The sequence below is a fragment of the Lapidilactobacillus salsurivasis genome (genome assembly GCF_054785215.1).
Genome location: NZ_BAAABI010000008.1, coordinates 56,828 through 98,857 on the forward strand (window position 1 = coordinate 56,828; position 42,030 = coordinate 98,857).

Sequence of the window (42,030 nt, forward strand, 5' to 3'; positions counted from 1 at the left end):
ATCTATGAAGCTGGCTATGGTGGTGGCAACCACAATGACTTTTGGTATCTGGGCGGTTGCTGATGAAATATCGTTGACAATGTTTGGGCCGGAGTTTACAAAGAGTGCCGGAATAATGAGACTTCTGGCCATCTACCTGCCATTTACCGCTTGGGCAAATGTTGTGCGGACTCAGTTTTTGATTCCTACAAGGAGAGATCGGGTCTATGTAGAATCGACAATATTTGGCGCAGTGATTAACCTGATCTTCAATAGCATTGTTATTCCAGGGTATGGCGCATATGGTGCTTGCATAGGAACAGTGCTTGCTGAGGTCAGCGTAATGCTGTGGCAGACGATTAAGTCAAGAAAAGAACTGGAAATTGGTGTATATGTTCGGCTTTTCTTAAATAGCTTATGGAAATCGGCAGTAATGTTTGCTGCATGCATGATTATTTCGCGTCTCTTCCATGAAACGGTTATCAGCTTCGCGGTCAAAATGGTAGTGGCAATTGCTGTCTTTGCTGTTTTGAACAGGAAGTTCATTTGGAACGATTTTCTTGGAAAAGGACAGAGCACAGAAAAACAGAAGGCCTAAATATTGAACAGGAGATGTTTGTTTTATTATGTTATTGGTTGACCGCAACAAGCTGACTACATTCTTTTTTTTGCTTGCATATACGACGTTTTATGCATTTGCTATGTTTGGGCATATTGCAGGAATCGGCGGCTATCTGAAGAATATTACTTACTTTGGAATCGCAATTTTGCTGATTCTATTTTTTACACGGCTTCATGATTACTATGCAAAAGAAGGAATCATTTTCTTTATTCTTATTTTGTGGTCACTCTTTATTGGATACCGGGTCGGGGACTATGGCTATTTTAAGCTGATCCTTATGATTACGGTGTCAAAGAATATTGATTTTAATAAATGCATAAAATACGATGTCTTTCTGCGGTTGTTGACCATTGTTTTGATGTATTTCTTGTGGCGAGCGGGAATTGCCCCTGATACAACATCGGCATTTGGGACGATCATGCGCCACAGCATGGGATTCCAGAATCCTAATCATTTTGGACTGCTTGTATTCATTCTTATTTTGGAATGTTTATATCTTGCACGCATGAAGTTTCATTTCTGGCTTTATGCTGCGCTTATTGCAATTCTTGTTTTTGAAGATCGAATTGCTGGAAGCCGCACATCAGAAGTCTATTCAATCGCGCTGCTTATTTTTACTGCATTTTATGCCAAGTGGCCGAATGCATTCAAGAAAAAGGGATGGCAGATTTTTATGCAGCTGAACTATGTTATATGTGCTGTGCTGACCGCAGTATCGGCGCATATGATGGAATCGGGTTCCCAGACAATGAAGGCACTGGATTCGGCTTTTTCAGGCAGAATTACTAATGTTGTTTATTACAATCAACTTCTTGGCCCCACTATTCTGGGACACAGTATTTCTTTTGGAAACCGGACATGTGACAACTTATATGCCTATTTGGCAATATGCTCAGGTATCCTTGTTTTTATCGCAGTTACAGTTGCTTATATGCTACTGATAAGGGATCTGTACCAATATGATAATATCCCTATGGCTATTGCTGTTTTCTTTCTCTTTGCATACGGAATCAGCGAACGACTTTGGATGAACATTGATTACAATATGATGATGTTGGCATTCCGACAGTTGATCTATCATGACGTTGTTCCAAATATTCAGATGGAAAAGCAAGAAACAGTGTATGTTTCAGAAGTAGAATAAGAAATAGCTGGCCGATCAGGAACCGAATGTAATCTTCGGCGGATGACAAGTATTATGATATGAACAAGACGATCGAAGTGGCACTGGAGAAGAGTCGGGAATTGGTGTGACATTAGATTGGGAAAAGATTGACGATAATGCATAAGCGGGAGAAAATTTTTGACAGACAGACTTATCATTACAGGAAACAGGATGTATTAAAGGAATTGCTATAATCTTGATGTTCATACATCATTTATTTGGTTTTAATGGATTTCTTGTCCCACAGTATAATCAGTGGATTTCAGTCATACAGATGCAATTTTTTCAATATTTCGGCTCTTTGTCAAATCCTGTTGATGAATGGCTTTTACAGAGTTGAAAGTCATGCGACTTTCAACTCTGTTTTTTTCATTGGTTTTGTTCTCATTTGCCGTAACTTAATACGTAAGCACCAAATAACTGACCGACTATCAAACTAACTAAATCCAAGTTATGATTACCTCATCAAATAATTGGTGAGGTGATTTTTATTGGCAAAACCCGATATTGTACAAATCAAAATGGATCAATCTGAACCACAGCTACGCGCAACAACCAAGGCGCTACAAATTAAGGTTGGCACAAATAAATCAGTGATCGTCTACAATCGCATTAATAACTATATTTTAGAAGCAGTTTTAAAGGCGGTGTTCACCGATGATCATTGATCAACGGCAAATTCGCCAAGTCTATTTAGTGTGCGGTAAAACGGATCTTCGCCGCGGCATCGACGGTTTAGCCGGCGTTGTCCAGGATCAATTTGAATTGGATCCTTATAATCAGGCGCTCTATTTATTCTGTGGTACTAGGAAAGACCGCTTTAAGGCGCTCTACTGGGACGGTGATGGCTTTTTATTACTTTACAAACGAATTGAAAATGGGCGGTTACAGTGGCCGACTAATCAGAATGCATTACGCAAACTGAATGCCAAACAATTGCGGCGATTACTCAGCGGTTGGTCGTTAGACGCCACTATTCATAAAACATGTCCACCTGGACATGAAAAATAACTATTCAAGCTAAAGGAGACGTGGTAAACTCAATTCATAAAATACGGACCGAGTAGGTGGGCTAATGACCCCAGAAGAAGAGATTGCGGCGTTACGCAAACAGGTGGCCGAATTGACAGAGATGGTCGCATACTTGACGAAAAAACTTTATGGTCAAAAATCAGAACAAACGGACCCTAATCAACTGTCTTTACTGGAAGGTAATGACGGTGTTTTTAGCGCGCCAGAGCAAACTGGCCAACAAAGCAGCGTCACAGATCAAGTACCGGCAAAGAAAAAGCGTAAAAAAACCCGGCAAGAAAGCTTAAGCCGCCATTTGGCGGTTAAAGAAACAATTATTGATTTAACTGGCCAACAGTGTGACCAAGGTCATAAGCTAACCAGCGTTGGCAAAAAGTTTGTCCGTGAAGAACTGCATTTTATTCCGGCTAAACTCTATCGTGAGCGTATTTATACGCGCACCTATAAGTGCCTTGAATGTGAACTAGAAGATGGGATTGCGCATTTAATTCAAGCGCACACACCAGCAGCTTTAATTCCGCATAGTCTCGCTTCAGCTTCGGTGGTTGCCGAGATCATCTGTCAAAAGTTTATCTTAGGTACGCCGTTATATCGGCAATTACCCAACTGGAAGCGACTAGGTATCGCACTTTCAGAAGCCACGGCGACCAACTGGATCATTAAATCAAGTCAAATGGTTGCGCCAATCTACGACCTATTGTGGCAAGCAATCAGCGCGCAGCGCTATTTGCAAGGTGACGAGACCCCAATTCAAGTACTACGTGAATCAGGTAAAGCCGCAACCGCAAAATCCTATATGTGGGTGGCCCGAACGGTCAAACAATGTCCCCAGCAAATTATTTTATATGCTTATAGCAAGACACGTTCAGGCACCTTCGCCCAAAAATTATACCAGAACTTCACTGGTATCCTACAGTGCGATGGTTATGCCGGCTATAACTTGTTAGCAAACAGTGTGACTCGGGTCGGTTGTTGGGCCCATGTGCGGCGTAAGTTTTACGATGCCGCCCAAGTTAACGGTAAAACAGTAGCAAGTGTCCCCCTGACATTGATCGATGAGATGTTTGCCCGTGAACGACAATGGCAGCATTTTTCCCCGCGCGTGCGGCGGCGTAGACGACGTAGTCAGATTCGCAAGCTACTTAAGCGCTTCTGGAAATGGATCGCTTCGGCACAGGTACTACCTAAATCACGTTTAGGCAAGGCAATCACTTACGCCGTTGATCAAAGGCCGACCTTAGATCGGTTAATCAATATTGGCATGATGGACTGGAGCAATAATGCTTCTGAACGCAATATGAAGCGTCTTGTGATCGGCCGAAAAAATTGGCTTTTCAGTACGAGTCCAGCCGGAGCCAGATCAACCGCCATTTGGCTAACTTTAATTGAAAGTGCCAAGGCCAACGGCATTGATCCACGAGCTTACATTACTTATCTGTTAAAAGAACTGCCGCAACAACCAGATTTCGCCGATCCGGCGCAGTTAGCGGTTTATTTACCATGGCATTATCCAGGTGCTCGGCATCAAAATAAAAAAACAACGGACAAGCATCAAGCTAAAAATGCCGCCTAACAAAAGACAACCAGATTTCTCAAAATCGAGAAGTTTGGTTGTCTTTTTAAAACGGGTGATTATTTACCGCTTACAACAGACCGACTATAAATAGCGTATCGGCTGCGGTATGATAGCCTCATCATAAGAAATGGTGAGGTGTTTTTATGCTCAATAAACCGGAAATCGTTCAAGTTAAGCTGGACGACGGTCAACGACAGCCAAGTCCAATATCAAAGGCCTTTCAAATCAAACGTAATGAACATGAAACAATCATTGTTTACAATCATATCAATGGATATATTTTAGACGCCCTAGTCAAGGCGGTGTTCACTGATGCTCATTGATTTACGCCAACTCAAGGGTATTTATTTGATTTGTGGCAAAACTGACTTGCGGCGTGGAATCGATGGTTTAGCCGCTACGATCACTGATCAGTATGAACTTGACCCCTACAGCAGGGCGTTATTTCTTTTTTGCGGTACCCGTAAAGATCGTTTTAAGGCCCTATATTGGGCCGGTGATGGCTTTCTCTTACTTTATAAACGAATCGAAAATGGCCGCCTGCAATGGCCAACCAATCAAAATGAGGTGAAGCGACTACACGCCAAACAATTACAACGTTTATTATCTGGCTGGGGGCTTGAAGCAACCGTGCATCAGACCAACCGACCAAAAAAAGCTAGGCTTAGCTGACTAATCATGGTACACTCAGGACAATCCTAGTGAATGAAGGCGATTCCATGGCAACGACCGTCGAACAACTTAAGCAAGCCCAAGCGCAGAATCGTGAGTTACTCAAAGAAATAAAGGCCTTGACCGCAACTGTCCAAACTTTGACGGAAGAAGTCGCCTTTTTTCAGCGCCAACTTTTTGGCAAGCATTCGGAAAAAATAACTGATCCTAACCAGTTATCCCTATTGGCAGATGACAATGGGGTTTTTACCGACCCAGAGCAAACTGGGAACCAAAGCGAAACGACAGTAACAACAGTCGTCCATAAGCCAAAGCGTAAGCGTTGCGAATCAGTTGATCCCAATCTACCGATCGAGACCACCGTGATCCGCCGCGAGAACTTGAGTTGCGATCATGGTCATCAACTGATACCAGTGGGCAAGCAATTTGTGCGTGAAGTCGTGCATCAAATTCCTGGTCGCCTCTATCGCGAACAAATCTTTGAACAAACGTATAAATGTGCCGCTTGTGAAACGAATGATGGCGTTTCACACTTATATCAGGGGACTGCGCCGCAGGCGCTGATCCCCCATAGTTTAGCGACCTCATCGTTAGTCGCTGAGTTGTTGTACCAAAAATATGCCTTAGGGACACCACTTTATCGTCAAATGAAAGCCTGGCGGCGGGCTGGTTTGATTTTAAGTGAAACGACCATGACGAATTGGGTGATCAAAGCAGCGACGATCGTTCAACCGCTGTATACGTTACTGCACGAACAATTATTAACGCAACCTTACCTGCAAGGCGATGAAATACCGTTTCAAGTCTTGCATGAGGTGGGTAAAACCGCGCAAAGCAAGTCTTATATCTGGGTGGCTCGGAGTATTCGCTTAGCTGCGCATCAAGTTGTCTATTATACGTATAGCGACAATCGTGCCGGCAAAACTGCCCAACAACTTTATGGTGATTTTATGGGTGTCCTACAATGTGACGGTTATTCTGGCTATAACCTACTGGGCGCAACGGTGACGCGGGTCGGTTGTTGGGCGCATGTGCGGCGAAAATTCTTCGATGATGCCTGCAAGATCAAGGGGCAACCGACGATAACGCCACCCTTAAAATTGCTTGATCAAATGTTTTACCTAGAACGGGGCTGGCGTGATCTAACACCAACCAAGCGCAAAGAACTACGCCAGGAACAATTAAAGCCAGTGATCAAGCAATTTTGGCAGTGGTGTGATCAAGCGGTGGCCACCCCGAAATCACGTTTAGGTCGTGCTTTGACCTATGCCCAAAACCAACGGTCTATGCTTAATCGTGTGCTGGACTATGGCGAGATTGATTTAAGCAATAACGCCACTGAACGAAATGTGAAGTCTTTCGTGATTGGGCGCAAGAATTGGCTTTTCGCCACCAGTCCTGCAGGGGCACAGGCTAATGCGATTTGGCTGACCTTGATTGAAACCGCGAAAGCTAATGGTTTGGATCCCCGGCAGTATCTCGAATACCTGCTTGATCAATTAGGGCAACTACCCGTTTTTCCAACTGAGGAAGAATTGGCGGTCTATTTGCCATGGCAACAAGTGCCAGACAAAAAGGTTTGGCGTGATCAAGAAGCGTAGACCCTTGGCTAATTTAAAATCAAACAGCGCTACTGATTCGAACCAAAAAGTTTCGGATCAGTGGCGCTGCTTTTTAAAATGATTAATCATGATTACATAGTATTTTGATCATGGCCTTACAAGTGAGTTATCTTGAGTGTTGGTATTATTACTACTTTTGATTGTTATGATCAGACGGTGAGGTAGACAAATACTTTGTTGTCCCGGTTTACTGATCCAACCAGTATTAACGGCAATTTGATCAGGTGTATTATCTTCCTTATCGCGTATACGTGTTCCATTAACTTCTATAATATTATATTCACCGGGGTGTGGGTGTAATGTAAATAATTGGTGTTGTGTTTTGCGAGAGAGCTTAATTTTCTTTATTACTTTTTTGTCAACAGAAATTTCAGCATAGGTGGTTGGTTTAGCATTATTAGTCGCGGTGGTCATCTGTTGCTTCTGAGAGTATCCAAATATAATCAAGGGGATAAAAGAAACGACAAGTAGTATAAAAATGATTATGTAGTCCCAAGGGCGTATTTGCTGTTTTAGATTTTTAAACATCTTCAGTGAACAACCTAGTTAAAAGACGCGAACTGCAGGCAAAGTATAAGAGTAATTACCGATCGAGTCGACAGATCCATCAGACTGTAGGCTATTTAGACCAATCTTAGTGCTAAAATCCTCTTGATTAACAGTAGTTGCATCAACTTTATAAAAAACTGTAGTCCAAGTTGTTGCTGCCTCAAGCAGTTTTTTTCCAGTGGAGAGTGTAACATCTGTTAATGTTAGTGCGGTAACTAAAGTAGGCATATTTCTCTGCGTTAATTTCAACTTTGTCTCCTCCATTTTTTTGAAATACACTTTATTAAAACAGTCATATGTGTCGTAAATATGGAGAAGCCAGCATATATAAAAAAGAGTGCCATGTGACACTCTTTTTGAGCTATTTAATATCAACAACACCGACAAATTCAACATCATCAATTGCAGTTAAGTAAAAACTATCAGTTGGTCCAAGTATTGCAAGTTGACCATTTTTGATTGTACATTCTTGATCTGGTGTGGTCAGTTTCACCGTCCCTTTTAAGGGAATGAGAACTATATTTTCAGGTACAGGGTGAAATTCTCCGTTGTTTGTCACTGTATTTTTCTTTAGTATACGATGACCAACCCGTCTTTGACCATTTTCGTAAAGGTGTTCATGGACCTCATCACCGCGACCACCAGTTAATATTTTCATATAATATATACCCCCAAGTTAATTGACTTTTTTACGTGGCTTTTCAGTATTATTGGAATTTTGTTGAGTGTTGTTTCCACAGCCGCCCATACTACCAGAGCCACCGTGCATACCCTTGTGCATAAATAGCATCATGAGTGGGTGTGCTAGAAGAAAAAGGGCTATCAGAATCCATTGTGACATAGTTTCACTTCCTTTTGCTTTGTTTCTATAATAAGTATAAATTGGAAGTGTGTTGTTTTTATGTTGTCGGGAATTTTTACATAGTTATGAATATTATTATGTATACACGACATTCAAATGAGTGTCGTGTTTTTGTTTCCTACAAACCAGATTTAATGGTCCAATTTGTTCCTGCTTTTTCTAAAATAAGTGTGTACTGCGAATATTGGGTCATATCAGTTTCACTATCAAGAAACCTCACGGTTGCGTCAACGCGAATATTATCTCCTTGACGATGGAAGGTCGGATTAACTAATTCCGCAAAACGATAGTCTTTATTTAATGGCTTTGTACCGCCATCGACATAATATTTCAGTTCACTGGCGGTGCCACTAGGATACAGTGTGAAGAAAGTCGTTAGAAATTTAGTGATGCTGCTAGTGGTTTCGGCATCAATCGAGCTGTCCGTTTGAAGTTGTTTTTCCGTTGCTTTGGCCTTAGTCGGAGCTGCCGCAATTGTTGGGTTGGTCACGATCACCATATCACCATCTTTATTTTTCATAACATTTAATGAGTAGGTGGATTCGATTGCTTTTGCGGCGTCTTCTTTTTGACTGTTTTTGATCTGCTGATTAACCGTAAATAACACTTTATTGACTTGATTCTTCTTAGCCTCAACTTTCCAAATCCGAATATCAGACACGATGGAAGATGTCGGGATATCTGAACGTAGCGCATCGGCGTTTAGGGTTACCAATCCATTTAGCATGAATTTACTAAGGTTCTTTTGGCGCGTTTCTAATTTTTCATGGTTAGGTTCCCAGGTGTAATAGACTTTGGCAAAATCAGTGACAAAAGCTTCGATCGCATTGGTATCAGTCAACTTAACTTTCACCACTTCACGTTCATGCACCGTGTGTTTATTGATGGCGGTGAAATCCTTGTACACGCCAAAACTCACACTAGCGATCAAGATCAACCAACAGAACCAAGTCGTTTTTCGCCGGATACCGACGCGAGGTTGCTTTAATTTACGGGGCTTTTTTTCTTTCACCGGCTTTGGTTGACGTTTTGGTGGCCGTTGTCGTTTAACTTTTTTACGTGGACGTTTGGGACGGGCTTTCTTATGTGAAGCGACTTGATGCTTGGCCGGACGTTCATTGTATTCATAATGGGGATTGCGTTCAGTTTCTCGATCATAGGGTGGCCGTGGTTCATGTTGCTGTTCATAGTCATGAGGTGGGTAACGCTCATCGAGATAATCATTCGGTGGTCGGCGATAGTTGCGGTCGTCTCGTTCCTGTATTCGTTGCGGTGGTCGATCCTCATAATCTTCATGATACCGTGGTCGCGGGCGTTCCGCATAGCGATGATCACGGGAATCTTCGTAGTCATCGTACTCATAGTCGTAGTCTTCATAATCTTGACGGGCCATGTCGTGTTCCTCCTTGTGGATCAGATTTACCATTTAAGTTTAGTGGCGAGATTAGCCACACTATTTTGTTGCAAGATGGCAAGGTGATTATTTTTTTGATGGTTGTGGTTCAGTTCATAACACTGATAAAATTCGGGATAGTCGTTGCGAAAACGGTCAAATAACTGGCGTAGACGGACTTGGGTGTAGCCGCGATAGTCTAAATCACTATAAATATCATATTTGTCGTCACTGGTGAAAAATTCTTCGGCAAGGTGTAATTCTCGATCTAAAATGTATTGGCGGTCTTCCTCACGAAACTTAGTATTTCCTAACCACTCTTTGACGTTTTGTTCATGTTCTAAAGCTAAACGGAACTCACGACGTTTACCAAATTCAAATTGCGGCAGTTCGGCGACAAAGTAATCAATCACTTTGACTAGGTCATCAATGTTAGGTTCATGTTGTTCAAAAAACTTGATGCGTTCCCATTCAGTTGAAGCGTGATCGAGTTGTTTGTTACGTAACAGGCGATTGTCGCCGTAGTTCAAATCGATCCGACTTTCTACTAAGGTGTGATCGATGGCATTGGTCAACAGATCCATCCAGTGATCATAGCTAAAGCCATCTTCATTTAAGCTAGTCAAGAAAATCACCTCATTTCTTGATCCGGCCAGCCCCGACAAGATGGGCTTGCCAGTAGGCGGTATTTAGATCTGCATAACCAAGGGGATCGCCAGCATTGTACATGCGCATATTACCGACATAGATGCCAACATGGGTAATGTAGTCGGAAGTGGCGTAAGTGCCTTTGAAAAATACTAGGTCACCAGCTTTTGCACTTTTAATACTGATGTGTTGCGTTGCGTCATATTGTGCTTGAGCGGTACGCGGAAGTTGAATGCCAGCTTTGGCATAGGCCCAACTAGTTAGCCCAGAACAGTCAAATCCTGTAGTTGGTGTTGAGCCACCAAAAACGTAGGGTGTGCCTTGATATTTAAGGGCCTCGGTCATAATCGCTTTAACCGTTTTATCGCTAAAATTAGCTACAGTCGGGCTAAGATACTGGCTGACTAAACTTACGTAGAACATATTGCCATAGGCGTAGCGCCAGCCTTCATCAGAGACTGGATTGGTGTAAGTGACTTTTTTACCACCAGCTTTTTCTTTAGCAAAATCACTGGCTATTTGGAGCGAATATTTCTTGCCATGAGTAGCCACGTAATTAATAAAGGCACCACCAAAGTTGTAGCTTTGAATGGCCGTATTTAAATCGGTTTTAGTTGCTTTCATCGACTTGATCAAACTGGCAAAGTATTTCACGCCTTGTTTGATCGAAGCATCTGGTGACAAGCTACCAGGTGCTTGACCCAGCGATTCGCTAGATTGCATCACATCGCTGCCTTTGCCGCCAGATTCAACCTGCATAATCGCAAGGATCACCGTTACTTGGTCAGGAATACCAAACTCCTTACAATATTTTTCAACGGTGCTTTTGTACTTGAGCACTTCAGCGGAAAGATTCATTGAATCAACGACTAAAGCGGTCGTATCACCGCTATCATCGTCATCAGCCGTCATTGCCACTGAAAAGAACAACAAGCTAATGAGTATGATCGGTAAGACGGCTAAGACTAACCATTTTTTAGTCATTTGTGCTTTGGTCGCTGCTTAGTTGGCAATTTACGGCGCATGGCGTTTTGTTTAACAACGAGATTCAGTGGCTTGCCATTCGTCTGCTTAAGTTGCCGTTTTGTGCCTGCTTTGGGTGCTGTGGTGAATGATTGTTTTGTGTGCGGTGTCGGTGTTTTGATTGGATCTTTCGGATGGGCTAATTTAGTCGTACTTGGATCACGTGGCTTGAGTTGCGTGACAGATGAAGCTGTCGGCTTTTTCTTGATCGGATCAGAATTAGATGGTTGCCGTGGATTCTTAGGTGGATCAACCACTAGTTTACGTCGTTGCATTTCTTCACGACGTTTCTTTGCGGCCAGTTCGCGTTCTGATTGATTGTCTTGGCGTTGATTTTTCAAGCCATTTTTGAAATCATCGATTCCCTTTTTAGCCGTTGCTTTGCCTTGATGTAGGCCGTACTTAGTATTGGTTGGTAAGTCCTTTAACTGTTCCTTAGTCCGTTTGGCAGTTGCGGCCATTTTCTTTTTGGTGTCTAATGCGGCACCGACTTTTTTACCGGCACGGGTCATCTTGCTAGTGGTGGCATCGCGTTTATTTGGTTGGGGTCGTTTGGGCTTACCTTTACTGTTTGCGTCAGTACCAGTTTCAGGCTGTGGTTGCGATCGTGGTTTTAAACCGCGGGCGAGCATACCACCCATTGCGGCGTTACCCATGACTTGCCGGATCAAACGACTACCACTGCGGCGCAGACGACTGGCACCAGCTTGAGAGTCAGAACTTTTAAGTTGCATCATCCCCATTAAATCGCCCAGTTTCATCCAGATACCGGCAAAGATGACAATTTGGAGAAAGGCAACTAGGAAGAATGGGGTGGTGGTCGATAGTCCATAGATCATGGTGGAAAGGCAGAAGGTCAACGTTAAGACGATGGTGATGCCAGCCCGCATCATGATCGTATTGAATAGACGTAAAACCGCCGTTTTCATTAGGCCGTTAAAGCCTGGGATCATAGCTAAGAGACAACTGATCGGCAAGAAAATGGCGTAGATAATGAAGAGGATCTGACTAAATAACATCATTGCCATTAGAAAGAATACAAATATGGTGATCGCGATATCGAAGATACTGACAAAGGTGGTCACGCCTAAACGTTGAATCGTTTTGACCGCCGATAGATTGTCGTTTTCTTTATCCTCAATTTCAGCTTTGACGATCTCGGTGCGGTCTTTACCTTTGTTTTTGAATGGATCAGTTTTGACCAGCTTATTGACGCGGTCTTCACCAACTTCTTTAATATTGGAATCGCCAAACTGTAATAACGTCCACGGCTGTTTGACCTGAATGTTGAATAAGGTTTCACGAATCGCATCAACACTGTTTTTTGAGGTGGATTGCTTATTTTGCATGATCATTTTAGAACCTGTATTTAAAGCCGAAGTACTCATATCGGCGGAAAATTGATTGATCTTACCAATATAATCGGGTGAGTAGGCAATGAAGCTCGCTGATAGAATGAAAATCACCACAAAATTGACCACCGCTGAGATAGCTTTGGAAGATTCACGTTTGACCAGGCCGGTATAGGCGACATATACACCGAGCACTAACACCAGTAACAAAAGCATACCGGGATAAAAGCCATCGTAACTAAACCCATTTTTAGAAACGCCAGCGAGTAGCTGCATATTTTTGCCAATGGCATCAGTCGTATCTTTGATGAAGTCTAATGAATAAGCTTGTTGAATCAGGTAGCCAGTGGCGTAGGAAAGATAAACTGAGATCAACCACAGAAAGTTAGTGATGGCATAAACGGCGTACATCACCGACTTACCAATACCATCACCCCAGTTCCACGGCAACCAATCCCATGATGAATCAACGAAATAATCTAATTGATAATTGTTGACCGGGTATTTAGAAAATTCGTGTTTATTATTGACGGTTTCATCGACTAAGCCGGCTGCGTGGACACTTTGGAGCGAAGTAGCACTCACTAACACCACGACTAGTACAAGGCCAATCAGTAATAAAAGTCGTTTTTTACGGGGCGACATTTACTCACCTCCAGTTATCTGCGCTGGTGGGCGAGTATCGAAAGCCTTGTATAAGTGTTCAAAGATGTAATCAAAGTGCAGAACGCCGACATGACCCCAAATATCTTGGAATAAGCATTCACCATTATCTAGTGAACGTAAGCGGTGTTGATTGCTTTCATCTTCGGCGTCTAGGCCAAAGAAAGTGAGCGTGTTTTTGATTTCATTGATATCGGTCGAGCGAAAGGCAAATTTCATACCGATATTATTTTTCATCTTTTCGTCTAAGAGATCATTGGCATTTTGGGTGACCAGATAAACGCCGGCGTTCATTGAGCGACCTTCACGGATCAATTTCATGGATAAGGCTTTACCTTGCGCCACGTTCAGAAACGCCCAGGCTTCATCGAGATCCACAATTTTAAATTGCGAACGATCGGCATGGATAAAGTCGATGGCAAAAGTCGAGATGATCATCAACATGGCTACGGATAACGTTTCCGCGGTGATGTATTCTTCTTGGGTTTTGTCGGCATCCGGTAAGACCAAATCGGCAATTTGAATGATATTGATTTTGCGGTCCAAGGCGATCGAACGGCGAGTGGAACCATCTGAAAAGAGTAAGGCAGCAAAATCATAGTCGGTGAACGATTCAATATGATCAGCGATATTGTTGGCAATCGGCGTCCCTTCGCGGCGCAGTTCAGTGATCACTTTCAATAATCCTGGTTGTGGATCAAGGGTGACGTTGCGAATTGCTTTACGTAAAGTAGGAAATCGTTCGGCATCACGACTAGAGATCCCGGTCAAAAAGGTTAAAGTATCGACTGCCAAACTTTCAGAATCTTTTGGGTTGCTAAGAATGATGTAAGGATCAAGTAAACCACGATTAGCTTCTTCACTAGTTAAGTTAACGATATTGATATCGTCTTGCATGAAATCTAAATTTTTCGCCCAATCAGTTCGTTCCGATTTTGGATCAAGAATTAAAGCTTGCGCGCCATAGAGGACGGCGTAATAGACAAGTAAGTTATTAGAAAATGATTTACCACCACCTAGTGAACCTAAAAACGCGGCGGAAAGGGCATTCGTTACGGTTCCTTTCAAACCTTGTGCGGCTAAGTCAGGTTTGATGAAAACATTACGACCGGTATCCACGTTGTAGCCCACATAAATGCCTTCACGTTCACCTAAAGCTTGGGTAGCACCGAAGCCTAATGAGGCAATGAAATCACTAGTCACATATTGAATGTAGTCGTTCATGTAGCGCTTTGATGCGGGCATAAACTCACTGTGTAAGCCCAGCATATCGCCGAAAGGGCGAACTAATTTGATGTTCAACGAATCATAGAAATCAAGCACTTGATCGGCACGCTTTTTCATTTCATCGTAGCTTTTGCCACTGACGCGAATAACATAGGAAATTTTGTACATCGCGTCTTTAGTTTGATCAAGTTCAGCTTCTAGGTCGTCAACGGAATCAAGGGCATCGGCGACACCGCGAGTGGTTTCATTATTAGATTCATAGGCGTGATTATCTAAATCTTTCAGCTCTTTCTTTTTGTTACGGACCTTAGTTAACGCCTTTTTGTTAGTCACAATTTCAACATTTAGTGAGGTATCAATGGGAAAGTCGAATTGTTGTTGCTGGAAATAGAAAACCTCACTACCAGGAAAATCTAATTCACCAACAATATCGGACAAGGCCATATAGGTGACATAGGATTCAGTAAAGCCGTGGGTAATGATCAAGTAACGTTGCTTTTGTTCGATCAATGAGCGGGTTGGTTTGATCAAGTCATATTTTTTGATCACTGTATCTTGATCATCTTTTTGTCGTGGCAGGTGGTATTGGTAGTCTTCATAATCTTGCCCTGACATACCGTAGAGATGTTCTAACAAGTAGCCAAAATCATCTTTGATCAGTGGTCGAATTTTAAAGCGACGACTGACTTTATCGGCCAGAAAACGGGCGACTTTACGAAATCAATCAACTTCACTGTTGTTCATCACCATGAAGTCACCGGTATATTTTTCGTTGAATTCATGAAGAAAATCCTGAATGCCAAGCCTGATATCATGCCAAACGCCCTTAGCGGATAGCTCACGATCATTTAGTAACAGTTTGAAGCCAATAAAAAAACGATAATCAACTTGATTATCGCCAATATTGTCGATCAACGCGGCGGCCTGACCGTCAATATGTGTATCGGCAATACTTTTTAAATCACCTTTGACCGTGGCTTTGGAACGGCGCATCGTGTCATTGATACTGGATTCCGTGGCAAGCTGCAAGAGATGCAGTTTGCCGTCACGGTTTTGTGAGATCAACTGACGGAAATTTTCGTGGACTTCCGCTTTTTGGTCAGGTGAGAGAAAAGAATAGTTATAGGGGACGAGTTCGTAATAGGCGAAGCATTCGCCATCACGATTGAACACTAAATTGTCTTCGATATATTTTATGGGAAACTTCACTGGTCGAACCTCCTTACGTGGGTGATGTGGTCAAGGGCATGAGCTTTAACAGATTTGACTGGCCGCCCGGCAAACGTGATCTTCTGGGCGGTAAAATAAGTGATCACCGAGCGCAGAAAGCCTAGTGGCCGTTTGTTATCAAAAGTCTTTTGACTCATGAACCAAGTAATGGCCGCCGGAATACCGAGATATTTCAGGAATGCGCCATCAATGAAACTAAGTGGTGGTACATCACCAAGCAACATGACCAAAAATAAGGCGACGATGAACCAAGTCATTTGCGTGAATGTGACGGGGAACGGTAGATTAACATCGTTGATCGCGTAAAGCACTTTTTCCACGGACCAAATGCTGGTGTAACTACGAATCTTTTTCATAAGTGACCTCCTTTCTTTGGGGTAAAGAGGACTGATCCATTTGCTAGACCAGCCCCCGAGCAGAAACTTAATTTGCGTATTCATAAATAGCGCTGTTAGTAACCAAGTAATTACCTTCAATTTCCATATCGCGACCCAGTGCTTCAAAGTCGAGGTAGGCAATGACTTGATCTGGCAGGTCACCGAAAACGGCACCAGATTCCACAGCATCTTGTGCCAGCTCGGCCATATCTGAAACACCTTTATAGATAATGATATCCTCAGCGTTTTCAGCTAGTTCTTCAATATCACGGAACCATTCGCCAATCAAGGCACTAACGTCAGCGCCAAAATCATATTCTTCAAGCCGTTCTAAAGCGGCATACTTACGATTGATCTCGTCTATTGAATCAAAGCGATCAATTTCAAATGGTGCTTCGTAATCATGGATCGCGTACTCTTCACTGTCATTTTTCAATTCCAGTTGTTCGGCAATAGCGTCAGGGTATAACGGCGGTGTGAACCATTTGCCAGTGGGTTTGCCTTGATTGTAATAACCTAAGTTGACGATAAAAACGCGTACCGTTTCCATTTAGCTCCCTCTTTTCTTGCAGTAATTAGGCACCAACAACACGATTGAATAAGTTCAATAGCACATCTTTGACGCCGGCGGTATTAAATACCAGCCCCACGGCGATCAATGCAATGATCAGAAAGCCGATCAGTTTAGAAAATTCACGTTTAAAGCCTAAGAAAACACCGATCACTGCAATTGCCATTAGCACTAAAGACTGGGCGTTGCTTGTAAACCAGTTGAAGAGATTTTGTCCGAAGTTCATTTATTATCAATTCCTTTCTAAATTTACCAAAGTGAGGTTTGCGACGAGTGATGTTGCTTGATCCGAGCTAAGGCCTTTTGATAATAATTTGGATCAAGTTCGTAACCAATGTAGTGCCGGTCAGTATTAATACAAGCAATAGCCGTTGTGGCGGAACCCATGCAATTATCTAAAACAACTTGTCCGGGTAACGTATAAGTTTTGATCAGGTATTCAAACAATGCGACTGGCTTCTGGGTTGGGTGCCAAATATTTTTATCAGCTTTAAACCGTAGAATATCATTCGGATAGTTCTGGTACTCTTGAACATATTGTTCTGGCGCTGCCCATGGGTGTACTTGGTTACCAAAGCCTTTAGTTTGCGCATTAGTGATGGTTTTGTTCATGGGCATCAGGTCCTGTGGGTAATAGAACATGGCATTATCAGAATTAGCCACCGGCGCTTTTGAAAATACAAGTACTTCTTCATACCGTGACATTGGCCGATGGTGGGCGTTAATAAAATTAGTGACATTACTTTTGACCCAGACCCACTTGTAACGGAATAGTTCAGGCTGGGAGTTGTAGAGCTGAAAACTAAAACGTTGATTACTGGTTAGAACAATTGCACTGCGAGGTTTGATCAAACGTAAATATTGTTGCCAAAGTTGTTCAAACGGAATGATCGAATCCCATGTGTTAGGAGTTGTGCCGTAAGGAAGATCACAAAGAATCAAGTCAACGGATTGATCCGGTAGTTTCTTCATTCCAAGTAAACAGTCTTCATTATAAATAGTGTCAAGTAAAATATTGGTTTCACCGCCACAGGTTTATTTCAGTACTTGCTCCTTTTAAATTGCATTATTTTTGTCAGGGTATAACGCGACCATTCAGTAGTAGTTGTTAATCTAAAAACGTTGATTTAGTAAGGATAAGCCAGTTTTGGCACTGACACTAAATAAGAAATTCAGATATTCATCGTTGTAACAGGGTTTACCGTAAACGTTAAGCATTGGCGTTGGCCGATGAATTGAAAAACGCCAATCAAAGTAATCGACCGGTGTGGAGAAGTACTGGGTCATTTCGAAAAGTTGTAGATAGTTTGTATCTTCCACCAGGCCGATAATTTGACCATGATAGTCATAAGCATTGAAGATCCAATCCTTATGTTCAGTGATCAAGGTTGCTAGGGGACTATTCATGCTGATCTCGATTGTTTGTTTGATATTGACCGTAAATCGGAATATGATATTGGACGCTAATGGCGGTTATTTTTTTGAGTAAACATTTATCGTTTGACGGTATACCGTGAACATCCAATAAGGGTGACGGCCAATACAAACGAAAACGCCAAGCAATATAATTAACAGGTTTAACAAATTCGGTGAGTTCAAAGAGTTGCAATAAATTAGTGCGTTCGATCACGCCAACAATATGGTTACGATAGCGATAAATATTTAACACATATTCTTTTTGGTCAGTAGATAGACTAACAAGGGGTAAGTTGGTATTCAATCAGTTTCCTCCTTTGTAAAATAATCACCGATTACGTTATCTTTAGTGATGGTGTGTTGTTCAAGCAGTTTTAGATGTTTCTGTTGGAGTTCAGCACTTTTGATCATGGTCATCGTTTGATTGTTGCCTTCATAGCCATCAATTTTTAGCAGTACTTTTAACATTGGAGCGACTTGCTTTTTGATCCAACCGCGGGTTTTGCGTAGGTCGAATGGTTCAGGTTTTAGCGTAAGCCGCAAGGGCGGCCGTCCCTTACCACAAAAGGCCGCCCAAGTTTGATTAGTCGGCCAATTGGAACGTTCTTCACCTTTACCGGGATCTACGAAGCGAACGTAGCGGGTGATAATGCCAAAGGCAGTACGTTCAACATTGCGATAACTGAGTAAATCTTCAATCGCAACGGTAGCCCGATCATTTTTCAAGCGAATTTCAAAACGATTCTTGATGCTAGTATCTGCGAATTCTTCACCATAGCGAAAAATTTGTTCGGCGGCCTTTTCATAAACACAAAAGTAGATATCACTTTTCATAGAACCAATATATAGTGTGGCGCCTTCACCGTTGATGCCGTCATCAGTCATGGCACCGGAGTTCAGACCTTGAAAGCGGCGCATAACAGAGACACATTCATTGTGTTGACATTTAACAATTAATTCTGGAATATTTAACATGCCAACACGATCGTTGACGGCTAAGTCAATTCTTTTAAAGATGGCCTTAGCTTCGTAACATTTGCGGAAGAAATCAAACCATGTCTGGTTATGAGCTAGTAAAATACCTTCAAATTCACGGCAGCCTTGTCCTTTCAATTCGAGTAGAACACCTAACTTGTCGTTTGTCGGGGCAATCATGACCTGAATGTTGGAGAAGGTGTAGTGTGCTTCATAACCGTAGAAACCCCAGTCATCAAAGAGCATGTAATCTTTATTCAAATAAAGAAAATTCTGTAGTACCCAATCTACGTCATGTGTGGGGAAACGAATCCGGACATAGTCGATATTAAGATCCAATTCCGTTTCGTTGATCCAGTTATCAAGGGTCAAATCAATTTCTTCCTGTAGGGAAACACTGGCGTTTTGTTTGCCTGATTCCACGCGTTGCAAATGTTGGCGCGTAATACCAATTTTTTCGGCTAACTGAGCTTGAGTAAGTTCCAGCGCTTTGCGCTTAGCCTTAACGTTATCAGCCCATGTCATTGATCCACTTCCTTTTTAGGCAAAATAAAAAGCAACTTTTTTAGGTCAAAGTTGCTTTTGCAAGATCGTATTTAATTGTTGATATATCACGGTTGATACATGTTTTTGCGATGTTGAATTGTCTATTTCTACCCCCCTGTTAGATACTGGGGGTTGAGCGACCGGCTAAAGCCGGCCGCAGCCCGCTCGCGCTTTTCGCGTTGCCACGCGGCGGGCTGGTACTTGTTGCCAAGTTTCTAATTAATAGTATTAGTATCGCTAATTTTGCTGTAGTATTACCTTAAGACTGGTCATAAAGGAGTTTTGGGGTAATGTCTATTAAATCAGATAATATTAATGCCATATTTAACCAATTTTCTTCTACCAATTTGCCTTCGTTTGTTAATGATTTTTTTATTCATAGCGATGTTGTTTTAAGGGCTATTGATGATGGAAAAATGGATGAAATATACAAATTTGATGATCAACATCAGTATATTATTAACTTGAATTATAGAGTACTTGAAAAGCCAAAATATATATACAGTAATGGAGCAGAGTCAATAAAATATTATGCTTTTAAAAATGATTTGACCTTACGACCTATGGGAATTGCCAATCCTCTTTGGTATTTTGCATTTGCACACAATATTCTTCTGGCCCATGATGACTGGCTAATGCCTTTTTATGCTGATGGGGACGGGTACAAAACTGTTACTAACCATTCTGATTCGCCAATATTAGGTCAGGACTTAACAGTTTTTTCAAGAATGGATTATGATTTAAAGAAAACTGTAAACTTGAATATACTTCACGGATTTAGAAATGAAGTTCAGACAAAATCGAATGATGTCTATAAATATAATCAGATTAGAAATATTACTGATGAGGGAGAACATCCTTTCTATATGAAGCTAGATGTTGAAAGCTATTATCAGAATATCTATACTCATCAGCTTGATAAATTAGCTGATTTACCACCGTTTACAGGTAATGTAACAGTTGGAATGTGTAGGCCGCTTCTTACATTTTTAGATGTTTTCAATATGCGAATCAGTGATAATCAAACTAAAGGTATTCTACAAGGACCATTTTCTTCGCAATTTAGTGCTGAATTACTTGGTTTAGCACTAGATTCCGCAATTCAAACTATACTTAACAGTCGACCAGAATTGAAAGAAATAACTTTTAAGAGATTTGTGGATGATTTTACTTTTTATGGAGATAATCAGGCTGCACTCAGCTTAGCACTTGTTCAAATTGATCGTATTTTTCGTTCTTTTGGTTTAAATAGGAAAGTAGAGAAGACCAAGATTGGACGCGGATTTCCAGCGATAAAGGGTGGTAATTTTGATGATCCAATTTTCAATGAAAAAAAAGGGTCAATTTTTGGTGAAGCCGCTGTTCTGACAATGAATAACGTCGTTGACTTGCGAAAGAAGATTGGTACGCTTATTGACGAAAATAATATTTCTCAAATTCGTACGATTTTGACAAGTTTTAAGAATAAGGTCGTTTCAAAAAAAGTTAAGAAAACACATGTATCCGTGTTACAAAGTTTGTGCCTAGTAATTTTAAAAACGGCTATTGCTTATCCAGTTGTTTCAGTACACTGTTACCGACTTGTGGATGCGATACTCTTGATGATTGGTAGGTCTGAACGTCAAAATATTGTTTTGAATACATTAATGAATGTGACCCAATTTATAAATGAAAATTACCCAGAAACAGAATTACAGATCTGGCACTATAATTTATTAGGTAGTTATCTTTCGAGTAAGCCTCGAAAAAAGGTTCTCGGCGAATTATTGTTAATGATTCAAAGCGCAAATACTTTGAGCAATGATGTACTATTATTGTGTCCTTTTGTAAAAAAAGATTTTGCTCAAAACAAGCGTATTTGGAATGTTGTTAAGTCGCAGTATTGTATTCAGGCCAAGGTCAGTTTAAGTGATAAGCCTATTGGAATTGAAAATTCACGTTGGTTTCCCATTTTACTTGAACTTTATCAATATGCTAGAAAAATGCAGGTTAAGAAACATCAAAAGGATAGACATGCCTTTAAAAAAGAAATTATGAATTTCTTTCAAGATAGAAAAACTGGTAAGATTTCGTACAATAAGCTTGGAGTTTTTAAGTTAATGTTTAAAGTGGACGACTAAACTAATAACTCTTCAATATTGTCGATAGGCCTTTATAAATTTTGTGCATTTTTACTTATCGTCGTGGTATCCTGTATACGTCATAGTCAAGCCATTTTTTTGTGTGCCGACTGAAAAATCAAAAATTTTGCTAATACCGTTCTTCGTAGCTTGTGAAGGACACTGAAGAAATAAGTTACTATCAGGGCTTTCACGTGCTTTACCACACATGTATTCAAGATAGTCCTCGGCATCACGAGTTGTTAAGTTGGTGGTGACTTTAGAAAAATCTTCGATAAAATCGATATCATTGATCAATTGAATATTTTGCATGGTGGCACCTTCTTTCATTTTTAATGTAGAAGAAATACTTCAACTAGATTGATGTGATTCTTGGTAGGCATGACCAATTGTTTCGATAAAATCGTAATGCTTTGGAACTAATGGTGTGTAAAATTCGCTAATGACACTTAAACCGGTATCAACATAGCCACGGCCTTTAATTGGCTTTAGAAAGAAGTCCTTATTGGTTTGACCGTACATCATGGTGTAGCCGATCTCTGACATACGACCAAGCGCAACACGGAACATAAACTGGTCACGAATGCCATCACCAAGGTATTTAGCATCTGGGCGCTGGCAAGCTAAAATTAGAAAGAAACCTGATTGACGGCCAAGTAGGGCGATTTGTTTAAGCTTGTTAATGGCAGTCATGGCATCACGGCCAATCATATCCATAAAGGCAACGTATTCGTCAAAAATTAGAAAATGGGCAGGTAAACCAAGTGCGGCATAGTTTTGACCGGTTTGGTAGCCGTCCATTTTTTTCATTTCCGTGTTGCGTTGCCGCATTTCATCATAGAAGCGGCTTAGTGCAGCTAACATATCATCGGGATCGTAATAAACATCAGGAAGTACTTCCTCTAAGTCAGCCAAATCAGCATTTTTAGGATCGAGAATAGTTAGTTTGGCATTGGTTTTACTCAAGGCTTCAATCAAAGTTAGAATGAAATAAGTTTTACCACCACCGGTACCGCCAGCGATTAGCATATGCGGTAAAGCATCATATTCCCAGTAGACATTTTCCATCAATTTGACGGCGCCGTCTTTACAGACAACCTGGTCAATCGAAAGCCGATGAGCGATTGTGTCATAGAGTAGCGTGTATTCAACGTAAGAATCATGCAGAATTTTATCGACCATTTCGCAATAAAGGCCAGATTCTAATTTTGGTTCAAGGTGGAGTAATTGTTCTTGGTATGATGACATCATGATTTCAACTTGAACATGAATTAGGCCATCCTTTAAACGATAATAGATGCGGGGAAAGTGAGCAATTCGTTCTTTAGTTTTACCTGTATCTAAATCTTTGAAGAAACCACCTGACTGTTGCGTATTCTTTTCGTACCAGTTGTTAGTCATAAACATTCTGGCAATCTTTTGGCGATGGACTAATTTACGATAATAATCGGGAAACTTGTACATGACTAAAAGCACAACAAGAATTAAGCAAAATAATGTTACGGCTAAGCTAATGATTAGTCCTTGATACGACCAAGGCAGTTGTCGAATTAGCGGCCATGAAATAGTCTTAATATTAATATGACTGAGCACCGGACAGTAAAATAGAATGGTCAGTGGAAACCAAAGTAGTAGGGCCGAGCCTAAAACAGTCTGTAAAATTAAGTTTTGATCACGCGGACGAATTTTAGTTCCGCGATATTGAAAAAGTTCACGCAATTTTTTCACCTACCTTTTGTTGATTGAATCAGGCACCATCAGTCATACCCAGATAGGTCATGATGGCACCCTCATCTGATTGTGCGGTGCTAAAAGTAAATTCTTTTGCGATACCATCTTTGGTCATTTCAGGTAAAGCAGTCAAGCCAAAGTTGGAATCAGGACACTCGATAGCAATAGTTCGCGCTGTTTCTAATTTATCTTCGGCGTTGCTAGGTGTGCCGTCCTTAATGACAGCGACAAAGTCATCCATAAAGCCGATTTCGTTAAAGACTGTCAGTGCTTTCATAAATAACCTCTGTCCATAATAAAAAGCCAAGACTTTTTGTCTTGACTTTGATATTACGATAAATTTGAAATGTCGATTTTAGCGTATTAATTTTTAATTTCTTTCATGAGATTGAAAAGTGCTTCTAGTGCGGCTGTGTAGCTAATTGATTGTGCGTAGTCATATTGTTGCTGGTACTGTTGCCACGAAGTGTGTAAGCTTTCAGAATCGGATAGGGCACTGATTTCAGTTAAACGATTTTCAATCGTTTTGTCTGGGATATGATCAAACGCCGTACTTTTGAAAAATTCTTTTTTTAAAAGCACAAGATCAATGTCAGTTCGATAGAGAATGGACAATGAATAAACATCAAATAAATCCTTAGCACGAGTGTTTAACATGCCGTGATTAAGAAATGCTGATAATTTATCTGCCAAGATTTTTTCAATGGGGATGCCATAAATTGAAAACTTTTCATCCGCGTTTAAAATACTCTGATGATCAATCATGATTGGAATCGTCTCATGGGAATTACCTTTTGAAATATCCAGCTTGACACTAACTTTACTTTTTCCCATTTGTGCCAGCAGGTTGACACGAATTCCGGGATAATCATCATCAAGTTGTTTTTGTTCAATCGACTTGATTGTAAAATTGACATAATCGGTGGATTGCTCGAAGACTTCATGCAAAACGGTTGCTAATTTATCTGGTTGTAAAGCCGGCCCAATATAGATTGCGTCAAGATCCTGGGTCATTCTGTTTTCAATTCCGACAAGGCTTTGGATTTCAAAACCACCTTTGAGAACAAAGTAACGGCGATAATTAGATTCAGAGATCTGCTTTAAAAAGTGTTCTAGAAAAAAGAGTTTCTGAAAATGTTGAATATTGTAGCCAAGCTCACGGGCACGTTTTCTGATCATTGGTAGAATTTTATCAACTTCACTCATTGCATGTAGACCTCCATTACTTTTAGTAGAGTACTGTTTGGGTATAATTTGTCCTTGATTTCAGTTAGATCTTTGAGCTTATTTGCAGCAGGTGAGTTGGCTAAATATTTTTTAAGCGCATCATTTTTGATGTAGGGTTGGATTTGTTTTGATTCCCAAACATCTAATAAGGTTCGTTCCTTAGAATAAACTTGAACCGTGCCCCCATTTTCGGTTTGGCCGGTTTCGATACCAAGTAAATAGCGCTTTTTCGATAGATAGCGCGCCTTAATAGAGTACTTTTTCAATGATGCGGCGCTTGGATGATATCCTTGGGGAAAGGTCAGATCGTAATGAAGCGGCATTTCATCAGTCAAATCATGAATGATTAGGGCGCTAACTAACGAGAAGACGCTACGCGAGAACTTTTGACTGATCAAGCTAAATTCATCGAGTAGGTAGCCTGGAAAAATATAGATACCACGTTCAAGCTTTTCAATGGTGCCATCAGTTGATAATTCACGAATCTCATCCTTGGATAAACCGTATTCTTGTGCGGTTTTGTAAATGAACGTTGGGTAGTCGTGTTCTAGTTGGGCTAAAGTATCCATTGTTATTAAACACCACCTTATATACTGTAATTTATCATATTTATAGTATATAGGTTAGAGAAGTGATTCGCAACTCTCAATATGACTTTACTATGTTTCGGTTGGATTTATTAATACCTGCCGATAGTTGGTAGGAGAACGAATTTTCCGTTTCATTGAGTTATTTCTTTTCATTAGTTGGTTTTTCCTGAATTTTGTTGTGGTTTACTGGAATAAGATCGTCGGCTTTGAGATACCATGAAACTGACATACCAACACCAAACTCATAAGAAGAAACAGTATCGATAACTGGGTTGATCATTTCGACCAGCTGATTATAATCAAACTTCTTTTCACCAGCCGCCACTGGAATCGAAACTTGAATCATTTTTCCTTTCTCAAAGCTCTTTAAATCAAAAGTACGTTCAGAAATCTCAGTGGTCTGGTTACCTTCATCATCGTTGATAAAACGTTCACGACGCATTGCCGAGAATTTTAAGGCTCCAAATGTTTTGATTGAATCGAGTGCAATACCTTCTGCTAAGCGCATATTAATTCCTACCCTTCATTATTTAGTTAAATCCTTTTTGACAATATCATCGGCATAACATTCATATTTGACGAATGACTGATTCTCCACACGATAGCCGACTGCAATCACGCGCGGGTTGACTAAATCAATCGGTGAATCTTGTTTGATACTGGCCTTCACTCCGGCAGCAGCTGGTAGAATGATTTCAATGTTATCAGCCTTTTGGATATCTGAAAAAACGCTAAATCTTCGTGATGCAACGCGGCCGTTATTGTTACGAGATGGTTCACGAATTTCTTCGATCATTTTGCCAAATTCAAGCCGACCAAATGTTTCGCGTACTTTGGGGATAATGTAATCTAATTCCATGGAGAATTCCTCGCTTTCAAATTTTGCATATTTTAAAAGTCAGAATTGTTTTTGAGTTCTGACTTATAGTGGTTGTAGTATTCGATTGTTTGTTGAAGTAAATATTGATAAAGTTCAGCGGATAGGGGATATACGACACGGCCTTGAGTAGTTTCAGGAAATTTTAGAAACAGACGCTGGTTACCGCGAATCAATTTAACATTGTTAATGATCATAGCGTGATTGATTACAATCGTACCGGTCATTAAAACACTGGGTTCTTTTGAAAGATACATATTAATAGATGAAATAAAGATCATTCACTGTCATCCTCGTCATTATACAAGTCATCACTAGCTTTTCTTGAATGATGCATCCACCACACAATTAAGCCAGTAATTAATAGTAGAATCACGCCAATAACGCTTAACAATTGATTACGTTCTTCACCGGTTTGTGGTAGGCGAAGTAGTGGCGTATCAACGGCTTCATCTTTCATTTGCGCTTTGACGATTTCACCATCTTTAGTAATTTCAAAATCAACTGGCGTTTCGTTGATTTTATAGCCTTTTGGTGCGTCATACTCCACAAACTGATATTTGCCAGCAGGTAGGTTGGCAAAACTGAAAACTCCTTTATCATTGGTCCGACCGGACACAACGGTTTTACCGTCTTGATTAAGGATCTTGATACCAGTGTTTGGCAAGACTTTACCATCGCTGACATTGGTCTTGGTTAGTTCACCAGTCCCCTTGATCAAACTATTTTGCAACGTGAAACTAATTTCTGGTGTTTCGGTGGTTTCCTTAGTTTCAGTTGCTGCTTTTTCGTCTGCCTGTTTTTTATCCTGACTAATTAATTGACCTTTAGCATTGTAGGCAGTGATACCAGTTTTTGTTGAAACGATTTTAGTTAAATCCTTAGTTAAAACTAGGTTAGTCGCGGAAGGCGTCTTTTCCCGTAAATAGAAGGTGCCGACTGGTACGTTCTTAAAGGCACCAATCGACTTGTCATCAATTGTAGTGGTTTGAATGACCTTCTTATCCTTATCCAGTAATTCAAACACTGCACCTTTGGCGTTGCCATCAAAAGTGAATTGATAACCTTTATCTTCAACTAGCTTGGCGGTTTCATTGATTTTCTTAAAGGTAAATTCGTTGAAGTGTAATTTATTTAGAATTGGGGTGTCTTTATCACCGTTGATCGTTAAATTCTTAGTCGTGGTGTTGTCAGTTGCCTTAAATTCAAAATCATAAGTTTGGTCATCAAGCTGATAAGCTTCACCGGCATCTAGTTCTTGCACATAATAGCTACCTTCAGGCAATTGAATGTCGGCAAAAGTTGCTTTACCATCTTTGACGGTCGCAGTTGCGACTAATGCTTTTGCCGGAACATTGATGTCACCTTTGTTGTAGCCGGCTTTACTGAACAGTCCGAAGACTTGACCATTAGCAGCTTTATTTTCAATCGTGGGTTTGTTCTTATCCCAATTCTTGATTTGTTCTGCTTGTTTGTTAACAGTCACGTTCAACTTCTGAAAATCGTTAGTCGCTTTGAGTGAAGTGGAGGTCACTTCAACATTTTGACCAGCATATTTCAATTCAAAATCAATTGGCTTGTCATTAAGAACAAAACCATTTGGTGCAGCAACTTCTTTAACTGAATATTTGCCGAGATAAAGTTGTGGCGTTTTGATTTGTCCATTAGCGTCAGTCGTAGCAGTGGCGACAATTTCACCCTTTTTGGCATGGACGGTACCATCAGCGGTGGTGATGTTTTCGCTGGCAGTAAATTCAAACTTGGCACCGGCCAGTGGGGTGTAGTCATAGTTAAAACCGTATTGTTCGCCGTACTTGGTTGACTGTTTAGTCACTTCAACCGGCGTGGCGCCAGTCTTATTCAAAGTGACAATGCCTTTTTGCGACTTATCCGTGAACTTGACGGTCACAATACCATCACTATCTTTGCCAGTGATCGAAAATTTAGCTGGGTCTTTGGCAAGAACATAGCCTAATGGTGCTTGTGTTTCGACTAATTCATATTGACCATAGGGGAGCGCCTCAGTTGTGGTCAAGTAGCCCTCTTCATTAGTCATAAAAGTATCAGTTGTTCCATCGTGATTGAGGTTAGGCATGGAAACATATTTACCAGTTTGCAGTGATTTGATTTTAAAACCGGCGTTGGCGCGCGAAATTGTTTTCCCGGATTCAGCGTCAGCCTTGACCACTTTCAAACGTTCTTCCAATACATTATTGACGACTGAATAATGATGGGTCTCGTTTTGTTGATGAATCGTGACTTTGAATGGATCGGCGGTTTTGTAGCCCTCTGGTGTTTTTGTTTCCGTCACGGTATAAGTGTCATAGGGAAGATCAGTAAACTTGAGATAACCTTCTTTATCGGTTGTCCCTGTTGTGACGACCTTGTTTGTTGTGTTGCTAGTGACTGTAAATTCAACGTTAGCCAGTGGGTTAGACTTATTTTCTTTACCGGTTAAATGACTAGAAAGTGCGGTGTGCCAATCATAGTTACCAATTTTGATTAAATCGAAACCACCCGTAATAACTTGTTCCTTAACCGTTGTTGATGCGGTGGCCGTTTTCGCATTTTGACCAGCATAGGCTAGTTTGAACGCGTGTTTTTCAGTATCTTTAATATAGCCAGTTGGTGCCGTCTTTTCGATCCAGTAGTAGTCATCCAATTTTAAATTGGCGACACTCGCTTGATTGTTTTTAATTGTAACGGTATCAACCAGCTCATCATTGGAAGTTCGATGTAATTCATAAACGGCACCATCAAGTGAAGCAGCGCCTTGTGGGGCTTTACCAGTTTTAGCATCTTCCTTGATCAAAGTGGCAGTGCCGAATTGTTCATCATCGGTCGCTTTAACCGAGGTAGCAGTGACAGCAACGTTTTGACCAGCATATTTCAATTCAAAAGGTATTTTCTCGTTGTTAAGGATATAACCGGCTGGTGTCTTTTCTTCAACGGCGTAGTAGTTGCCGAGCTTCAGATTTTGTAGTGTACCTTTGCCGGTGCTATCGGTAGTGATCGTCCCAACTTTTTTACCATCAGTTGAATAAACACCGTACATGGCACCATTTAATGAATAGTACCTGTTAAACATATTGGTGCCGAACTGACGGCCAATCTTCGTTAGATTTACATTGCCAAGTTGTTCTTTATTGCCAAGAACGACTTCGATTGTTTGGTTAGGTGTGATTGTTGCCGTTTTGATTTCACCTTTATTAACGTAGCCATTAGGTGCGGTTACTTCTGAAACTTTGACTTGCGTACCCGCCTTGATGTCGTTTAAAGCGGCGTAACCATCAGTGCCGGTGGTGACCTCTTTGGTTTGACCATTGTACTCAAATTTGAGTTTCGCACCTGGCAAAGCTTTATTGGTATCCGCGTCAACTTTCTTAGCTTTCAAATTACCATTGAGATTGACTTTGATATTGAGATCGAAGTTGTTACCATTTGGCAGTTTGAAATAGGCGAGTTTTTGTTGATTGCCTTTGCCATAGAGTAATGAGGTCCCAATGTTAGCTGCTTTAGCTTTAGCAAAGGAAATTTTACCAGATTCTTTGGAGTTAGCTGTAGCGGCTAAAGTTAATTTGTCACCAGATTTTGTGATATTTAAGTTGGCAGTATTAGCGGTTTGTTCAATGTATGAAGCTAAAGTACCGTTATTGTCGGTTAAAGTGATTGAATCACCAACGTTTAAAGTAATGTTTTGACCATTGAATGACGGCTTAGTGTTGAATGTAGTCACTTTTTTCAACACAGCCGCTTTTTTTGCCTGATAATCTGGGTAATTGGTGGTCAATAGCTCACTATTTAGTTCTTCCCAAATCATGATTTGTGCAAGCCCATAATTAGCGTCAGTTGGGTTTTGTTGGTAAGCAAAGTAGGCTATTGAGGCTAATTTATCTTTTTCTGCTGCTGAATAGTTAGTGGGTGTCCAACCTGAACCAGAATTTTCAATATCGATTCCATGTTCGACACAAAAGGCAACCTGACCATCAACCACCTTTTTGTAAATACCATTGTCTGTCCAATGGAGACCATTCAACAGATTTAGTTGCCAAGAGGATATCCAATCACCTGCTTTAATGTTGGTCATGTCAGCGGCAAAAGCACTTGTGATCGGGGTCATAAAAATTGAAGTGAACAAGGTCAGCAAGGCTAACCAGACAGAAACTTTACGGGTTGCTGTTTGCAATGACAGCACCTCCTTAAATATTTGTTGAAGAATTTCAGTGCAAATAAAAAGTAGACCAATTTTAATATTGATCTACTGAACAGGAGGTTATGAACGTGTATGTGGAATTGAAACCCGAGTTGATAAGCAGTTGTTGGTTGTGTTTCTACCATTAAATAGTAGTTGAACGAACAATCGCAATTAATGTTAATAATTCGTGAATTGATTTCTAGGTTTGAAGCCTTACGTTCCTCCGAAGTGTACCCCAATTTGGGGTAAAACGGTTGAAACAATAAGAAAGACCTAGAATTCTGAAATTCATAAACGTTAATTTAACGGGTTTTTTGAACGCTATGTAAACTTATTAACCTACGAGTATTTAAAGCCAGGTCTTAAGAAAGCTCGTAAAGCTAGTCAATTTAGCAAACGCTAAACTGTTATTTCAAAGTTCAGAAACGATGGTACAACAACATTTCGAACGTCACACTTGCCAGGAAGCAGTTATCTCATTTTGGGAGAGCTGCTTTTTTTGGATGAGACGCAAAAAAGGATTGGAATATAGATAACTGGAACAACCTCATTGGGTGTGATTGTATTATAGAATAAAAGTATATACGCTAATTGGGGAGTGGTTGATGTGATTGTTTTAGTATTAATTCTAACAATAGCAACTGTTATTCTACTTGATTTAATGGCAGTCTTCGTCTTGTGCGCTGTAAATCAGTATAAGGCTGGTCAAAATGAGAACTTCAAAAAGAAGCTTCAGAAAAATAAAATTACCAGAAATATCCTAATGCAGATCTCAATGCCAGTGTTTGAAAGTCTGGAATTAATTCTTAAACACGAGAATGAACCTTCCATAAAACAACCTAGTGCAGGATATCGAGGAATCTACTTAGCTGCGATTTCGCTCTCTATGTGCATGCTCTCTCTTTTTTTTCAACCAGGCTCTCTAGTAAACATTATTACATTCATTGGACTTATCGCTGCTGGTGTGGGAGTTATCGGGGTCTGTGCCTGGTTCTATAAAGGGGGAGATACACTCCTCGTAACCTCTGCAATTTTGTTAGCCAGCGATTTTTCGTTCGCTGGTTCGATGATTATAGCTTCGGACGCAACAAAAAGCTTTATACCCTGCATAGCGTTCTTTATCTGGATAATCGTATCAAGAATACAGTATATTCAAACAGTTGCGCGAATAAAGAAGAACAAGGTCACCGAAATTAGTAAGGAGATTGGTGATTTATCGCCTGACGATCGGAAATCTATATTCAACAAAGTTAGATACCGGAATTACTGGAAATATTTAACAATCTTCTTAGTTGCAGCCAGCTGTCTGATTGGTCTCGTTAGCGCAGCAATCTCATCGGAAGTCGTTGAACATACGACTTTTCAGATCAGTGAAAAGAAAGCTAGTGATGACGATGGATCTGTACAGGATGGGTATGATTATGTCGAAATATTTTCGTATGGGACTCTACAATTCATGAATGAAGTCACATCGCCAACACCTGTCACGTTTTCGCCAAATTCTCCTCACACAAATAAACAGAACTTCATCAGAGTTGTTAACCTTCTTTTCTTCTGGATTTATACAACATTTATCCTTAGCTTGTTGATAAAAGTGATGAGATTAGACGAACCATAATAGCTGGGAGGTATAGTATGAAGGCTAAATACCAAATATTGAAAGCTCAGATTATGTAATTTTTATCTGGACATTACGTGGTCATGGTTACTCATTATGTTCTCAACTCTGCAACTAATATTAGATAGAAATTCGGGGCACAGTGCAACTGTGGGTAAAGTTGCACTGTGCCCCAAAACCCCGCCAAGATTGTTGTGAATCTTGACGGGATTTTTAATTTGAAAATTTAGCGGTTGGGGAAATTTGATTGCATAGATACCGATTCTAGCGAAATCTTGCACTTATATAATGAACGGATAAGTATGCCCAACCGTAGTCTCCACGCAAGTAAATACCGGTTATGACTAATCTACCTGCCATTCCGGAAATGAGAATATTCAAATAATACTGCTAATGTTAACTTAGGGATACAATAGTTGCGCAACTATTCAAACTCAACGAAAGGACTGATATATATGTTGGAAAATAACGTAGCTTTAGCAAAGTTTTCTGGAGTCACTGGTGATGAGCTTGAAGAATTTGAAGGCGGGTTTGGGCCTGTTGTAGCAGGATTAGTCATTGTCGGAGTTGTCTACGCTTCTGGGGTATTTGTGGGATACACAGACGGAAAGAAAAAGAAGAAAAAGTAGTCGGTAGTATCACACCTTATCGGTATTAAACGAGGTAAATATAATGAATAATTTGTTTTCTCAGTTTTCATTTTCACAAAAGACAACGTCAATATTTGTTATTGTAGCAGGACTTTTAGCACTTTTATATTTTGGGCCAGGAATTATTAAAGGGTTGTATGAAGTAGGGTATCGAACGGGAAGTGCCCTTGCGAGCTGGTTGGGTTAGATGATTGGAGGTAATGATTATGAATCAAAGTATTATTAGCAGTTTTCCTGAGTTGACATCTACAGAACAAATTGAGATCTATGGTGGAAGCTGGCCAGGTGAAGGTCTTGTTAAGGCAATTTACGATGTAGGTTATAAAACTGGTAGGGCACTCGCAAAATGGTTTTAGATCTTTAGTAGCGGGCTGGTAACCAGCAGCAGATCAGTAGAAATAATATTATGTGCAGGCAGCCCAGTTGGGGCTGTTTTTTGATGTGCTGACATTTTGATTCAATCAATATTTTGCATCATGAGTAGATTGCTGCCGTTTAGAGATGTAAGGCCGCCATTCTGGAAATATAGAAATGCGTTTAAGATAATGGGATTATCAGCAGCGAGGAGTTGATGAGATGACAAAGTATCCGTACGTAGCACAAGTAGATATGAGGGATTGTGGTGTCGCAGCACTTGCCATGGTATTAAAACATTATGGAAGCATAAAATCATTAGATAGAAGATTAAGAGATTTGGCGAAAACAAACTATCAAGGGACAACAGCATTAGGAAATATAGAAGCGGCAAAAGCACTGCTGTTTGAAACAAAAGCCATTAAAGCTGATATGTCTGATGACGGCCATGACGTCGTCCACCTTTTGCCAAGTTTTCGTCCACCAGTGCCTTAGAATCGGCCACTCGTGTCATGAAATCGTCTACTTCTATTTATTACCAGGACCTCCTTGTATACTTTGGTCACGTGCCAGTAAGCGCGTACAAAATGTTCAGGAGGTGATCAAACGAGTTGAAGTTCAGGAGTTACTCGGAATTGGTATTATGATGGCATGATTACAGGCTAATCAAGGAATATCTTAGTGACTAACATGTTTAGTGTTTCAGATACGATGAAGTGTAACACTTAGAATGGTAGAGTTACCGATTCGGAACTAAATCAGTACCGCTTCGGAAACTATGCTATGCGTCAAGTGTTCATAATGATACTTTAAGCTCATAATAGTTGCGCGACTATTTGTTGGAGAAATGTAGATTTTTATCGTGGAGGTAAAGACTATGCAAACATCATCATTGAATCGTTTCGATACATTGTCTCAACAAGAGTTAGAGGTGACGGAGGGGGGCTTTTCCCCATTGTTATTGGTGAGGTAATTATTACCGGTAAGGCCGTAGCAGCTGGGGCTGTGGCACTTGCGGGATTGGCAGCAGGTATCTATGTAGGATCTCGATAGAGGTGGACAAAATGACTAATCAAATAAAAACGTTGAATGATTTTGAGTGCGTTTCTGATTGTGAGCTTTCCGAAGTAGAGGGTGGTTTTGTCATTACTGGAACGCTCGTCGGTGCGGCTGTGGGTATCTTTTGTGGAACATTTGCTGTAGGATATTCCATCGGTGATAAAATGAAAGGTTCCAAAAAAAGAAATGATTCGGAGTGAGGACTTTGTTAATAACAGGATTGAAAGTCTATAAGATAATAACAATTTCTTCAACAATATTTCTTGCATTGAGCTTGATGAACGAAATCCTTGCGAACGGTAGGGTTTCCAGCATAATGTTATATTCCCTTGTTATCAGTGCCAATCTGATACTGTACCCAATAATTACGAGAAAACAGGAAAATAAACAATAATAGTTGACGATACGGCAGACCAAAACTTGGATGCCGTATTTTCTATTTAACTCGGATCAATGAGCAAGTCTCGTTACTTCTCTTTGGGGATATGCGTAACTACATTGATGACGGCCACGACGTCGTCCACCTTTTGCCAAGTTTCCGTCCGTTCAACTATTCGTTTAGACATATCCAATATTATGTGAAGGTGATTGCGCAATATTGCCACCATTATTCTGCTCACTAAGCGTTTTCCGCACAAAACAAAAGCCATGATACGATTACGCAAAGAGATAAACGCGCGTTATACCATGGCTTAATAATTTTCGGGGAAAGTGATGTGCTAAATCAGCAATTAACTTACAACGGAGATTTTGATATTACAACTTAAACCAGCGCTTGAAGTTGAAGCTCCACTTCATTGTAGGCCAGCGACCGCTACCAGGAACGCCATATCCGATGGAGGATGCTTCCATTCTGCCGCCAATTACGTCTTCGAGTTCTACGTTTGTAATGTTTTCAGATTTCATTATTGATCGCTCCCTGTAGGTTATACATGTGGAAGAAAAACACTCATTAATTGTGCAATCTGTGAACATTTATCAGAAAAAGTTGTTCTTGGCTTGCCTCGTCGTATGACATCAAATAGTTGCCATATGCCTGCTACAACAGTAACGCTAAGAAATACAAAAATTAACAAAATGAGTACAGCGATGACAATGGTCTTAAACAAGAGGTATACCTCCATTCAATATGATTAACGCCGATGGCGCTTGTCTTGCTGACCTAACATAACTTCACCCGAAGTGCCTACAACACCTGTTTTCGTTTTCCAAGTAATTCGTTGATAGTGTTGGTTACGTGGTAAAGAACGGAGTTATACGGGTGTTACCAAGAAAATATCAAGTGTGTGATTTATGCACAATAGCCAAGTCTGCATCGGTTGATATTATGTCCTAAAAGGTAAATTGATCTAACGGAGTATAGGTGGCGAGGTTTTCTACTTTCGGTCTGTTATTTTCTAAAACTTGAAAGTCTGGAATGACATGCACTGCGTGATGACATGTTGTTCATCAAGCCATGACGGTATAGATACCGTTTAGGATGATTTGAACTACCGTTTCGGAAATACCCCTATCTGCTCTGGGCTAGTTTATTGATAATACAATCATAACAGCAAGGAGTTGAGGAAATGACGAAGTATCCATATGTAGCACAAGTGGATATGCGAGATTGCGGCGTTGCAGCGCTTGCCATGGTACTGAAACACTATGGCACTACAGTCTCTTTAGCTGAACTTCGAGATTTAGCAAAGACGACTAATCAGGGTACTACGGCATTGGGCATTGTCGAAGCTGCCAAATCATTAAATTTTGAAACAAGAGCGATCAAAGCGGATATGTCCCTCTTTGATATGAAAGATACGCCGTATCCTTTTATTGCTCATGTTGTGAAGGGGGGAAAACTGCTCCACTATTACACTGTATTCGGTGTGAAGAACAATAAGGTGATCGTGGGTGATCCCGATCCAACTGCCAAAATCAAACGAATGAGCTTTAAATCTTTTCAGGAAGAATGGTCCGGTGTAGCTTTATTTCTAGCGCCTACACCAGAATACCGTCCAAAGAAAGCTAAGCAACATGGGTTACTTGACTTTGTACCACTGTTGTTAAAGCAACACGGATTGATTGTTAACATCGTGGTTGCCGCCCTAATTATCACGTTAATCAACGTGGTTGGTTCGTATTACATGCAGGCAATCATTGATACCTACATTCCGGACGAAATGCGTTCCACTTTAGGAATTATCTCCTTAGGCTTGATCGTAGCGTACGCTATTCAACAAGTAATCAGTTTTGCCGAGGAATATCTGCTTGCAGTGATGGGACAACGATTATCAATTGATGTGATACTGGGATATATCAGACACATTTTTGAATTACCCATGTCGTTCTTCTCAACTCGTAGAACAGGGGAAATCATTTCACGATTCACAGACGCAAACTCAATCATTGATGCACTAGCAAGTACAATTATTTCAATTTTCTTGGATATTACAATGGTGGGTGTGATCTCGGTGGTATTAATCATCCAAAATACGCAACTGTTTTTCCTTGCCTTGCTGTCAGTACCAATTTTTGCGGTGATTGTTTGGATATACATGAAACCATTTGAACGAATGAATCATGATGTGATGGAAGCAAATGCGATATTAAGTTCTTCAATCATCGAGGATATCAATGGGATTGAAACAATCAAGTCGCTATGTGGTGAGGATACTCGATATAAAGAAATTGACCACGAGTTTGTTGATTATTTACGAAAGGAATTCAGCTATACAAAGACCAAGTCGCTGCAGGCAGCTATTAAGGCCGTAGCTCAGTTGATTCTGAATACCATGATTTTATGGTATGGTGCCACCTTAGTTATGGATGGGAAAATCACTATTGGGCAATTAATTACGTTTAATGCCTTGCTGACATATTTCACCAATCCACTTGAAAATATTATTAATTTACAGACGAAGTTACAGTCTGCGAAAGTGGCGAACACTCGATTAAACGAAGTCTTTCTTGTTGAATCGGAGTTTATAGAAAAACGGACGATTACTGACGCAAGTATGTTGGCCGGTGACATAACAGTTGATAATGTGTCATATAAATATGGGTTTGGGCGCAAAACGCTGGATGGCATAACGCTAACCATACAAGCCGGATCTAAAATCAGTTTTGTCGGGGTGAGTGGGTCAGGGAAATCAACCCTGGCAAAGCTTCTCATAAGCTTCTTTGATCCAACGGAGGGCAATATTCGTCTTAATGGCGTTGATGTTAGACAGGTTGACAAATCTACTTTACGTCAAAGAATCAATTACTTTCCACAACAGCCGTATGTATTTGCGGGTACCATCTTAGAGAATGTGATGTTGGGTGCTAGAGATGGTGTCACGCAAGCAGATGTACTTAAAGCTGTTGAAATGGCGGAAATTCGTAAAGACATCGAATCGATGCCGCTTAACTATCAAACAGAGCTGACATCAGATGGGCTAACCATCTCAGGTGGGCAGAAACAAAGAATCGCATTGGCAAGAGCACTACTTACAGATAGCCCCGTACTGATCCTTGATGAAGCCACTAGTAGTTTGGACGTTCTGACTGAAAAGCGGATCATTGATAATCTCATGAAAATGCGTGATAAAACAATCATCTTTATTGCGCATCGCCTGTCGGTCGCCGAACGAACTGATAAAATCATCGTGCTTGATCAAGGCCAAATTGTTGAGGAAGGAGGACACGCTGAGCTGTTAGCGAAAGATGGCTTCTACGCTCGGCTATATAATAGCTAAATGGATAAACAGAATACCAGGTTATTTGAAAGTAGTGAATTTTACAATCGTAGGTACAAGAATTTTGCGACAATGATTGTTCTTCCCGTAACACTGATAATCTTCCTGTCCGTTGTATTTAGCCTAGTAGCTAAACGAGAAGTCTCTCTGAAAACGAGTGGTGAGATCCAGCCGAATCGAGTTATTGCAGATATTCAATCTACTACGTCTAACAATATCATTCAAAACAATATGTTCGAGAATATGCAGGTTACAAAGGGACAGACACTGGTGAAATACTCGGGAATTAATAATGAGACACAGCTAAAGTATTTGCTGAAACAGCAATCTGACTTAAAAGAGCAAGCGAAGCAACTGCGTATGTTGAAGGAAGGGATAGAGACAAATCAATCAGTGTTTGGAAGTGATGATAAGTTCGGTTACTCGCAACAGTTAACGGATTACTTGAATCAGCGCCATACTTTGGAAGTGAAGTCTGCAAAAGACAACTCAGACGTTAATGCACAAAATGCAATGATCAATGACACAAAAAGTGCCATTGATAAGGCAAGCCGAGAGACAGCAGAAAAAATTTCAGAGTATGAGGAAGTCAAAGCAGCAATACGGGATAACCGAAAGTCAATTAGCGATAGCAACTCGCTAGGGTCAATGTTTGCAACGTATCATGATACGATTGAAAAAAGCGGAAATACCTCTGATTCTAAAAATAAAATAATCACTGAAATTCAGACTTCGATAGCTCAATTGCAAGAGAGTATCAATGCTTACAATACACAAAGAGCGGGATCAGGTGCACTGATGACAGCTGATTCAAGTCTAGAATTACAGCTGAAATCTCTTCAATCACAGGAGTTATTGCGCGTAGCCAAAGAGATGACAGAAATCAGTATAAAGCTAGACGAAATCGCATCTAATATTACGATCCAAGATGATGCAGCGAAGAGGAATACCATCATCTCACCTAGAAGTGGCATACTGCATGTGAGTGATGAGATGAAGGCTAAACGTGAAATCCCAACTGGTACCACACTGGCACAGATCTACCCTACGATTAAAGCAGGACGACCCATCAGAATAGTGGCCTATATCAGTTCCTAACAAGTATCATCCGTTCATGTGGGTAGTTGGTTGAGATTTACATCAAACAAGGAAAATACGGACAGGCTCACAATCAAGGGAAAGATTACCAAGATCGCAATCGCACCGGAACGGACGAATAAAGGGAATTTTTTTAAGGTTATCGCTAGTACGAAAGTGAATGATACCGATAGAAAATTACTGCGTTATGGGTTACAAGGATCGGCATCGATTATTACGGGTAAGAAGACTTATTTTAATTATTACAAGGACAAGATTATCAAATAAAGCATATTGATAAGGAGAATGAACATGAAAACAGAATATATCGAAACAATGAGCAAAGAAGAGTTGCAACAGGTTGTTGGCGGCGGCAAGTCTCTATTGGATTACTTGTTTACACCGTTTATTAATAAGAAGCGACCTTGAGAATTAGTAACTGCCTGTTTATTGGCACACCTGTAGTGAAGGAGGTACAAGTTGGGCTATTTTGTATCGACCAGTAGGGAACAAACACTTAAGATTCCACTGGATGACATAATTTATGTGGTAACAACAAAAAAGCCACATCGGCTAAAGATTGTGACAGAAAAAAATGAGTACTTAGTGTATGACAATCTCCAATGGTTTGAAAAGCAGAGTATAAACTTGGTTTTTAGTAATCGATCCTGTATTATTAATATAGCCAAAGTGATTTCAATTGAAAAATCAACTCGTATTGTCAACTTTGTGGTTCCCTTACATGACGTCATTAGATGCTCACGCGGGCTGTATAAATCCGTGATAACGGCTTGGTTGGCAATATAAGCTGCGCTCGTATGGTATTATCAGAAGTGAAGCAACATCAACTTTTGAGGGCGGTGACTAGATGCTAAAACTACTCTTGTATATGTTATTGATTGCGTGGCAATGGGTGCTGTTTTGGGTAGTCTATGGAAGGGTTACAGCGACCAGACCATCGATAAAAGCTGTCTGTATTTCATTATTGATTACAGGACTGGCAATGCCAGTTCTTAATGGTTACTGGGTAGTCTTAGTACTGCCCTTTATGTTTGTACAAACTTATCTGAGCGATCGCTATCAAAGTCTCAGATTAACGTACTTTTATAGCATCTATACAAGCTTTATTTCACTGTTGCTAACAAACCTCGTTGGCCTAGCTTTCTACCTGTTTTTGCCGGATAATATTTACAATATTAAAGCGCTACAGATCATTGGAATTGTGGCTCTCCCGTTATTACTTCACTGGATCGCATTAAAGGCGATGCATATCAATTTCACGGTGTTGGGAGGAGATGCGAGCTATGTTCAGCACGATATTCTCCGGCCAGCGAACAGAATTTTGACGGTTGCGTTTATCATCTTTTTAATTGTGTACTCAGTTGAAACCATGAAGAAATCATCAGTTGAGGTTGGCTCATACACGAAATATATTTTCTTCATTTACATTTTCATGTTCTTTGCACTGTTAGCGTTTTTGGGGATTCAAGCAAGAAATTACTTGCTGCAGGAATTAAAGGATGCCAAGGCGGAACAATATGAGGATTCTTTACCATACTATCTCGAAATCGAGCGATTATATCAAGAGCTTGCTGGATTTCGCCACGATTTTTCAAATATAGTGCTGACCCTTAACGAAAGCATTAAGACTGAGGATATTGCGCTCATCAAGTCAGTCTATAACGACGTTCTGGCTGAGGCACAAACAGACATTGCGCACACCAAACTAAATATTGAGGATCTTTCAAATATCCCTAATCCTGCACTAAAGAGCGTACTCTCTGCTAAGGTATTAGCCGCGCAACAAAAGAACGTCACGGTGATCTTAGAGGTGAAGGAAAGTATCACGGATTGCTATATTGACCTGTTAGACTATGTCCGAGTAATCTCGAATTTGTTGGATAACGCCATAGAAGGCGCCTTCAACTCAAAAGATCGTATTTTACGAATCGCTTTATTATACAAGGATGACCTATTCGTCACGCATATTGAGAACTCTGCTAACACGGAAACAATCACGATCAACAAAATGTTTTCAGAAGGTTATAGCTCCAAAGGCGCTGCTCATGGGCACGGTCTCAACAATGTTCAGAGAATTCTACAAAAGCATCTCAACACTTGGTGCGAAACGTCTATTAGCGATGGTTGGGTCATCCAAACTGTAATTTCAAAGAAAGTGAATTAGGACCTATGAAGATATTCTTACTTGAAGATGATCGTTTGCAACGTAAACGGCTGAGGTCAATGTTGGAGCATATCATCATGCGAGACAGCTTTGTGGTGTCGGAGTTATTTGACACCGGTTCGGCAACTACAATGATCAAAAAAGCTCAAAACGAATCAGATCGTGGCAACCAGATATTGTATTTTCTTGATATCGAAATAAAAGACAAACTTACACAAGTCAATCAGGTTCGTAAAGGGCTTGAAGTGGCACAAGAAATCAGGAAGATAGATCGTTTTGCAAGTATTGTATTTGTGACAACGCACTCAGAGTTTGCACCTATCACGTATACTTATCAGGTTTCTGCCTTACAGTTTATCGCGAAAGATCAGCCTGAAAATGAACTTAAATCCCAACTGCGCTCGTGTTTAGAGTATGTCGCAGCGTCAGGGGGACAATCCGTACCTGAAGATGTATTCCAATTTGAAACTGAGTATACGAGCATGCAAATTCCGTTTAGTGATGTTCTGTACTTTGAAACGCTTCTCCAACCGCATAAAGTGGCAATCGTCACGTCAACTCAGCGGATAGAGTTTTATTCAAGCTTAAAAAAAATTGAGGATTCCGACAAGAGGTTCATTCGGTGTCATAAATCTTTCGTTGTTAATGCGTGCAATATTGTTAGCATCAATCGCGAATCTGGCATATTGCACCTCAAGAATGGTGCAGAGTGTTATTTAGCGAGGCGGAAACTCAAAGCTGTTTTAGCAGGCCAAAAGTCGTGTACTGAGTAGCACAACTAAAAAGCGCGAGGAGCGCGAGGCACGGCCATAATTGCCGATCTAAAAATAAAGACGATCGAACATTCTGTTTTCCCTGGGTGTTCGATCTTTTTTCTTTTTTCGGCCAGATCTATTTTTGGGGTACACAAATAGAGCGCCATAAAACGCTCAAATTTTACCAATAGGTTGTCATTGTTTAATAATGACTTCGTCAGTTTTTTTAGGTTAGCGGCCATAAACACCAATCCCATTTCGTTATTGGTTGCCCGTTTCCCACGTACAGAGAAGCGCATAAAATTCATGTTCGTTTTAATATTTCCAAAAACTGGTTCAACTTCAAACTTCCGTTTGGCGAAGATCGAAGCAG

General features: G+C 40.6%; 45 protein-coding genes and 2 pseudogenes (1 of these 47 running past the window's edge). 21 read left to right on the top strand and 26 right to left on the bottom strand.

All coding sequences use genetic code 11. The features are described 5' to 3' along the window. The 8 genes from ACYVSB_RS09945 to tnpC (ACYVSB_RS09980) all read left to right on the top strand — a co-directional run. Nucleotides 1-577: the 3' portion of a flippase gene (locus ACYVSB_RS09945; protein WP_461219258.1), read on the top strand. Its footprint begins 851 nt before the window's first position; the window shows 577 of its 1,428 coding nt (coding positions 852-1,428); the start codon falls outside the window, past its left edge; its stop codon occupies nt 575-577. A gap of 28 nt (nt 578-605) precedes the next feature. Further along, nucleotides 606-1,745, top strand: a complete 1,140-nt coding sequence (locus ACYVSB_RS09950; protein ID WP_461219259.1) for a hypothetical protein — start codon at nt 606-608, stop codon at nt 1,743-1,745. Between the two features lie 512 nt (nt 1,746-2,257). Further along, complete coding sequence (locus tag ACYVSB_RS09955; protein ID WP_010012905.1) at nt 2,258-2,434, top strand: hypothetical protein; 177 nt, start codon at nt 2,258-2,260, stop codon at nt 2,432-2,434. After that, nucleotides 2,424-2,777, top strand: coding sequence for an IS66 family insertion sequence element accessory protein TnpB (tnpB, locus tag ACYVSB_RS09960; protein ID WP_010011941.1), 354 nt, complete (start codon nt 2,424-2,426; stop codon nt 2,775-2,777). The genes ACYVSB_RS09955 and tnpB (ACYVSB_RS09960) overlap by 11 nt, the downstream gene beginning before the upstream one ends. A gap of 64 nt (nt 2,778-2,841) precedes the next feature. After that, a complete protein-coding gene (tnpC, locus tag ACYVSB_RS09965) occupies nt 2,842-4,371 on the top strand; it encodes an IS66 family transposase (RefSeq protein ID WP_461219260.1) in 1,530 nt (509 codons plus the stop codon). 146 nt (nt 4,372-4,517) lie between these two features. Further along, entirely contained in the window at nt 4,518-4,697 is a 180-nt protein-coding gene (locus ACYVSB_RS09970) for a hypothetical protein (RefSeq protein WP_010009368.1), read from the top strand. Next, nucleotides 4,687-5,046 (top strand): IS66 family insertion sequence element accessory protein TnpB, encoded by a 360-nt coding sequence (gene tnpB / locus ACYVSB_RS09975; protein ID WP_003679178.1) that lies wholly within the window; start codon nt 4,687-4,689, stop codon nt 5,044-5,046. Before ACYVSB_RS09970 ends, tnpB (ACYVSB_RS09975) begins: the two co-directional genes overlap by 11 nt. A gap of 47 nt (nt 5,047-5,093) precedes the next feature. Beyond that, a complete protein-coding gene (gene tnpC, locus ACYVSB_RS09980) occupies nt 5,094-6,647 on the top strand; it encodes an IS66 family transposase (RefSeq protein ID WP_461219261.1) in 1,554 nt (517 codons plus the stop codon). Between the two features lie 108 nt (nt 6,648-6,755). Here tnpC (ACYVSB_RS09980) and ACYVSB_RS09985 read toward each other — a convergent pair whose 3' ends face one another. The 16 genes and pseudogenes from ACYVSB_RS09985 to ACYVSB_RS10060 all read right to left on the bottom strand — a co-directional run bounded on the left by ACYVSB_RS09985 (nt 6,756) and on the right by ACYVSB_RS10060 (nt 19,479). Continuing rightward, nucleotides 6,756-7,196 carry a NusG domain II-containing protein gene (locus ACYVSB_RS09985; RefSeq protein ID WP_035457186.1) on the bottom strand — a complete coding sequence of 147 codons (441 nt, stop codon included), beginning with the start codon at nt 7,194-7,196 and terminating at the stop codon, nt 6,756-6,758. An 18-nt stretch (nt 7,197-7,214) separates the two neighbouring features. Next, nucleotides 7,215-7,466 carry a hypothetical protein gene (locus ACYVSB_RS09990; protein ID WP_035457185.1) on the bottom strand — a complete coding sequence of 84 codons (252 nt, stop codon included), beginning with the start codon at nt 7,464-7,466 and terminating at the stop codon, nt 7,215-7,217. Between the two features lie 112 nt (nt 7,467-7,578). Then, nucleotides 7,579-7,875 carry a lysophospholipase gene (locus ACYVSB_RS09995; protein WP_461219262.1) on the bottom strand — a complete coding sequence of 99 codons (297 nt, stop codon included), beginning with the start codon at nt 7,873-7,875 and terminating at the stop codon, nt 7,579-7,581. A gap of 18 nt (nt 7,876-7,893) precedes the next feature. Further along, the gene (locus ACYVSB_RS10000) at nt 7,894-8,058 is read right to left on the bottom strand and encodes a DUF2933 domain-containing protein (protein ID WP_003688746.1); all 165 of its coding nucleotides are present in this window, start codon (nt 8,056-8,058) and stop codon (nt 7,894-7,896) included. Between the two features lie 139 nt (nt 8,059-8,197). Then, nucleotides 8,198-9,472, bottom strand: coding sequence for a conjugal transfer protein (locus ACYVSB_RS10005; RefSeq protein WP_100070908.1), 1,275 nt, complete (start codon nt 9,470-9,472; stop codon nt 8,198-8,200). Between the two features lie 26 nt (nt 9,473-9,498). Further along, nucleotides 9,499-10,098 (bottom strand): hypothetical protein, encoded by a 600-nt coding sequence (locus tag ACYVSB_RS10010; RefSeq protein ID WP_223875916.1) that lies wholly within the window; start codon nt 10,096-10,098, stop codon nt 9,499-9,501. Between the two features lie 10 nt (nt 10,099-10,108). Beyond that, nucleotides 10,109-11,104, bottom strand: a complete 996-nt coding sequence (locus tag ACYVSB_RS10015; protein WP_100070910.1) for a bifunctional lytic transglycosylase/C40 family peptidase — start codon at nt 11,102-11,104, stop codon at nt 10,109-10,111. After that, nucleotides 11,101-13,140, bottom strand: a complete 2,040-nt coding sequence (locus ACYVSB_RS10020; RefSeq protein WP_461219263.1) for a CD3337/EF1877 family mobilome membrane protein — start codon at nt 13,138-13,140, stop codon at nt 11,101-11,103. The genes ACYVSB_RS10015 and ACYVSB_RS10020 overlap by 4 nt, the downstream gene beginning before the upstream one ends. Then, nucleotides 13,141-15,594, bottom strand: a pseudogene (gene tcpF, locus ACYVSB_RS10025) (conjugal transfer ATPase TcpF). Then, a complete protein-coding gene (locus ACYVSB_RS10030; RefSeq protein WP_003678270.1) occupies nt 15,591-15,971 on the bottom strand; it encodes a conjugal transfer protein in 381 nt (126 codons plus the stop codon). The pseudogene tcpF and the gene ACYVSB_RS10030 overlap by 4 nt, the downstream one beginning before the upstream one ends. Nucleotides 15,972-16,038: 67 nt before the next feature. After that, nucleotides 16,039-16,542 (bottom strand): antirestriction protein ArdA, encoded by a 504-nt coding sequence (locus ACYVSB_RS10035; protein WP_003678269.1) that lies wholly within the window; start codon nt 16,540-16,542, stop codon nt 16,039-16,041. Between the two features lie 25 nt (nt 16,543-16,567). Then, complete coding sequence (locus ACYVSB_RS10040) at nt 16,568-16,789, bottom strand: hypothetical protein (protein WP_003678268.1); 222 nt, start codon at nt 16,787-16,789, stop codon at nt 16,568-16,570. 23 nt (nt 16,790-16,812) lie between these two features. Further along, nucleotides 16,813-17,535 carry a DNA-methyltransferase gene (locus ACYVSB_RS10045; RefSeq protein WP_003678263.1) on the bottom strand — a complete coding sequence of 241 codons (723 nt, stop codon included), beginning with the start codon at nt 17,533-17,535 and terminating at the stop codon, nt 16,813-16,815. A 141-nt stretch (nt 17,536-17,676) separates the two neighbouring features. Then, nucleotides 17,677-17,970 (bottom strand): hypothetical protein, encoded by a 294-nt coding sequence (locus ACYVSB_RS10050; protein WP_461219264.1) that lies wholly within the window; start codon nt 17,968-17,970, stop codon nt 17,677-17,679. Further along, complete coding sequence (locus tag ACYVSB_RS10055; RefSeq protein ID WP_010011721.1) at nt 17,963-18,283, bottom strand: hypothetical protein; 321 nt, start codon at nt 18,281-18,283, stop codon at nt 17,963-17,965. Before ACYVSB_RS10055 ends, ACYVSB_RS10050 begins: the two co-directional genes overlap by 8 nt. After that, entirely contained in the window at nt 18,280-19,479 is a 1,200-nt protein-coding gene (locus ACYVSB_RS10060) for a replication initiation factor domain-containing protein (protein WP_461219265.1), read from the bottom strand. The genes ACYVSB_RS10055 and ACYVSB_RS10060 overlap by 4 nt, the downstream gene beginning before the upstream one ends. A 311-nt stretch (nt 19,480-19,790) precedes the next feature. On the opposite strand from ACYVSB_RS10060, the gene ACYVSB_RS10065 reads away from it, so the two are divergent. Next, nucleotides 19,791-21,620, top strand: a complete 1,830-nt coding sequence (locus tag ACYVSB_RS10065; protein ID WP_035457182.1) for an RNA-directed DNA polymerase — start codon at nt 19,791-19,793, stop codon at nt 21,618-21,620. 51 nt (nt 21,621-21,671) lie between these two features. On the opposite strand, the gene ACYVSB_RS10070 is transcribed toward ACYVSB_RS10065, so the two are convergent. The 9 genes from ACYVSB_RS10070 to ACYVSB_RS10110 form a co-directional block, all read right to left on the bottom strand. Next, the gene (locus ACYVSB_RS10070; protein WP_010011717.1) at nt 21,672-21,932 is read right to left on the bottom strand and encodes a hypothetical protein; all 261 of its coding nucleotides are present in this window, start codon (nt 21,930-21,932) and stop codon (nt 21,672-21,674) included. 39 nt (nt 21,933-21,971) lie between these two features. Further along, nucleotides 21,972-23,339: an FtsK/SpoIIIE domain-containing protein gene (locus ACYVSB_RS10075; protein ID WP_003678258.1), complete on the bottom strand. Its 1,368-nt coding sequence runs from the start codon at nt 23,337-23,339 to the stop codon at nt 21,972-21,974. Between the two features lie 28 nt (nt 23,340-23,367). Continuing rightward, nucleotides 23,368-23,628: a hypothetical protein gene (locus ACYVSB_RS10080; RefSeq protein ID WP_010011715.1), complete on the bottom strand. Its 261-nt coding sequence runs from the start codon at nt 23,626-23,628 to the stop codon at nt 23,368-23,370. 86 nt (nt 23,629-23,714) lie between these two features. Further along, nucleotides 23,715-24,557, bottom strand: a complete 843-nt coding sequence (locus ACYVSB_RS10085) for a nucleotidyl transferase AbiEii/AbiGii toxin family protein (RefSeq protein ID WP_010011713.1) — start codon at nt 24,555-24,557, stop codon at nt 23,715-23,717. After that, the gene (locus tag ACYVSB_RS10090) at nt 24,554-25,147 is read right to left on the bottom strand and encodes a type IV toxin-antitoxin system AbiEi family antitoxin domain-containing protein (protein ID WP_003678254.1); all 594 of its coding nucleotides are present in this window, start codon (nt 25,145-25,147) and stop codon (nt 24,554-24,556) included. The genes ACYVSB_RS10085 and ACYVSB_RS10090 overlap by 4 nt, the downstream gene beginning before the upstream one ends. Before the next feature lie 160 nt (nt 25,148-25,307). After that, complete coding sequence (locus ACYVSB_RS10095; protein ID WP_100070917.1) at nt 25,308-25,676, bottom strand: YdcP family protein; 369 nt, start codon at nt 25,674-25,676, stop codon at nt 25,308-25,310. Between the two features lie 18 nt (nt 25,677-25,694). Then, nucleotides 25,695-26,027, bottom strand: a complete 333-nt coding sequence (locus tag ACYVSB_RS10100; RefSeq protein WP_056943275.1) for a DUF961 family protein — start codon at nt 26,025-26,027, stop codon at nt 25,695-25,697. 32 nt (nt 26,028-26,059) lie between these two features. After that, nucleotides 26,060-26,326: a hypothetical protein gene (locus ACYVSB_RS10105; RefSeq protein WP_056943276.1), complete on the bottom strand. Its 267-nt coding sequence runs from the start codon at nt 26,324-26,326 to the stop codon at nt 26,060-26,062. After that, nucleotides 26,323-30,231, bottom strand: coding sequence for a SpaA isopeptide-forming pilin-related protein (locus ACYVSB_RS10110; protein ID WP_461219266.1), 3,909 nt, complete (start codon nt 30,229-30,231; stop codon nt 26,323-26,325). The genes ACYVSB_RS10105 and ACYVSB_RS10110 overlap by 4 nt, the downstream gene beginning before the upstream one ends. A gap of 616 nt (nt 30,232-30,847) precedes the next feature. Between ACYVSB_RS10110 and ACYVSB_RS10115 the strand changes: the two genes are divergently transcribed. The 12 genes and pseudogenes from ACYVSB_RS10115 (at nt 30,848) to ACYVSB_RS10170 (ending at nt 41,675) form a co-directional block, all read left to right on the top strand. Continuing rightward, nucleotides 30,848-31,858, top strand: a complete 1,011-nt coding sequence (locus ACYVSB_RS10115; RefSeq protein ID WP_461219267.1) for a hypothetical protein — start codon at nt 30,848-30,850, stop codon at nt 31,856-31,858. A 458-nt stretch (nt 31,859-32,316) separates the two neighbouring features. After that, the gene (locus ACYVSB_RS10120; protein ID WP_461219268.1) at nt 32,317-32,487 is read left to right on the top strand and encodes a class IIb bacteriocin, lactobin A/cerein 7B family; all 171 of its coding nucleotides are present in this window, start codon (nt 32,317-32,319) and stop codon (nt 32,485-32,487) included. A 43-nt stretch (nt 32,488-32,530) separates the two neighbouring features. Further along, nucleotides 32,531-32,695: a hypothetical protein gene (locus ACYVSB_RS10125; protein WP_461219269.1), complete on the top strand. Its 165-nt coding sequence runs from the start codon at nt 32,531-32,533 to the stop codon at nt 32,693-32,695. Between the two features lie 19 nt (nt 32,696-32,714). Continuing rightward, nucleotides 32,715-32,864 carry a hypothetical protein gene (locus ACYVSB_RS10130; protein ID WP_461219270.1) on the top strand — a complete coding sequence of 50 codons (150 nt, stop codon included), beginning with the start codon at nt 32,715-32,717 and terminating at the stop codon, nt 32,862-32,864. 220 nt (nt 32,865-33,084) lie between these two features. Continuing rightward, a pseudogene (locus ACYVSB_RS10135) lies at nt 33,085-33,300 on the top strand (cysteine peptidase family C39 domain-containing protein); the annotation flags it as partial. A gap of 626 nt (nt 33,301-33,926) precedes the next feature. Further along, nucleotides 33,927-34,121 (top strand): class IIb bacteriocin, lactobin A/cerein 7B family, encoded by a 195-nt coding sequence (locus ACYVSB_RS10140; RefSeq protein WP_461219271.1) that lies wholly within the window; start codon nt 33,927-33,929, stop codon nt 34,119-34,121. Nucleotides 34,122-35,489: 1,368 nt separating this feature from the next. Further along, entirely contained in the window at nt 35,490-37,640 is a 2,151-nt protein-coding gene (locus ACYVSB_RS10145; protein ID WP_461219272.1) for a peptide cleavage/export ABC transporter, read from the top strand. Next, nucleotides 37,641-38,738 carry a bacteriocin secretion accessory protein gene (locus ACYVSB_RS10150; RefSeq protein WP_461219273.1) on the top strand — a complete coding sequence of 366 codons (1,098 nt, stop codon included), beginning with the start codon at nt 37,641-37,643 and terminating at the stop codon, nt 38,736-38,738. It abuts the gene before it with no gap. Nucleotides 38,739-39,029: 291 nt separating this feature from the next. Then, nucleotides 39,030-39,146 carry a bacteriocin gene (locus tag ACYVSB_RS10155; protein ID WP_461219274.1) on the top strand — a complete coding sequence of 39 codons (117 nt, stop codon included), beginning with the start codon at nt 39,030-39,032 and terminating at the stop codon, nt 39,144-39,146. A gap of 51 nt (nt 39,147-39,197) precedes the next feature. Next, a complete protein-coding gene (locus tag ACYVSB_RS10160; protein ID WP_461219275.1) occupies nt 39,198-39,524 on the top strand; it encodes a LytTR family DNA-binding domain-containing protein in 327 nt (108 codons plus the stop codon). 61 nt (nt 39,525-39,585) lie between these two features. Beyond that, the gene (locus tag ACYVSB_RS10165; protein ID WP_461219276.1) at nt 39,586-40,902 is read left to right on the top strand and encodes a sensor histidine kinase; all 1,317 of its coding nucleotides are present in this window, start codon (nt 39,586-39,588) and stop codon (nt 40,900-40,902) included. A gap of 5 nt (nt 40,903-40,907) precedes the next feature. Beyond that, nucleotides 40,908-41,675 carry a LytR/AlgR family response regulator transcription factor gene (locus tag ACYVSB_RS10170; protein ID WP_461219277.1) on the top strand — a complete coding sequence of 256 codons (768 nt, stop codon included), beginning with the start codon at nt 40,908-40,910 and terminating at the stop codon, nt 41,673-41,675. 5 nt (nt 41,676-41,680) lie between these two features. Here the strand turns inward: ACYVSB_RS10170 and ACYVSB_RS10175 are convergent. Continuing rightward, a partial coding sequence (locus ACYVSB_RS10175) for a transposase (protein WP_461219278.1) occupies nt 41,681-42,030 on the bottom strand: 350 nt, incomplete at its 5' end.

Excerpts from the sequence above, each read along its gene's own strand:
- ACYVSB_RS10005 (WP_100070908.1), bottom strand. The coding sequence starts at position 9,472 with ATGGCCCGTCAAGATTATGAAGACTACGACTATGAGTACGATGACTAC.
- ACYVSB_RS10150 (WP_461219273.1), top strand. The coding sequence starts at position 37,641 with ATGGATAAACAGAATACCAGGTTATTTGAAAGTAGTGAATTTTACAAT.
- ACYVSB_RS10145 (WP_461219272.1), top strand. The coding sequence starts at position 35,490 with ATGACGAAGTATCCATATGTAGCACAAGTGGATATGCGAGATTGCGGC.
- ACYVSB_RS10065 (WP_035457182.1), top strand. The coding sequence starts at position 19,791 with ATGTCTATTAAATCAGATAATATTAATGCCATATTTAACCAATTTTCT.
- ACYVSB_RS10040 (WP_003678268.1), bottom strand. The coding sequence starts at position 16,789 with ATGAACTTCGGACAAAATCTCTTCAACTGGTTTACAAGCAACGCCCAG.
- ACYVSB_RS10050 (WP_461219264.1), bottom strand. The coding sequence starts at position 17,970 with ATGAATAGTCCCCTAGCAACCTTGATCACTGAACATAAGGATTGGATC.
- ACYVSB_RS10080 (WP_010011715.1), bottom strand. The coding sequence starts at position 23,628 with ATGAAAGCACTGACAGTCTTTAACGAAATCGGCTTTATGGATGACTTT.
- ACYVSB_RS10125 (WP_461219269.1), top strand. The coding sequence starts at position 32,531 with ATGAATAATTTGTTTTCTCAGTTTTCATTTTCACAAAAGACAACGTCA.
- ACYVSB_RS10130 (WP_461219270.1), top strand. The coding sequence starts at position 32,715 with ATGAATCAAAGTATTATTAGCAGTTTTCCTGAGTTGACATCTACAGAA.
- ACYVSB_RS10085 (WP_010011713.1), bottom strand. The coding sequence starts at position 24,557 with ATGAGTGAAGTTGATAAAATTCTACCAATGATCAGAAAACGTGCCCGT.
- ACYVSB_RS10170 (WP_461219277.1), top strand. The coding sequence starts at position 40,908 with ATGAAGATATTCTTACTTGAAGATGATCGTTTGCAACGTAAACGGCTG.
- ACYVSB_RS10140 (WP_461219271.1), top strand. The coding sequence starts at position 33,927 with ATGACTAATCAAATAAAAACGTTGAATGATTTTGAGTGCGTTTCTGAT.
- ACYVSB_RS10090 (WP_003678254.1), bottom strand. The coding sequence starts at position 25,147 with ATGGATACTTTAGCCCAACTAGAACACGACTACCCAACGTTCATTTAC.
- ACYVSB_RS10030 (WP_003678270.1), bottom strand. The coding sequence starts at position 15,971 with ATGAAAAAGATTCGTAGTTACACCAGCATTTGGTCCGTGGAAAAAGTG.
- ACYVSB_RS10165 (WP_461219276.1), top strand. The coding sequence starts at position 39,586 with ATGCTAAAACTACTCTTGTATATGTTATTGATTGCGTGGCAATGGGTG.
- ACYVSB_RS09950 (WP_461219259.1), top strand. The coding sequence starts at position 606 with ATGTTATTGGTTGACCGCAACAAGCTGACTACATTCTTTTTTTTGCTT.
- ACYVSB_RS10020 (WP_461219263.1), bottom strand. The coding sequence starts at position 13,140 with ATGTCGCCCCGTAAAAAACGACTTTTATTACTGATTGGCCTTGTACTA.
- ACYVSB_RS10000 (WP_003688746.1), bottom strand. The coding sequence starts at position 8,058 with ATGTCACAATGGATTCTGATAGCCCTTTTTCTTCTAGCACACCCACTC.
- ACYVSB_RS10060 (WP_461219265.1), bottom strand. The coding sequence starts at position 19,479 with ATGACATGGGCTGATAACGTTAAGGCTAAGCGCAAAGCGCTGGAACTT.
- ACYVSB_RS09985 (WP_035457186.1), bottom strand. The coding sequence starts at position 7,196 with ATGTTTAAAAATCTAAAACAGCAAATACGCCCTTGGGACTACATAATC.
- ACYVSB_RS10015 (WP_100070910.1), bottom strand. The coding sequence starts at position 11,104 with ATGACTAAAAAATGGTTAGTCTTAGCCGTCTTACCGATCATACTCATT.
- ACYVSB_RS10045 (WP_003678263.1), bottom strand. The coding sequence starts at position 17,535 with ATGAAGAAACTACCGGATCAATCCGTTGACTTGATTCTTTGTGATCTT.
- ACYVSB_RS10070 (WP_010011717.1), bottom strand. The coding sequence starts at position 21,932 with ATGCAAAATATTCAATTGATCAATGATATCGATTTTATCGAAGATTTT.
- ACYVSB_RS09970 (WP_010009368.1), top strand. The coding sequence starts at position 4,518 with ATGCTCAATAAACCGGAAATCGTTCAAGTTAAGCTGGACGACGGTCAA.
- tnpC (WP_461219260.1), top strand. The coding sequence starts at position 2,842 with ATGACCCCAGAAGAAGAGATTGCGGCGTTACGCAAACAGGTGGCCGAA.
- ACYVSB_RS10155 (WP_461219274.1), top strand. The coding sequence starts at position 39,030 with ATGAAAACAGAATATATCGAAACAATGAGCAAAGAAGAGTTGCAACAG.
- ACYVSB_RS09995 (WP_461219262.1), bottom strand. The coding sequence starts at position 7,875 with ATGAAAATATTAACTGGTGGTCGCGGTGATGAGGTCCATGAACACCTT.
- ACYVSB_RS10095 (WP_100070917.1), bottom strand. The coding sequence starts at position 25,676 with ATGCGCTTAGCAGAAGGTATTGCACTCGATTCAATCAAAACATTTGGA.
- tnpB (WP_010011941.1), top strand. The coding sequence starts at position 2,424 with ATGATCATTGATCAACGGCAAATTCGCCAAGTCTATTTAGTGTGCGGT.
- ACYVSB_RS10035 (WP_003678269.1), bottom strand. The coding sequence starts at position 16,542 with ATGGAAACGGTACGCGTTTTTATCGTCAACTTAGGTTATTACAATCAA.
- tnpB (WP_003679178.1), top strand. The coding sequence starts at position 4,687 with ATGCTCATTGATTTACGCCAACTCAAGGGTATTTATTTGATTTGTGGC.
- ACYVSB_RS10105 (WP_056943276.1), bottom strand. The coding sequence starts at position 26,326 with ATGATCTTTATTTCATCTATTAATATGTATCTTTCAAAAGAACCCAGT.
- ACYVSB_RS10100 (WP_056943275.1), bottom strand. The coding sequence starts at position 26,027 with ATGGAATTAGATTACATTATCCCCAAAGTACGCGAAACATTTGGTCGG.
- tnpC (WP_461219261.1), top strand. The coding sequence starts at position 5,094 with ATGGCAACGACCGTCGAACAACTTAAGCAAGCCCAAGCGCAGAATCGT.